Source organism: Streptomyces sp. NPDC057682, assembly GCF_042799575.1.
GTDB lineage: Bacteria > Actinomycetota > Actinomycetes > Streptomycetales > Streptomycetaceae > Streptomyces.
Map to the genome: position 1 here is coordinate 57,672 of NZ_JBHVIN010000014.1, position 55,654 is coordinate 113,325.

General features: G+C 71.7%; 54 protein-coding genes, 1 pseudogene and 1 riboswitch (2 of these 56 only partly in view). Of the genes and pseudogenes, 14 read left to right on the top strand and 41 right to left on the bottom strand.

The window, feature by feature from the left end; translation table 11 throughout:
* The 3 genes from ACFVDM_RS24835 to ACFVDM_RS24845 form a co-directional block, all read right to left on the bottom strand.
* A protein-coding gene (locus ACFVDM_RS24835) for an aldehyde dehydrogenase family protein (protein WP_383644099.1) crosses the window boundary here: on the bottom strand, positions 1–180 show its 5' end (the start). It extends 1,266 nt beyond the left edge of the window; the window shows 180 of its 1,446 coding nt (coding positions 1–180); its start codon is at positions 178–180; the stop codon falls past the left edge of the window.
* A gap of 142 nt (positions 181–322) precedes the next feature.
* On the bottom strand, positions 323–1,891 hold the full coding sequence (locus ACFVDM_RS24840; RefSeq protein WP_383644102.1) for a PucR family transcriptional regulator: 1,569 nt from the start codon (positions 1,889–1,891) through the stop codon (positions 323–325).
* 109 nt (positions 1,892–2,000) lie between these two features.
* Entirely contained in the window at positions 2,001–4,436 is a 2,436-nt protein-coding gene (locus ACFVDM_RS24845) for an ATP/GTP-binding protein (protein ID WP_383644105.1), read from the bottom strand.
* Positions 4,437–4,681: 245 nt separating this feature from the next.
* Between ACFVDM_RS24845 and gabT the strand changes: the two genes are divergently transcribed.
* Both gabT and ACFVDM_RS24855 read left to right on the top strand, forming a co-directional pair.
* Positions 4,682–6,022 (top strand): 4-aminobutyrate--2-oxoglutarate transaminase, encoded by a 1,341-nt coding sequence (gene gabT, locus ACFVDM_RS24850; RefSeq protein WP_383644108.1) that lies wholly within the window; start codon positions 4,682–4,684, stop codon positions 6,020–6,022.
* Between the two features lie 378 nt (positions 6,023–6,400).
* Positions 6,401–6,952, top strand: coding sequence for a phosphatase PAP2 family protein (locus tag ACFVDM_RS24855; RefSeq protein ID WP_383644111.1), 552 nt, complete (start codon positions 6,401–6,403; stop codon positions 6,950–6,952).
* A gap of 27 nt (positions 6,953–6,979) precedes the next feature.
* Here ACFVDM_RS24855 and ACFVDM_RS24860 read toward each other — a convergent pair whose 3' ends face one another.
* The 8 genes from ACFVDM_RS24860 to ACFVDM_RS24895 form a co-directional block, all read right to left on the bottom strand.
* The gene (locus ACFVDM_RS24860; RefSeq protein WP_383644114.1) at positions 6,980–8,812 is read right to left on the bottom strand and encodes a chitinase; all 1,833 of its coding nucleotides are present in this window, start codon (positions 8,810–8,812) and stop codon (positions 6,980–6,982) included.
* A 78-nt stretch (positions 8,813–8,890) separates the two neighbouring features.
* Positions 8,891–9,346: a hypothetical protein gene (locus tag ACFVDM_RS24865; RefSeq protein ID WP_383644117.1), complete on the bottom strand. Its 456-nt coding sequence runs from the start codon at positions 9,344–9,346 to the stop codon at positions 8,891–8,893.
* A 137-nt stretch (positions 9,347–9,483) separates the two neighbouring features.
* Positions 9,484–10,899, bottom strand: a complete 1,416-nt coding sequence (locus ACFVDM_RS24870; protein ID WP_383644120.1) for an NAD(P)/FAD-dependent oxidoreductase — start codon at positions 10,897–10,899, stop codon at positions 9,484–9,486.
* A gap of 22 nt (positions 10,900–10,921) precedes the next feature.
* Positions 10,922–11,722: an ABC transporter permease gene (locus tag ACFVDM_RS24875; RefSeq protein WP_383644123.1), complete on the bottom strand. Its 801-nt coding sequence runs from the start codon at positions 11,720–11,722 to the stop codon at positions 10,922–10,924.
* Entirely contained in the window at positions 11,722–12,648 is a 927-nt protein-coding gene (locus ACFVDM_RS24880; RefSeq protein ID WP_383644126.1) for an ABC transporter permease, read from the bottom strand. Before ACFVDM_RS24880 ends, ACFVDM_RS24875 begins: the two co-directional genes overlap by 1 nt.
* A complete protein-coding gene (locus ACFVDM_RS24885; RefSeq protein WP_383644129.1) occupies positions 12,645–13,793 on the bottom strand; it encodes an ABC transporter ATP-binding protein in 1,149 nt (382 codons plus the stop codon). Before ACFVDM_RS24885 ends, ACFVDM_RS24880 begins: the two co-directional genes overlap by 4 nt.
* 49 nt (positions 13,794–13,842) lie before the next feature.
* Positions 13,843–15,090: a PotD/PotF family extracellular solute-binding protein gene (locus tag ACFVDM_RS24890; RefSeq protein WP_383644132.1), complete on the bottom strand. Its 1,248-nt coding sequence runs from the start codon at positions 15,088–15,090 to the stop codon at positions 13,843–13,845.
* 41 nt (positions 15,091–15,131) lie between these two features.
* The gene (locus ACFVDM_RS24895; RefSeq protein ID WP_383644135.1) at positions 15,132–16,646 is read right to left on the bottom strand and encodes a gamma-aminobutyraldehyde dehydrogenase; all 1,515 of its coding nucleotides are present in this window, start codon (positions 16,644–16,646) and stop codon (positions 15,132–15,134) included.
* 207 nt (positions 16,647–16,853) lie between these two features.
* Between ACFVDM_RS24895 and ACFVDM_RS24900 the strand changes: the two genes are divergently transcribed.
* Positions 16,854–17,438, top strand: a complete 585-nt coding sequence (locus tag ACFVDM_RS24900) for an NADAR family protein (RefSeq protein ID WP_383644580.1) — start codon at positions 16,854–16,856, stop codon at positions 17,436–17,438.
* A 56-nt stretch (positions 17,439–17,494) separates the two neighbouring features.
* On the opposite strand, the gene ACFVDM_RS24905 is transcribed toward ACFVDM_RS24900, so the two are convergent.
* Complete coding sequence (locus ACFVDM_RS24905) at positions 17,495–18,304, bottom strand: DUF4190 domain-containing protein (protein WP_383644137.1); 810 nt, start codon at positions 18,302–18,304, stop codon at positions 17,495–17,497.
* A 123-nt stretch (positions 18,305–18,427) separates the two neighbouring features.
* On the opposite strand from ACFVDM_RS24905, the gene ACFVDM_RS24910 reads away from it, so the two are divergent.
* The 6 genes from ACFVDM_RS24910 to ACFVDM_RS24935 all read left to right on the top strand — a co-directional run bounded on the left by ACFVDM_RS24910 (position 18,428) and on the right by ACFVDM_RS24935 (position 24,344).
* Entirely contained in the window at positions 18,428–19,462 is a 1,035-nt protein-coding gene (locus tag ACFVDM_RS24910) for an adenosine deaminase (RefSeq protein ID WP_383644140.1), read from the top strand.
* 26 nt (positions 19,463–19,488) lie between these two features.
* A complete protein-coding gene (locus tag ACFVDM_RS24915; RefSeq protein WP_383644143.1) occupies positions 19,489–20,193 on the top strand; it encodes a glycerophosphodiester phosphodiesterase in 705 nt (234 codons plus the stop codon).
* A 34-nt stretch (positions 20,194–20,227) separates the two neighbouring features.
* The gene (locus ACFVDM_RS24920; protein WP_383644583.1) at positions 20,228–21,121 is read left to right on the top strand and encodes an SAM-dependent methyltransferase; all 894 of its coding nucleotides are present in this window, start codon (positions 20,228–20,230) and stop codon (positions 21,119–21,121) included.
* Positions 21,121–22,323: a sensor histidine kinase gene (locus ACFVDM_RS24925; RefSeq protein WP_383644146.1), complete on the top strand. Its 1,203-nt coding sequence runs from the start codon at positions 21,121–21,123 to the stop codon at positions 22,321–22,323. Before ACFVDM_RS24920 ends, ACFVDM_RS24925 begins: the two co-directional genes overlap by 1 nt.
* The gene (locus tag ACFVDM_RS24930; protein ID WP_383644149.1) at positions 22,320–23,051 is read left to right on the top strand and encodes a response regulator; all 732 of its coding nucleotides are present in this window, start codon (positions 22,320–22,322) and stop codon (positions 23,049–23,051) included. The genes ACFVDM_RS24925 and ACFVDM_RS24930 overlap by 4 nt, the downstream gene beginning before the upstream one ends.
* A 90-nt stretch (positions 23,052–23,141) precedes the next feature.
* On the top strand, positions 23,142–24,344 hold the full coding sequence (locus ACFVDM_RS24935) for a serine hydrolase domain-containing protein (protein WP_383644152.1): 1,203 nt from the start codon (positions 23,142–23,144) through the stop codon (positions 24,342–24,344).
* 1 nt (position 24,345) lies between these two features.
* Here ACFVDM_RS24935 and ACFVDM_RS24940 read toward each other — a convergent pair whose 3' ends face one another.
* From ACFVDM_RS24940 to ACFVDM_RS24950, 3 genes are all read right to left on the bottom strand, one after another.
* Positions 24,346–24,891: a hypothetical protein gene (locus tag ACFVDM_RS24940; protein WP_383644155.1), complete on the bottom strand. Its 546-nt coding sequence runs from the start codon at positions 24,889–24,891 to the stop codon at positions 24,346–24,348.
* A gap of 53 nt (positions 24,892–24,944) precedes the next feature.
* Positions 24,945–26,108, bottom strand: a complete 1,164-nt coding sequence (locus ACFVDM_RS24945; RefSeq protein ID WP_383644585.1) for a PotD/PotF family extracellular solute-binding protein — start codon at positions 26,106–26,108, stop codon at positions 24,945–24,947.
* Between the two features lie 215 nt (positions 26,109–26,323).
* Positions 26,324–27,763: a gamma-aminobutyraldehyde dehydrogenase gene (locus tag ACFVDM_RS24950; RefSeq protein ID WP_383644158.1), complete on the bottom strand. Its 1,440-nt coding sequence runs from the start codon at positions 27,761–27,763 to the stop codon at positions 26,324–26,326.
* A gap of 178 nt (positions 27,764–27,941) precedes the next feature.
* Between ACFVDM_RS24950 and ACFVDM_RS24955 the strand changes: the two genes are divergently transcribed.
* The 4 genes from ACFVDM_RS24955 to ACFVDM_RS24970 all read left to right on the top strand — a co-directional run bounded on the left by ACFVDM_RS24955 (position 27,942) and on the right by ACFVDM_RS24970 (position 31,965).
* Entirely contained in the window at positions 27,942–28,433 is a 492-nt protein-coding gene (locus tag ACFVDM_RS24955; protein WP_383644161.1) for an Lrp/AsnC family transcriptional regulator, read from the top strand.
* The gene (locus tag ACFVDM_RS24960) at positions 28,418–29,797 is read left to right on the top strand and encodes an aspartate aminotransferase family protein (RefSeq protein ID WP_383644164.1); all 1,380 of its coding nucleotides are present in this window, start codon (positions 28,418–28,420) and stop codon (positions 29,795–29,797) included. Before ACFVDM_RS24955 ends, ACFVDM_RS24960 begins: the two co-directional genes overlap by 16 nt.
* Positions 29,798–30,064: 267 nt before the next feature.
* Positions 30,065–30,802, top strand: a complete 738-nt coding sequence (locus ACFVDM_RS24965; protein WP_383644167.1) for an ABC transporter ATP-binding protein — start codon at positions 30,065–30,067, stop codon at positions 30,800–30,802.
* Positions 30,784–31,965 carry a hypothetical protein gene (locus tag ACFVDM_RS24970; protein WP_383644170.1) on the top strand — a complete coding sequence of 394 codons (1,182 nt, stop codon included), beginning with the start codon at positions 30,784–30,786 and terminating at the stop codon, positions 31,963–31,965. Before ACFVDM_RS24965 ends, ACFVDM_RS24970 begins: the two co-directional genes overlap by 19 nt.
* Before the next feature lie 15 nt (positions 31,966–31,980).
* Here the strand turns inward: ACFVDM_RS24970 and ACFVDM_RS24975 are convergent, their stop codons facing one another.
* The 9 genes from ACFVDM_RS24975 to rpsB all read right to left on the bottom strand — a co-directional run bounded on the left by ACFVDM_RS24975 (position 31,981) and on the right by rpsB (position 41,921).
* On the bottom strand, positions 31,981–33,006 hold the full coding sequence (locus ACFVDM_RS24975; RefSeq protein WP_383644173.1) for an ABC transporter ATP-binding protein: 1,026 nt from the start codon (positions 33,004–33,006) through the stop codon (positions 31,981–31,983).
* A 2-nt stretch (positions 33,007–33,008) separates the two neighbouring features.
* Complete coding sequence (locus ACFVDM_RS24980) at positions 33,009–34,622, bottom strand: ABC transporter permease (RefSeq protein WP_383644176.1); 1,614 nt, start codon at positions 34,620–34,622, stop codon at positions 33,009–33,011.
* A gap of 86 nt (positions 34,623–34,708) precedes the next feature.
* Positions 34,709–35,809, bottom strand: coding sequence for a thiamine ABC transporter substrate binding subunit (locus ACFVDM_RS24985; protein WP_383644179.1), 1,101 nt, complete (start codon positions 35,807–35,809; stop codon positions 34,709–34,711).
* A gap of 81 nt (positions 35,810–35,890) precedes the next feature.
* A riboswitch (TPP riboswitch) is annotated at positions 35,891–36,007 on the bottom strand.
* 42 nt (positions 36,008–36,049) lie between these two features.
* Complete coding sequence (gene rlmN, locus ACFVDM_RS24990) at positions 36,050–37,156, bottom strand: 23S rRNA (adenine(2503)-C(2))-methyltransferase RlmN (RefSeq protein ID WP_383644182.1); 1,107 nt, start codon at positions 37,154–37,156, stop codon at positions 36,050–36,052.
* Positions 37,157–37,326: 170 nt separating this feature from the next.
* On the bottom strand, positions 37,327–38,412 hold the full coding sequence (locus ACFVDM_RS24995) for a phosphatidate cytidylyltransferase (RefSeq protein ID WP_383644185.1): 1,086 nt from the start codon (positions 38,410–38,412) through the stop codon (positions 37,327–37,329).
* Positions 38,412–38,969 (bottom strand): ribosome recycling factor, encoded by a 558-nt coding sequence (gene frr / locus ACFVDM_RS25000; RefSeq protein WP_383644188.1) that lies wholly within the window; start codon positions 38,967–38,969, stop codon positions 38,412–38,414. The genes ACFVDM_RS24995 and frr overlap by 1 nt, the downstream gene beginning before the upstream one ends.
* A 172-nt stretch (positions 38,970–39,141) precedes the next feature.
* The gene (gene pyrH / locus ACFVDM_RS25005) at positions 39,142–39,918 is read right to left on the bottom strand and encodes a UMP kinase (protein WP_383644192.1); all 777 of its coding nucleotides are present in this window, start codon (positions 39,916–39,918) and stop codon (positions 39,142–39,144) included.
* Between the two features lie 158 nt (positions 39,919–40,076).
* Positions 40,077–40,913: a translation elongation factor Ts gene (gene tsf, locus ACFVDM_RS25010; protein WP_383644195.1), complete on the bottom strand. Its 837-nt coding sequence runs from the start codon at positions 40,911–40,913 to the stop codon at positions 40,077–40,079.
* 99 nt (positions 40,914–41,012) lie between these two features.
* Positions 41,013–41,921, bottom strand: coding sequence for a 30S ribosomal protein S2 (rpsB, locus tag ACFVDM_RS25015; protein ID WP_383644198.1), 909 nt, complete (start codon positions 41,919–41,921; stop codon positions 41,013–41,015).
* 276 nt (positions 41,922–42,197) lie between these two features.
* Between rpsB and ACFVDM_RS25020 the strand changes: the two are divergent.
* Positions 42,198–42,794 (top strand): annotated as a pseudogene (locus tag ACFVDM_RS25020) (peptidoglycan DD-metalloendopeptidase family protein); the annotation flags it as partial.
* 158 nt (positions 42,795–42,952) lie between these two features.
* Here the strand turns inward: ACFVDM_RS25020 and ACFVDM_RS25025 are convergent.
* From ACFVDM_RS25025 to ACFVDM_RS25105, 17 genes are all read right to left on the bottom strand, one after another.
* Positions 42,953–43,528: a TetR/AcrR family transcriptional regulator gene (locus ACFVDM_RS25025; RefSeq protein ID WP_383644588.1), complete on the bottom strand. Its 576-nt coding sequence runs from the start codon at positions 43,526–43,528 to the stop codon at positions 42,953–42,955.
* 118 nt (positions 43,529–43,646) lie between these two features.
* Positions 43,647–44,483 (bottom strand): RNA polymerase sigma factor WhiG, encoded by an 837-nt coding sequence (whiG, locus tag ACFVDM_RS25030; protein ID WP_383644201.1) that lies wholly within the window; start codon positions 44,481–44,483, stop codon positions 43,647–43,649.
* Between the two features lie 290 nt (positions 44,484–44,773).
* Entirely contained in the window at positions 44,774–46,063 is a 1,290-nt protein-coding gene (gene dprA / locus ACFVDM_RS25035; protein WP_383644204.1) for a DNA-processing protein DprA, read from the bottom strand.
* Positions 46,060–47,682, bottom strand: a complete 1,623-nt coding sequence (locus ACFVDM_RS25040) for a YifB family Mg chelatase-like AAA ATPase (RefSeq protein ID WP_383644207.1) — start codon at positions 47,680–47,682, stop codon at positions 46,060–46,062. The genes dprA and ACFVDM_RS25040 overlap by 4 nt, the downstream gene beginning before the upstream one ends.
* Positions 47,682–48,041 carry a YraN family protein gene (locus ACFVDM_RS25045; RefSeq protein ID WP_383644209.1) on the bottom strand — a complete coding sequence of 120 codons (360 nt, stop codon included), beginning with the start codon at positions 48,039–48,041 and terminating at the stop codon, positions 47,682–47,684. The genes ACFVDM_RS25040 and ACFVDM_RS25045 overlap by 1 nt, the downstream gene beginning before the upstream one ends.
* 84 nt (positions 48,042–48,125) lie before the next feature.
* The gene (locus tag ACFVDM_RS25050; protein WP_003965949.1) at positions 48,126–48,434 is read right to left on the bottom strand and encodes a DUF2469 domain-containing protein; all 309 of its coding nucleotides are present in this window, start codon (positions 48,432–48,434) and stop codon (positions 48,126–48,128) included.
* 65 nt (positions 48,435–48,499) lie between these two features.
* Positions 48,500–48,988: an NUDIX hydrolase gene (locus tag ACFVDM_RS25055; RefSeq protein ID WP_383644212.1), complete on the bottom strand. Its 489-nt coding sequence runs from the start codon at positions 48,986–48,988 to the stop codon at positions 48,500–48,502.
* Complete coding sequence (lepB, locus tag ACFVDM_RS25060) at positions 48,978–49,742, bottom strand: signal peptidase I (RefSeq protein ID WP_383644215.1); 765 nt, start codon at positions 49,740–49,742, stop codon at positions 48,978–48,980. The genes ACFVDM_RS25055 and lepB (ACFVDM_RS25060) overlap by 11 nt, the downstream gene beginning before the upstream one ends.
* A gap of 49 nt (positions 49,743–49,791) precedes the next feature.
* On the bottom strand, positions 49,792–50,700 hold the full coding sequence (gene lepB / locus ACFVDM_RS25065; RefSeq protein WP_383644591.1) for a signal peptidase I: 909 nt from the start codon (positions 50,698–50,700) through the stop codon (positions 49,792–49,794).
* Entirely contained in the window at positions 50,588–51,679 is a 1,092-nt protein-coding gene (gene lepB, locus ACFVDM_RS25070; protein WP_383644218.1) for a signal peptidase I, read from the bottom strand. Before lepB (ACFVDM_RS25070) ends, lepB (ACFVDM_RS25065) begins: the two co-directional genes overlap by 113 nt.
* A complete protein-coding gene (gene lepB / locus ACFVDM_RS25075; protein ID WP_383644221.1) occupies positions 51,672–52,442 on the bottom strand; it encodes a signal peptidase I in 771 nt (256 codons plus the stop codon). The genes lepB (ACFVDM_RS25070) and lepB (ACFVDM_RS25075) overlap by 8 nt, the downstream gene beginning before the upstream one ends.
* 45 nt (positions 52,443–52,487) lie before the next feature.
* Positions 52,488–52,838, bottom strand: a complete 351-nt coding sequence (gene rplS, locus ACFVDM_RS25080) for a 50S ribosomal protein L19 (protein ID WP_383644224.1) — start codon at positions 52,836–52,838, stop codon at positions 52,488–52,490.
* 128 nt (positions 52,839–52,966) lie between these two features.
* The gene (trmD, locus tag ACFVDM_RS25085; RefSeq protein ID WP_383644227.1) at positions 52,967–53,788 is read right to left on the bottom strand and encodes a tRNA (guanosine(37)-N1)-methyltransferase TrmD; all 822 of its coding nucleotides are present in this window, start codon (positions 53,786–53,788) and stop codon (positions 52,967–52,969) included.
* A complete protein-coding gene (gene rimM / locus ACFVDM_RS25090; protein WP_383644230.1) occupies positions 53,788–54,372 on the bottom strand; it encodes a ribosome maturation factor RimM in 585 nt (194 codons plus the stop codon). The genes trmD and rimM overlap by 1 nt, the downstream gene beginning before the upstream one ends.
* Before the next feature lie 78 nt (positions 54,373–54,450).
* Positions 54,451–54,690: an RNA-binding protein gene (locus tag ACFVDM_RS25095; protein WP_005311361.1), complete on the bottom strand. Its 240-nt coding sequence runs from the start codon at positions 54,688–54,690 to the stop codon at positions 54,451–54,453.
* Positions 54,691–54,692: 2 nt separating this feature from the next.
* Positions 54,693–55,127, bottom strand: a complete 435-nt coding sequence (rpsP, locus tag ACFVDM_RS25100) for a 30S ribosomal protein S16 (RefSeq protein ID WP_383644233.1) — start codon at positions 55,125–55,127, stop codon at positions 54,693–54,695.
* Between the two features lie 157 nt (positions 55,128–55,284).
* Positions 55,285–55,654, bottom strand: partial view of a hypothetical protein gene (locus ACFVDM_RS25105; protein WP_097867061.1) — the 3' portion only. It continues 224 nt past the right edge of the window; only the last 370 of its 594 coding nucleotides appear in the window; its start codon lies off the right edge, out of view; the stop codon is at positions 55,285–55,287.

The following is a 55,654-nucleotide window of genomic DNA, read 5'->3' on the forward strand; positions in this document are numbered from 1 at the left end:
CGGGGTGGCCGCGAACTCCTCGCGCACCGCGTGCGCGGCGGCCACGGCCTCCTCCACCTGGGCCTCGGTGGGCACGCTGACCGTGCCGACCAGGCGTCCGTCCCAGGAGTTGGTGACGTCGAAGCTGTCCTCGCCGGTGGCCTCGCGGCCGGCCAGCCAGAAGGCGTGGGTGGAGGTCATGGAGGTGGTGGCCCTTCGGAGTCGTGGGGTGTGCCGTCCCCACCGTAGGGCCGTGACGGCCTCCCGGCGTTTGTCCGGCGTGGAGCAGAGGCGTCCACGGGTGCGCCGGATTGTCCGAGGCGGTGCGCCGGCCGCGGGCCGGTCAGGCGGTGGCCGGGGATCCGGTGACCTTGAGGGCCAGCCACAGCTCCATGCGGACGTCCGGGTCGTCGAGCGAGCGGCCGAGGATCTCCTCGACCCGGCGCATCCGGTAGCGCAGGGTGTGCCGGTGGACGCCCAGGTCCGCCGCGGCGGCGTCCCACTGGCCGTGGTGGGCGAGCCAGGCCCGCAGCGAGGCGACGAGGTCGCCGCGCCCCTTGGCGTCGTGCTCGTACAGCGCGCGGAGCATGCCGTCGGCGAAGGCCCTGACCGCGTCGTCGGCGAGCAGCGGCAGCACGGAGCCCGTGGCCAGTTCCTCGTGCTCGACCAGGGCCCTGCCGCGCCGACGGGCGACGGAGAGGGCCTGTTCGGCCTGTTTGTACGCGGCGGAGACAGCGATCGGGCCGGACGGTGCGGAGAGGCCGACGGTCACCGCGGGCTCCTCCGCCGCCGGTTCGCCCGGGGACGCGGCCTCCCGCGCCTCGGCGTAGCCGGTGCAGGCGGCGACCGCGGCGCCGCCGTCCGCGGCCAGCACGACCAGGCGCTCGCCCTCCGGCACCATCAGCAGGGTCTCCCCGCAGCGGGCGGCGACGGTCTCCATGACCTCGGCCAGCGGCGCGGTGTCCTGGGCGTCGGCGGCCTCGGCGATGACCAGCCGGAAGGGGGCGTCGAGCAGTCCCCCGTACAGGTCCCCGGCGACGGCGCGGGCGTGGTCGGACTGACCGGCCAGCAGCATCCGCAGCACGGCGGCGCCGAGCCGCTGTTCGGCGCCCTGGAGCGAGCGGTTGCGGGCGGTGGTGAGCGTGAGCAGGGCGACGGCGGAGTGGACCGCGTACCGTTCGGCGGTGCCGAGCGCCGCTCCGGTGCCGACGGCCAGGGCGCCGCGGACGTGCCGGCCGGTGCCCAGGGACTGCAGTTCGACGCGGTCCTCGGTGCCGCCGACGACGACGCTGGCCGGTGCCGGGCGCTCCCTCAGCCGCACCACGTCCGGGGTGAGCCGGGCGGCGCGGCGGGCCGCCCAGTCGGGCGCGGCGGCGACGACGGCGCCCGAGGCGTCGTAGAGCGCGGCCCAGCCGTCGATGTGGGCGGCGAGCCGGGTGAGGAGTTCGGCGGGTCCGTCGCCGGTGAGGGCCGCCCGGGTCAGCTCGCGCTGGGCCTCGAAGCCGGCCGTGACGGCCCGGTACTGGTCGGCGGCGATCTCCGAGGAGACGGCCTTGGCGATCGCGAGGAACGGCGTGCGGCGCGGTACCTCCAGCAGCGGCAGCCCGGCCTCCTCGGCGGCGTCGACCAGGGGCTGCGGCACCTCGTCGTAGGTGACGCCGACCGCGAAGCCCACCCCGACGACCCCGGCCCCGGCCAGCCGCCGCACATAGCGCCGCATGGACTCGGGGTCGTCGGCGGCGAGGTTGGTGGCGGTGACCAGCAGCAGTTCCCCGCCCTCCATGTAGGGGACGGGGTCGGCCAGCTCGCTGGCGTGCGCCCAGCGCACCGGAACACCCAGGCGGTCCGCCCCGGCCCGCACCGTGAGTTTGAGGGCCGAGTGCTGGACGAGCGAGGCGAGCGTGGGCGGCATGGGAATCGGGGGACCTTCGGACGGGGGCGACTTCGCCGTGGCGTATGAACGGCTCGGCTCGATTCTGCCAGGGTGGCGCAGTCCCCGTCACCGTCGCCGTACGGAGGAGTCAGTCGCCGAGCCGCACCAGGAGCGGCGGCGCGTGGTCGCCGCCGACCGTGGTGAGCGAGAGCACCGCGTGTCCCGGGGGCAGCTCGTAGGCGAGGGCGGAGGCGGACCACCGTTCGCGCTCGACCTGGCGGACGGTGACGGCGTCCGTGGTGACGGCCTTGCCGGTGGCCAGTTTCCGCAGGGAGTGCAGGGCGCGGGTGAGCGGCTGGTCGGCGAAGACGCCGTGCTGGGCGACCTCGCGGACCTCCACCCATTCCTTGCCCCAGGCCTCGGCGAAGCGTTTGCCGTCCCAGGTGGTGACGCCGGGGAAGGCCATGGCGCAGCCCACCGCGCCGAGCAGCGCGGTGTGCAGTTCCTCGGGCACGTCGTCCAGGGTGCGCAGGGCGAGGACCGCCCCGGCGTTGACCGAGCGCAGCCTGCGGATGCCCCGGACGGTGTCGGCGGTGACCGTGTGGGTCGCGTCGTCCAGGACCAGGCAGACGAAGAGCCCGCGGTCGGCGCGGGCCGCGGCGATGGCGTTGAACTGGGCCAGGATGAGCCGGGCCAGCACCCGGGAGGCCTCCGCGTGGGCGCGCTCCGGCAGGTCGACGCGGACCCGCAGCGGGTGCTGCTCCAGGGAGCGCAGCGAGAAGGGGCGGGCGTCGGGGCCGGTGGCGAAGAACCCGGCGAAGGCGGGCCGGTCAAGAACCGCGATCCGGTCGGCGAGGACCGCGCCGGGGTCCCCGGGGGCGCCGGCCTGGCGCCTGCGGGCGTCCAGCTCGCGGAGCATCGGGTGGTGGCCGGCCGCCTCCAGGGCCCGGCGCAGCCCGTCGAGGACGGGGCCGGGTCCTTCGAGGAGTTCGCGCAGTTCGGGGACGGAGGGGAAGGTGCCGTGGACCGCGCGGTAGGGGCCCAGGAGCTGGCCGAGTGCGGTGGCCGCGCGCCGGGTGTCCAGGGTGGGGAGGTCTCCGGCCAGTCCCTCGGCGAGGGCGGCGGCCGCCTCGTCGGGGTCGGTCGTGCCGCCGTAGAGGTCGAAGTCGTGCACGGACGCGGGGTCGCCGATGCGGACGACGACGTCGTAGGCGCCGTCCGGGCCGAGCCGGTCGCCCGCGCCGCCGACGGCGAGGACGGCCGCCTGGCCGGTGAGCGCCCGCAGGGCGAGGGATTCGACGACCGGCCGGACCACCCGCTCGGTCTTGCCGGATCCGGGCGGTCCGACGACCAGCAGCGAGGTGCCGAGCGAGGCGGGGTCCAGCGCCATGCCGACGCCCCGGCGCGCGTAGGGGTTGCGCGGGTCGTCGGCGCAGGAGCCGATGCGCACCTGTCCGGTGAGCGCGTCGTGGAGGGCGGTGCGCCGGGGCAGGTCACGCAGGCCGGAGGGGTGCAGGCAGGCGTCGGCGCCCTTGCGCAGGACGGCCGCGGTGAACGTCTCGCGCAGGTCGGGGCGGTTGCGGCTGGTGGTCCAGGCGTGGCGCAGCCGTACGCAGTCCACGTCGTTGAGCCGGTCGTTGCGCACGGCGGCGGTGAGCGCGTCGGCGGCGTCCGGGTGTCCCGCGGCCCGCAGTTCGGGCCAGTGGGAGCGGTCCTCGCCGGGCTGTGCGGGTGCGGCGGGGCGGTCCGGGGCGGGTGCGGGGCGTCCGGTGCGGCGGCGGAGCTCGGCGGCCCATTGGCCGGTGCGGGCGAAGGGCCAGACGATCGCGGTGCCGATGAGGGCGTAGAGCACGAGCGCGACGAGGAGCGCCGCGTACGGGTTGCCGCCGCCGCGCATCCAGCTGGTGGGGACGGCGGGCAGGACGATGTCGGCGAGCGGCACCCGCCGGGTCCAGACGAGCCAGACGGTCAGGGCCGCGCCGCCCGCGGTCAGCCACAGCCGGGCGCGGGTGACCCGGTCCCCCGCGAAGTAGCGGAAGACGTCGGCCCAGCCGCCGAGGCGGGCGGCCCAGAAGCCGAGGGCGAGCACCAGCACCTGGTAGTAGAGGGTGGTGGAGTTGACCACCAGGGCCGGGGCGTCCTCCCGGAGGCCGCCGAAGGACCACCACTCGGGTCCGGTGATGATCTCGATCGGCTTGTACACATAGGGGACGGCGCGCTCGGTGAGGAGCAGCCAGAGCAGGAGCCAGAGCACCAGCGTGGCCACCGGGCCGACCAGCGAGGGGCGCGGCGGCCGCTCGGCGGGCCGGGGCACATGGGCGAAGCGCCACACCCCCGGCGCGGTCGCGGGCCGGGGGGTGTCCAGCCAGGTGGCCGTGGCCGACGCGGGCCGGGCGGCCTGCGGCGCGGGCGCGGCCTGCGGCGGCGGGGCTGCGTGGGGGGCGGCGGGCGGCGGGACGGCGGGCGGGAACGAGGGCGGCGGTCCGGCCGGGCGCGGCACGGAGCCGCCCGGTCCTCCGGCCCGGCCGTCGGGTGGCTGCGCCCCCCGCGTGCCCCGGCCGCCGTACGTACCGTCGTTCTCCATGAACCGTTGCCCCCTGACCAGCCGGGTCCGACCGCTGCACCCGTCAATCTAGTGCGCTCTCACGGTGAGTTCAGCAACGCGCCCGGATGGTGACCGGCCGGGGCGGGGCGGTGCGCGCGGTGCGTTCTGTCCTTCGCGGACAAGGACACGCCCCGCACCACTCCCGTTCGGAGCATGCCCGCTCCCCCTCGCCGCGCCTAGCCTGCAGAAACAAGAGCGTCCGAGACACCCCCCAGGAGCCCCGCATGACCGCTATCCCGCAGGAGCGCCGCGTCGTCACCGCCATTCCCGGCCCGAAGTCCGCGGAGCTGCAGGCCCGCCGGCTGTCGGCGGTCGCCGCCGGGGTGGGGTCCACGCTGCCGGTGTTCACCGCCCGTGCCGGGGGCGGGATCATCGAGGACGTGGACGGGAACCGGCTGATCGACTTCGGTTCCGGGATCGCCGTGACCTCGGTCGGGGCGTCCGCCGAGGCCGTCGTGCGGCGGGCCTCCGCGCAGCTCGCGGACTTCACGCACACCTGTTTCATGGTCACGCCGTACGAGGGGTACGTCGAGGTGTGCGAGCAGCTCGCCGCGCTCACCCCGGGCGACCACGCCAAGAAGTCGGCGCTGTTCAACTCCGGCGCCGAGGCGGTGGAGAACGCGGTGAAGATCGCCCGCGCGTACACCAAGCGCACCGCTGTGGTGGTCTTCGACCACGGCTACCACGGCCGCACCAACCTGACGATGGCGCTGACCGCGAAGAACATGCCGTACAAGCAGGGCTTCGGCCCGTTCGCGCCCGAGGTGTACCGGGTGCCGGTGGCGTACGGCTACCGCTGGCCCACCGGGGCCGAGAACGCCGGCGCCGAGGCGTCCGCGCAGGCCATCGACCAGATCACCAAGCAGATCGGCGCGGAGAACGTCGCGGCGATCATCATCGAGCCGGTGCTCGGCGAGGGCGGCTTCATCGAGCCGGCCAAGGGCTTCCTGCCGGCGATCGCCGCGTTCGCCGCGGAGAACGGCATCGTCTTCGTCGCCGACGAGATCCAGTCGGGCTTCTGCCGGACCGGCCAGTGGTTCGCCTGCGAGGACGAGGGCATCGTCCCGGACCTGATCACCACGGCCAAGGGCATCGCCGGCGGTCTTCCGCTCTCCGCCGTGACCGGGCGCGCCGAGATCATGGACGCCGCGCACTCCGGCGGCCTCGGCGGCACGTACGGCGGCAACCCCGTGGCCTGCGCGGCGGCGCTCGGGGCCATCGAGACGATGCGCGAGCTGGACCTGAACGGGAAGGCGAAGCGCATCGAGGAGGTCATGAAGGGCCGCCTCTCCGAGATGCGGGACAAGCTCCCGAACGGGGAGATCATCGGCGACATCCGCGGCCGCGGCGCCATGATCGCGATCGAGCTGGTGAAGCCGGGCACGAAGGACCCGCACCCCGAGGCGGCCGGTGCGCTGGCGAAGGCCTGCCACGCCGAGGGCGTCCTCGTGCTGACCTGCGGCACCTACGGCAATGTGCTGCGGTTCCTGCCGCCGCTGGTGATCGGCGAGGACCTGCTGAACGAGGGCATGGACGTGATCGAGCAGGCGTTCGCCCGCATCTGATCCGGGGACCGGGGGCGGCGCGCGGCGTTTTCTCCGGGGATGCCCGGTGCCCGTGTGGGGGCCTGTGAAGAAGGTGTGCGGGGGCCATGGCGGGATACCGTTCCCGCTGTCCGTCCCCACCGCCTGACGCTACGGTTTCCGCAGATGAGAGAAACACCCGGCCCGCAGGAATCTGCGGGCGACACCGGGTCGGGGCTTCCCCGGCACCGTCCCGGTGGTGCCTTCGCGCACACCACTGGAGCCTCCGGCTCCGGAACTCCTCACCGATCGGACGGCCGCCCGCCCCACACCCCCCGGGGCGCGCGGCGCACCGGTCCGGCCGTCCGTCCCGGAACAACCCCCCCTGTTCCGGGACGGACGGCTCTTCTCGTTTCCCTGGTGTCGGTGGCGGTGGCCCTGTTCGCCCTGATCACCTGGCAGGTCGCCGCCGGCGGGCCGCTGCGCCGCCTCGACGAGCGCGTCGGGCGGGCCGTCGTCGGGCACGGTCCGCGGTGGCTGACCGAGTTCCTGGCCGATCTCGGCAATACGCAGGTCGCGCTGCCCGTGCTGGGCTGTGCGCTGCTGTGGTGCCTGTGGCGCGGGGAGCGCCGGGCGCCCCTCGCGGCGGCCGTGGCCATGGGGCTGGTGCCGCTGCTCGTCGTGCCGGTGAAGGAGTGGGTGGCCCGGCCGGGTCCGCTGACCCCGGACATCGGCTACTACCCGTCGGGCCACGCGGCGACCGCCGCCGTGGCGTACGGGGCGGCGGCGGTGCTGCTGTCCCGGTACACCGCGTGGCGATGGACGATGCCCGTCGCCTCCGTCCTGCTGACGGTGGCGACGGGCATCGGGCTGGTGCTGCGCGGCTACCACTGGCCCCTGGACGTGGCGGGCAGTTGGTGCCTGTGCGGGGTGGTGCTCGGGGTGGTCAGCCGCCGCGTCCGGCGTGCGTGACCGGCCGCCGCGCGCCGGTGTACGGGATCAGTTGCCGAAGTACGCGTCGAAGTTCTTCGAGAACTCCCCGTTGTTGAAGCGGTCCCAGTTGATGGACCAGGTCATCAGCCCGCGCAGGCCCGGCCAGGTTCCGTGGGTCTGGTAGGAGCCGCAGTCGGTCTTCTTGGTGAGGCAGTTGAGGGCCTTGGTGACCTCGGCGGGCGAGGTGTGCCCGTTGCCGGCCTGGGTGGAGGCCGGCAGGCCGATGGCGACCTGGTCGGGACGGAGTCCGGGGAAGACCTTGGTCGTGTCGCCGGCGACCGGGAAGCCGGTGAGCAGCATGTCGGTCATGGCGATGTGGAAGTCCGCGCCGCCCATCGAGTGGTACTGGTTGTCCAGGCCCATGATGGAGCCCGAGTTGTAGTCCTGGACGTGCAGCAGCGTGAGGTCGTCGCGGAGCGCGTGGATCACCGGCAGGTAGGCGCCGGCGCGCGGGTCCTGGCCGCCCCAGGGACCGGAGCCGTAGTACTGGTAGCCGAGCTGCACGAAGAAGGTCTCGGGCGCCATGGTGAGGACGAACTTCTCGCCGTACTTGGCCTTGAGGGACTTCACCGCGGAGATCAGGTTGACGACCACCGGCGTGGTCGGGTTCCGGAAGTCGGTGTCCCCGGTGTTCAGCGAGAGGGAGTGGCCCTCGAAGTCGATGTCCAGGCCGTCCAGCCCGTACTCGTCGATGATCTTGCTGACGGAGGAGACGAAGGTGTCGCGCGCCGCGGTGGTGGAGAGCTGCACCTGGCCGTTCTGGCCGCCGATGGAGATCAGGACCTTCTTGCCCGCGGCCTGCTTGGCCTTGATGGCGGCCTTGAACTCGGCCTCCGACTCGACGTTCGGGCACTCGGTGACCGGGCAGAGCTTGAAGCGGATGTCGCCGGAGGTGACGGAGGTCGGCTCGCCGAAGGCGAGGTCGATGACGTCCCAGGAGTCGGGCACGTCCGCCATCCGGGTGTAGCCGGAGCCGTTGGCGAAGCTGGCGTGGAGGTAGCCGACGAGGGCGTGGGCGGGCAGGCCGGAGTTGCCTCCGTCGCCCCCGCCGCCGCCCGCGGTGGTGGTCACCGAGACCGTGCCGGACTTCGCCGATTCGCCCGCCTCGTTGGTGGCGGAGACCTGGAAGCCGTACGCCGTCGACGCGCTCAGCCCGGACACGGTCGCCGAGGTGCCCGTGGTGGAGGCGACCTTGGTGCCGCCCTGGTAGACGTTGTAGCCGGTGGCCCCGGTGGAGCCGGTCCAGGACAGGCCGACCGAGGACGACGTCACGGACGAGGTCTTGAGGCCGGTGGGCGCGGCGGGGATCGCGACCGGGTCGCCGCCGGGGCCGACGAGGGTGAGGTCGTCGGCGTAGTAGGCAGGGGTGCCGTACCAGCCGTGGGTGTAGACGGTGACGGACTTGGTCGAGGCGCCCGTCTTGAACGTGGTGGTGAGCTGCTTCCAGGCACCGGCCGACTGGGTCCAGGTGTAGCCGTCGGTGGTGCCCGTGCCCTCGGCGCCCAGGTAGACGTAGCTGCCCTGCACCCAGGCGCTGAGCGTGTACGTGGAGTCCGGCTTGACCGCCACGGTCTGGGAGCACTTGGCGTTGTCGGCGCCGGCCGGGGTGGCCTTGAGCGCCGACGTGCCGCCGTGCACCGGGGTGCTGACGACGGCTCCGGTGCCGCCCGAACAGTTCCAGCCGGTCAGACCGGCCTCGAAGGTGCCGTTGCGCGCCAGGTCGCCGTCGGCCGCGGCGGCGGACGGCGCGGCTGCCGCCAGTCCGCCTGCGGCCAGCAGGGTGGCCGAGAAGGCGGCCAGAAGTCCGGTCATGCGGGCGGGGGGTCCCGTGCGTTCCACAACGGCCTCCGTGCAGGGGGGAATTGGTGGTGGCGCACAACATGGTCCAGACCAATCGGGTTGTCAAGACCTCTGGCATCAGCCACCCCACCCCCGGAGCACCGCCGCGGCCTCGTGCATCGCGGTTTCGAGGGTGGTGGGAGCGGTGAGCGTGCCCGAGCCGTCCGGCGGCACCAGCCAGCGCAGACCGCCCGCGGCCCGGCCCGGACGGGGCACCGCGATCCAGCTCCCCTCCCCCGCGCCGCGCACCCCCGTGCCCATCCAGTGGGAGACCGTGCCCGGCGGCACGAAGAAGCCGGTGCGGCCGCAGCCGGAGTCGGCGAGGACCGGCCCCGGACGGCCGGTGAGACGGGTGAGCACCTCCAGCGTGACGCGGCCCAGCTCCCCCGCGACCGTCAGCACGTCCCAGCGCCGGCCGGCCGGGAGCAGCGCCACCCGCAGCGGATCGCGCTCCCACGCCCACCGGCAGGCGCCGGGGTCCGGCGCCGCCGACGCCAGCCACTCCACCGCTGCCCTGACCCCCGTGCCCGCCATGACCGGTACTCCCTCCGTGCGGCTCCGGCGCCGATCGCCGGTGCGTCCACGGAGAAGAGAGCCGCCGGGCCGAACCCTTACGCGGGTTCGGCCCGGCGGCCGAAGTGAGCTGTGTCACGGCCCGGGGCCGTGCGGGTTCAGCTGTCGAAACCGAGGCCCAGGCGGTCCATCGTCCGCAGCCAGAGATTGCGGTGTCCGCCGTTGGCGTCCGCCCTGGCCAGGGACCGCTTGGTCAGCTCGATCCCGGCCCAGGCCAGCGGCTCGGGCGGGAACGGCATCGGCTTGCTGCGCACCATCTCCAGCGCGGTGCGCTCGGTCCGTTCGCCCGCGAGCAGGTCGAGCATCACATCGGCGCCGAACCGGGTGGCGCCGACGCCGAGCCCGGTGAATCCGGCGGCATAGGCGACCCGGCCCTGGTGCGCCGTACCGAAGAAGGCGGAGAAACGCGAACAGGTGTCGATCGCGCCGCCCCAGGCGTGGCTGAAGCGCACCCCCTCCAATTGCGGGAAGCAGGTGAAGAACTGCCCGGCGAGTTTCAGGAAGGTCTCCGGCCGCTGATCGAGATCGGCGCTGAGCCGGCCCCCGTACGGATAGATCGCGTCGTATCCGCCCCACAGGATCCGGTTGTCCGCGGAAAGGCGGAAGTAGTGGAACTGATTGGCGCTGTCACCCAGTCCCTGACGGTTCTTCCAGCCGATGGCGGCGAGCTGGTCCGCGGTCAGCGGCTCGGTCATCAGCGCGTAGTCGTAGACCGGGACGGTATAGGGGCGCACCCGCTTCACGAGCGAGGGGAAGATATTGGTGCCCAGCGCGACCCGGCGGGCGAACACCTTGCCGTACGGGGTCCGTACCGCCATTCCGCTTGTGGTCCTGGCGAGCTCCAGTCCGCGGGTGTGCTCATAGATCCGCACCCCCAGGTCGAGGCAGGCGCGCTTCAGCCCCCAGACCAGCTTGGCGGGGTGCAGCATCGCCACCCCGCGGCGGTCCCACAGACCGCCCAGGAAGGTCGGCGAATCGACCTCCTCGCGCAGGGCGTCGCGGTCCAGGAACTCGACCCCTCCGAAGCCCAGGCGTTCGGCGTCGCGCTGCCATTCCCGCAGCTCATCGAGTTGATGGGGCTCGGTGGCGATATCGATCTCACCGGTCCGCTCGAACTCGCAGTCGATGCCGTAGCGGGCCACCGCCTCCTCGATGGCGTCGAGGTTGCGGGCCCCCATCTCCTCCAGCCGGGCGATCTCGCCGGGCCAGCGCTCCAGCCCGTTGGGCAGTCCGTGGGTGAGGGAGGCGGCACAGAACCCTCCGTTGCGCCCCGAGGCGGCCCAGCCCGTCTCGTGGCCCTCGATCAGCACGACATCGCGTTCCGGTTCGCGTTCCTTGGCGAGCAGGGCGGTCCACAGACCGCTGTAGCCGCCGCCGATGACGAGCAGATCGCAGTGTTCGGCCCCGGTGAGTGCGGGAAGGGCCTCGGGCCGGCCGGGGTCGTCGAGCCAGAAGGACACCGGCTTCGCGTCGGAGAGTGAGTGTGCAGCAGTACGCATGGCGACGGGGGCCATGGTTTCCAACTCCTTCGGACTTTCAGGGTCGTGCGTTTTTCCGCCGGTTCGCGACGAGCTGGCCGACGAGAACCACCATGACGGCAATGATGAACATCGCCGTCCCGATGACGTTGATCTGGACGGGCGTGCCGCGCTGTGCCGAACCCCAGACGAACATGGGGAAGGTCACGGTGGAGCCCGCGTTGAAATTGGTGATGATGAAATCGTCGAAGGAGAGCGCGAACGCGAGCAGCGCTCCCGCGGCGATTCCGGGTGCGGCGATGGGCAGCGTCACGCGCAGGAACGTCTGCACCGGTCCCGCGTACAGATCGCGGGCCGCCTCCTCCAGCCTCGGATCCATCGACATGACGCGCGCCTTGACGGCCGTCACGACGAAGCTGAGGCAGAACATGATGTGCGCGATGAGGATCGTCCAGAAGCCCAGCTGCGCGCCCATGTTGAGGAACAGGGTGAGCAGCGAGGCCGCCATGACGACCTCGGGCATCGCCATCGGCAGGAAGATCAGCGAGTTGATCGCGCCGCGCGCCCGGAAGCGGTAGCGGACCAGGGCGAAGGCGATCATCGTGCCGAGCACGGTCGCGCCGACCGTGGCCCAGACCGCGATCTGGAGGGAGAGCGAGAGCGAGCCGCACATGTCGGCGACACCGCAGGGGTCCTTCCAGGCGTCCAGGGAGAAGTGCTGCCAGGCGTAGTTGAAGCGCCCCTTCGGCTTGTTGAAGGAGAACACCATCACCACGATGTTCGGCAGGATCATGTAGGCGAGGGTCAGCAGACCCGCGATGACGACCAGGTGGCGTCGGAGCCAGCGCAGTACGGGCATCAGACCAGGTCCTCCGTCCCGGAGCGGCGGATGTAGACGGTGACCACGATCAGGACGACCGCCATGAGGATGAAGGAGAGCGCGGCCGCCGTCGGGTAGTCGAGCACGCGCAGGAACTGGGTCTGGATCACGCTGCCGACCATCTTGGTGTCGGTGGAGCCCAGCAGTTCCGCGTTGACGTAGTCGCCGCTGGCCGGGATGAAGGTCAGCAGGGTCCCGGAGACGACACCCGGCATGGAGAGCGGGAACGTCACCTTGCGGAAGGTGGTGGCGGGGGTGGCGTACAGGTCCCCTGCGGCCTCGTGGAGCCGGCCGTCGATCCGTTCCAGCGAGGTGTAGAGCGGAAGGATCATGAACGGCAGGAAGTTGTACGTGAGACCGCAGACCACCGCCATCGGCGTGGCCAGCACCCGGTTGTTCTCGGTCCAGCCGAGCCAGCTGGTGACGTCCAGGACGTGCAGGGTGTTCAGTACGTCGACGACCGCGCCGCCGTCCGCGAGGATCGTCTTCCAGGCCAGCGTGCGGATCAGGAAGCTGGTGAAGAACGGGGCGATGACCAGCACCAGCACCACATTGCGCCAGCGCCCCGCCTTGAAGGCGATGAGGTAGGCGAGCGGATAGCCGAGCAGCAGGCACAGGAGCGTCGCGGTGCCGGCGTACAGCAGCGAGCGGATGAACTGCGGGTAGTAGTCGGCCAGCGCGTCCCAGTAGGTGCGGAAGTGCCAGGTGACCTCGAAGCCCTGCTCCAGGGAGCCGGTCTGTACGGAGGTGGAGGCCTGGTAGACCAGCGGCAGGGCGAAGAAGACGACGAGCCACAGGATGCCGGGGAGCAGCAGCCAGTAGGGGACGAGGCGCTTGCGCGTGGAGGGCTTGCGCAGGACCGGTTCGGCGGCGGGGACCGGCGGCGCCTCCTGGGTGGGGCTCACGCCGCGTCCTCCACCGTCTCGGTCCCCGCGTCGATGTCCTGGGCCGCGTCCAGACCGAACGTGTGGTCCGGGTTCCAGTGCAGCACGACCTCGGCCCCGGGGGTGAGGCCGGAGCGGGACTCGACGTTCTGCTCGTACACGTGCAGGGCCTTGCCCGCCGGGCTCTCCACAACGTACTGCGTGGAGACCCCGATGAAGCTGGAGTCGACGATCCGGCCGGTGACCCGGTTGCGGCCGTCGGCTATCGCGTCGGCCTCGTCGGCGCGGCTGAGCGAGATCTTCTCCGGGCGGATGCCGAGGAGCAGTTTGCCGCCGTTGTCGGTGGGGCCCGAACAGCGTCCGGCCGGGAGCCGGAGCTTTCCGCCGCCGGCCGAGACGGTGATCTCGTCCCCGGCGGAGACGACCTCGCCCTCGATGAGGTTGGAGGTGCCGAGGAAGTTGGCGACGAAGGTGGTCTGCGGGTTCTCGTACAGATCGGCGGGGGCACCGAGCTGTTCGACCCGTCCGGCGTTCATCACGGCGACGGTGTCGGCCATCGTCATGGCCTCCTCCTGGTCGTGGGTGACGTGGATGAACGTGATGCCGACCTCGGTCTGGATGCGCTTGAGTTCGAGCTGCATCTGCCGGCGGAGCTTGAGGTCGAGGGCGCCGAGCGGCTCGTCGAGGAGCAGCACCCGGGGGTGGTTGATCAGGGCGCGGGCGACGGCGACGCGCTGCTGCTGGCCGCCGGAGAGCTGGTGCGGCTTGCGCTTGGCGAAGTCCCCGAGCTGGACGAGCTCCAGCATCTCGTCGACCTGCTTCTTCACCGACTTGATGCCGCGCCTGCGCAGTCCGAAGGCGACGTTCTCGGCGATGTCCAGGTGCGGGAAGAGCGCGTAGCTCTGGAAGACGGTGTTGACCGGCCGCTTGTACGGGGGCAGGGCGGTGATGTCCGTGCCGCCGAGGGTGACGGTGCCGGTGGTGGCCTCCTCCAGCCCGGCGATCATCCGCAGGGTGGTGGTCTTGCCGCAGCCCGACGCGCCGAGCAGCGCGAAGAAGGAGCCCTGCGGGACGGTCAGATCGAGCGGGTGGACGGCGGCGAAGGAGCCGTACGTCTTGCTGATCCCGGTGAGGCGGACGTCGCCGCCTGTCTGCTGCTGTGTCATGGATCGCGGTCCCAGTGTGTCAGAGGGAGATCAGGGGGAGGGCCCGGCGTCAGGCGCCGATGAGCTTGGCGAACTTCTCCTCGTACGCCGTCTCCTCCTCGGAGGTGAGGGAACGGAAGGCGTGCGACTTGGCCGCCATCTCCTTGTCCGGGAGAATCAGGGGGTTGTCCGCCATGGACCGGTCGATCTTGGCCAGTTCCTCGCGGACCCCGTCGACCGGGCAGACGAAGTTGATGTACGCGGCGAGCTGGGCGGCGACCGGGGGCTCGTAGTAGTAGTCCATGAGCCGTTCGGCGTTGGTGCGGTGCCGGGCGCCCGCGGGGACGAGCATGTTGTCGCTGGAGATGACGTAGCCGGCGGCGGGGATCGCGTACTTGATGTCCGGGTTGCCGGCCTGGAGCTGGATGATGTCGCCGGCCCAGGCGACACAGGCGGCGATATCGCCCTTGTCCAGGTCGGCGGTGTAGTCGTTGCCGGTGAAGCGGCGGATCTGGTTGCGGTCGACGCCCTTCTGGAGCCGCCCGATGGCGGCGTCGTAGTCGGCGTCGGTGAAGTGGGCGGGGTCCTTGCCCATGTCGAGCAGGGTCATGCCGATGGAGTCGCGCATTTCCGACAGGAAGCTGACCCGGCCCTTGAGCTTCGGGTCGTCCAGCAACTGGCTGACCGAGTCGATCCGGCGCCCGCCGGTCGCCTTGGAGTTGTACGCGATGACGGCGGGGATCCCGGCCCAGGGGTAGGAGTGGGCGCGTCCGGGGTCCCAGTCTGGGGCGCGGAACTGGTCGGAGAGGTTCGCGAACGCGTGCGGCAGGTGCGAGGGGTCGAGCTTCTGCGCCCAGCCCAGGCGGACGATGCGGGCGGCCAGCCAGTCGGTGACGCAGATGATGTCGCGTCCGGTGTCCTGGCCCGCGGCGAGCTGCGGCTTGATCTTCCCGAAGAACTCGACGTTGTCGTTGATGTCCTCGGTGTACTTGACCTTGATCCCGGTGCGCTTGGTGAACGCCTCCAGGGTGGGCCGGTGCTTGCCGTCCTCGGTGACGTCCATGTACTCGGTCCAGTTGGAGAAGTTGACCTGTTTCTCCTTGGCCGAGTGGTCGTCCGAGGCCTCGGCGTCGCCCTGGCGCTGGGCGGCGGGGATGCCGCACGCGCTCAGGGTGCCCAGTCCGCCGATCGCCAGCGCGCCCATGCCTGAGGCGCGCAGCAGCGAGCGGCGGGTGAGGGCTCCCCTGCCGTTGGTCAGTGTGCGACGCATCGCGGCCAGCTGGGCCGCGGAGAGACGCTCGGGCTCGTACTGCTCCATGCGCGTTGCCCTTCCGGGTGGGTGTCGGCCCTCGGGCCGGTCTATCGGTCCCCGAAGATCGTGCGGTGCCAGTCCTTCCGGGCCACCGCGGTGTTGTCGTACATGACGTGCTTGACCTGCGTGTACTCCTCGAAGGAGTACGCCGACATGTCCTTGCCGAAGCCGCTGGCCTTGTATCCGCCGTGCGGCATCTCGCTGATGATCGGAATGTGGTCGTTGACCCAGACGCAGCCGGCCTTGATCTCGCGGGTGGCGCGGCCCGCCCGGTAGACGTCGCGGGTCCAGGCGGAGGCGGCGAGTCCGTAGGGGGTGTCGTTGGCCAGGGCGATGCCCTCGTCGTCGGTGTCGAAGGGCAGCACGACCAGGACCGGACCGAAGATCTCGGACTGGACGATCTCGCTGTCCTGCGCGGCCCCGGTGACCAGGGTCGGCCGGTAGTAGGCGCCGTCGGCCAGGGCGCCGCCGGGGGCCTCGCCGCCGGTGACGACGGTGGCGTAGCCGCGGGCGCGCTCGACGAAGCCGGCCACCCGGTCGCGCTGGGCGTGGCTGATCAGCGGGCCGAGGTCGGTGTCCGGGGCGAAGGGGTCACCGACCCGGACGGTCTCCATGAGGGCGGCGACCTCGCGGACGAAGGCGTCGTACAGGGGGCGCTGGACGTAGGCGCGGGTGGCCGCGGTGCAGTCCTGGCCGGTGTTGATGAGGGCGCCGGCGACCGCCCCGTTCGCGGCGGCCTCCAGGTCGGCGTCGTCGAAGACGACGAAGGGGGCCTTGCCGCCGAGTTCCAGGTGGAGCCGCTTGACGGTGGCGGTGGCGATCTCCGCGACGCGCTTGCCGACGGCGGTGGAGCCGGTGAAGGAGGTCATCACGACGTCGGGGTGGCCGACGAGGTGTTCCCCGGCCTCCTTGCCGGTGCCGGTGACGATGTTGACGACGCCGTCCGGGATCCCGGCCTCGGTGGCGGCCTGGGCGAACATCAGCGAGGTCAGGGGGGTGATCTCGGCGGGCTTCAGCACGATGGTGTTCCCGGCCGCGACGGCCGGCAGCACCTTCCAGGCGGCCATCTGGAGCGGGTAGTTCCAGGGCGCGACGGAGCCGATCACTCCGATCGCCTCGCGCCGTACGTACGAGGTGTGGTCGCCGTCGTACTCGGCGGCGGACTTCCCCTCCAGATGGCGGGCGGCCCCGGCGAAGAAGGCGGTGTTGTCGACCGTGCCGGGGACGTCGAACTCGGTGGAGAGCTTGACCGGCTTGCCGCACTGGAGGGATTCCGCGTACGCGAACTCCTCGGCGCGGGCGGCCAGGACCTCGGCGAAGCGGTGCATGGCCTCCGACCGCTCGGCGGGGGTGGCCGACGACCAGCCGGGGAAGGCCGCGCGGGCGGCGGCCACGGCCGCGTCCACGTCCGCGGCCGAGGCCAGTTCGTAGGTGTAGACGGTCTCGCCGTTCGCCGGGTTCACCACGGCGTGCGTCCGTCCTGACGTGCCGGACCGCAGCCTTCCCCCGATGTACTGCGCGCCGTCCGCGAAGCGGTCCTGCACCTGGAAGCCCTTGCCCATCACGCTCTCCTCCGCCGCTGTCCCCGCAGACCGGGGGCGGCGTAGCTTCTGCTCGATTTGAGTGCCGATCCTGACAGAGGGGGCCGCACCCAACAAGTGATTCCGTTGTTGCCTTTTGGTTACGCGACGGAATCTGTCGACCATGTGTCGCGTCGGCACGGAATTCACCGTACGGAGTGTCAGTGGCGGATGACAGACTCGCGTGTCATGGAGCACATCGGGGACGTCCGGGACGTCGAGGCGCTCGTGGCGCGGACCGCGCGCGGTGAGCGGGCGAAGTATCTGCTGTTCTGGGGGCACCGGCCGCGGCCGGACGGCCGGATCGGCGCGAGCTGCCTGAGCCAGTGGTGGCCCTCCCCGTTCACCGTCGGCGGTGTGGCGTACGCGTCGGCGGAGCACTGGATGATGGCCGGGAAGGCGCGGCTCTTCGGGGACGCGGAGGCGGCGGAGCGGGCGGTGGCGGCCAGGAGCCCGGCCGAGGCGAAGAAGGTGGGCCGACTGGTCCGCGGTTTCGACGAGACCGTCTGGGAGCGCGAGCGGTACCGGCTGGTGACCGAGGGCAGTGTCCACAAGTTCGGCGGCCACCCGGAGCTGGGCGCCTTCCTGCTCACCACCGGGGACCGGGTGCTGGTCGAGGCCAGCCCGATGGACCGGGTCTGGGGGATCGGGCTGGCGGCCGACGATCCCCGCGCGCAGGACCCGGCGCTCTGGCGCGGGCGGAATCTGCTGGGCTTCGCGCTGATGGAGGCCCGCGCGGTGCTGCGCGAGCGGGAGGACACCGGGGCGATATGAGACGGCCCGTGCGGGGCGGCGGGAAGACCCCGCCGCCCCGCACGGGCCGGGGTTCGCTAGTGGTTCACGTCGACGACCAGCGAGGTCGGCTCGTAGACCGTGTCGCTCTCCTCGGTGTCGAAGTTGCCCGAGGAGATGCCCCAGATCATCAGCCCCAGGAAGGCCGCGCTGACGACCATGCCGACCGAGCCGAGGATGATGCCCGCCAGTGCCACACCGGCGTTGTCGGCCTCTCCCCTCTTGGCCCGGCCGCGGCCTATGAGACCGAAGATCAGCGCGAGGACGCCCAGGACGATGCCGAGGCCCCACAGGCAGAACAGCACCACGGAGATGATGCCGAGCACCAGCGAGGCGATGCCCAGCCCGTTCGCGGGGGCGGGTCCCCAGCCGTTCGCGGGGTAGCCGGTGTATCCGGGGTAGCCCGCGTAGTCGCCGTACTGCGGCGCCCCCGCGGGGTAGCCGTACTGGCCCTGACCGGCCGGGGCCGGGTAGCCGTACGGTCCGGCGGCCGGCTGTCCCGGGCCGTTCGGGCCGACCGGCGGGGGCGGCACCGCGCCGGGTCCCTGCCAGGGGCCGGCGGCGGGGCCGGGCGCACCGGCGGGGCCCTGCGCGGGGTGAGCGGCGGGCGGTGCCTGGTCCGGGCCCCCCGGGCCGGACGGCGCTGCCGGGTCCTGGCCGGGCATCGCGGCGACGGTCTGCTGGTCGTGCACGGGCGACGGTGCGGGGGCGCTCGCGGCGTCCTCCGGCGTCGAGGGTGCGGCCGGGGTGTTCGCCGTGTTCTTCTCCAGCGGGACCCTGCTGTCCGGCGCAGCCCACGGATCGCGCGGCGCGGCCGCGTCCGCGGGCCGTTCTGTGTTGTCTGACATGGGCCTCCCCCATCGTGATGCCCGACATGCTACGGCCCGCCCCGGCCTACGATGACTCCCGTCCCCTGCCCGGTGCCACTGGCCCCCCGGGCCGCCTGTCAACTCCCGCACCCGGAGGATCCGATGACCGATCTGCACCCCTTCATCGCGGGGCTGCCCAAGGCCGAACTGCATGTGCACCACGTCGGCTCCGCCTCGCCCCGTATCGTCGCCGAGCTGGCCGCGCACCATCCGGACTCCAAGGTCCCGACCGCCCCCGAGGCCCTGGCCGACTACTTCACGTTCACCGACTTCCGCCACTTCATCGAGGTGTACCTCTCGGTCGTGGACCTGATCCGCACCCCCGAGGACGTCCGGCTGCTGACCTTCGAGGTCGCCCGCGACATGGCGCGGCAGAACATCCGTTACGCCGAGCTGACCGTGACGCCCTTCTCCTCGACCCGCCGGGGCATCCCCGAGCAGGCCTTCATGGAGGCCATCGAGGACGCCCGGAAGGCCGCCGAGTCCGAGCTGGGGGTCGTCCTGCGCTGGTGCTTCGACATTCCGGGCGAGGCCGGTCTGGAATCGGCCGAGGAGACCGCGCGGCTGGCCGTGGACCTGAGGCCGGAGGGGCTCGTCTCCTTCGGACTGGGCGGACCGGAGATCGGGGTGGACCGGCCGCAGTTCAAGCCGTACTTCGACCGGGCGATCGCCGCGGGCCTGCACTCCGTGCCGCACGCCGGGGAGACCACCGGGCCGCAGACGGTCTGGGACGCGCTGACGGAGCTGCGGGCCGAGCGCATCGGCCACGGCACCAGTTCGGTCCGCGATCCGCGGCTGCTGGAGCACCTGGCCGAGCACCGCATCGCCCTGGAGGTCTGCCCCACGTCGAACGTGGCGACGCGGGCGGTGCCCGTGATAGAGGAGCACCCGCTGAAGGAGATGGTGGACGCCGGGGTCCTCGTCACCATCAACAGCGACGACCCGCCGATGTTCGGCACCGACCTCAACAACGAGTACGCGGTGGCGGCCCGCCTGCTGGACCTGGACGAGCGGGGACTCGCCGCGCTCGCGAGGAACGCCGTGGAGGCCTCGTTCCTCGACCCGGCCGGGAAGCGCGCGCTCACCACCGAGATCGACACGTACACGACGCGGTGGCTGGAGAGCACCGGGCGGTGAGGGCCCCGGGCGGTGACAATGGCCCCATGGCCACTGCTGTCACCGCCGTCGCCCACCGCGGCGATCCGTACCGCGTCCGTGAGAACACCCTGCCCTCGATCCGGTCCGCGCTGGAACGGGGGGCGGACGTCGTCGAGATCGACGTCCGCGTCACCCGCGACGGCGTGCCGGTCCTGCTGCACGACGCCACGCTGGAGCGGCTGTGGGGTCATGACGTGCGGCTGGACCGGCTGACCCACGCGGAGCTGACCGGGCTGACCGGCGGCGGGGTGCCGACGCTGCGCGAGGCGCTGCTCGCGGCCGGCGCGCACCGCCTGATGATCGATCTGCCCGGTACCACGGACGCCTCGGTGCGCGGTGTCGTCGGGGTGGTCCGGGAGTGCGGGGCGGGCGAGCGCACGCTGTACTGCGCGGGGGCGGAGGCGATGCTCCGGGTGCGGGCCGCCGATCCCTCCGCCGAGATCGCGCTGACCTGGACGACGCTGGCGCCGCCCCGGCCCGCGCTGCTGGAGGCGGTCCGGCCGCGCTGGCTCAACTACCGCTTCGGGCTGGTGAGCAGGGAGCTGACGGAACGCGTCCACCGCGACGGACTGCTGGTCTCGGCGTGGACGGCGGACACCGGACGCACGATGCGCCGACTGGTCCGGGACGGAGTCGACTCCGTCACCACCAACCGGATCGACGTCCTGCGCAGGACGCTGGCGAACTCCGCCGCGGCGCAGGGGTCTTGATCGGTCCGGCATCATGGACGGCGCCTCACCGTCCATGATGCCGGGGCCTCCGTCCGGACCGGGCCCGCGGGCCCGGCGCGATCCGTCCGGCGGGTCCCGGGCCGGCGCCAAGGAGCCCGACGTGACCGTCCCCCACAGCAACCACCTTCCCGCCCGCGTCCGTTCGGATGTGGCGCACAACGCCCGGGTCTGGAACTACTGGCTCGGCGGCACGGACCATTTCCCCGTCGACCGCGCGGTCGGGGACTCGGTGACCGGCATGTATCCGGCCATCGGCGAAGTGGCGCGCGCCGACCGGCGGTTCCTGGGCCGGGTGGTGCGGTATCTCGCCGGGGACGCGGGCATCGGCCAGTTCCTGGACATCGGCACCGGGCTGCCGACCGCGGACAACACACATGAGGTCGCCCAGCACACCGCGCCGGACGCCCGCGTGGTCTACGTCGACCACGACCCGATCGTCCTGGCGCACGCCCGCGCCCTGCTGACCAGCACCCCCGAGGGCGCCACCGAGTACGTCGAGGCGGACGCCCGGGACCCCGAGCGGATCCTGCGGGCCGCCCGGCCGACCCTGGACCTGGACCGTCCGGTCGCGGTGATGATGCTGGGCATACTGAACTTCGTCCCCGACACCGACGAGGCGCTGTCCATCGTCCGGCGGCTGATGGACGCGGTGCCCTCCGGCAGCCACCTGGTCCTGACCCACCCCACCCTGGAACTGGGCGGCGAGGGCAACGAGGCGGCGATGAGGTTCTGGAACGAGCACGCCACTCCCCCGATCACCGCGCGCGACCGCTTCGCGTTCGCCTCCTTCTTCGACGGTCTCGACCTGCTGGACCCGGGGATCGTGTCGTGCTCCCGCTGGCGGTCCGCGCCCGGCACGGCCGACGCCGAGGTCGCGCAGTTCGGCGCGGTGGCGCGGAAGCCCTGATGCGCATTCGCACCCTGCGGGCACGGGCCCTCGCGGCCGGGCCGCGCACCGTCGACCTGCTCGTCGCGCTGCTGGTCCAGGCCGCCATGACGATGCCGTTCGTCGTGCCGCGCGCCCCGGAACTGCCGGAGGCCACCTGGCCGGCGTACGGGCTGACGACCCTGACGGTGGTGCCGCTGATCGCCCGGCGCAGGGCGCCGGTCACGGTCCTCGTGGCGGTGCTCGCCACCGGCGCGCTCTACCGGCTGGCCGTGGACGGGCCGGGCCAGCCGCTGCCGTACACCGGGCTGGTGGCGCTGTACACGGTGGCGGAACGGTCCTCCGCGCCGAAGCGCATCGCGATCGGCGTGCTCACGGCGGCCGGTGTGGTGGTCTCGGTCGGCGTGGGCGGCAACGAACTGCGCGAACTGCTCTTCTCGCTCTTCGTGTTCGCCGCGGCCTACGCCTTCGGGCGCTTCACGGTGACGCGGAAGGCGTACCTGTGGGCGGTGGAGGACCGGGCGCGGCAGCTGGAACTGACGCGGCGCATCGAGGCGGAGCGGGCGGCCGCGCGCGAACGGGCCCGTATCGCGCGGGAGATGCACGACATCCTCTCCCATGCGGTGAGCCTGATGATCGTGCAGGCGGAGGCGGGTCCGGTGGCGGTCCGTACGGCACCGGAGCGCGCGGAGGCGGCGTTCGACGCGATCTCGGAGACCGGCAGGGACGCGATGGTGCAGCTGCGGCGGATGCTCGGTGTGCTGCGCGACGACGCCTCCGCACCGGATTCCCCCCGCTCCCCGCAGCCCTCCCTGGACGGGATCGGGGCACTGGTGGAGCGGGTGGGCGCGGGCGGCGGCCCGGCCGTGGGCTACGAGGTGACGGGCGAGGCCCGGCCACCGGGCGACGCGGTCGGGACGACGGTCTACCGGATCGTGCAGGAGGCCCTGACCAATGTGGTGCGCCATGCCGGCGCGAGGACGGCCCGGGTGGTACTGGACCACGGGTCCGAGGCGCTGACCGTCACGGTCACGGACGACGGGCGCGGCCCCGGCGGCGGGGCGGGGCACGGTCTCACCGGCATCCGGGAGCGCGCGGCGGCACACGGCGGGACGGCCCGCACGGGTCCGGGTCCGGACGGCAGGGGATTCCGGGTCGAGGTGATCATCCCGCACGCCCGGCCCGGCCGGGCGCGGGACGAGGAGACGGGGGTGGTGCGGTGACGATCCGCGTGGTGGTGGCGGACGATCAGGAGCTGGTGCGCAGCGGCTTCGCGATGATCCTGGACGCGCAGCCGGACATCGAGGTGGTGGCCGAGGCCGGCGACGGGGCGGCGGCGGTGGACGCGGTGCGGCGGCTCGCGCCCGAGGTGGCGCTGCTGGACATCCGGATGCCCGGCACGGACGGCATCGAGGCCTGCCGTGCGATCACGGCGGCGGGCGGGTGCCGGACGGTCATGCTGACCACGTTCGACTCGGACGAGTACGTCTACGAGGCGCTGCACGCGGGGGCGAGCGGTTTCCTGCTCAAGGACGTGCGGCGGGACGATCTGGTGCACGCGGTCCGGGTGGTGGCGGCGGGCGACTCGCTGCTGGCGCCGTCGGTGGCCCGCCGGCTGATCGCCGCGTACACCGCGCGTCCGGCCGCCGCTCCGGCGGCGGAGCCCTCGGCACGGCTGGAGGTGCTGACAGGGCGGGAGCGCGAGACGCTGCTGCATCTGGCGCGGGGGCTGTCGAACGCGGAGATCGCGGCGGCCCTCGTGGTCAGCGAGCACACGGTGAAGACGCATGTCGGCCATGTGCTCTCCAAACTGGGGCTCCGGGACCGGATCCAGGCGGTCATCTGCGCGTACGAGTGCGGTCTGGTGTCTCCCTCGTCCGAGGGAGGGGCGGCCGCCGCCTCCCCCGCACAGGGGAGACCGTCTCCCCCGGTGAAACCCCCGGGCGGGTGATCCGCCGGGGGCGGGTGATCCAACAGGATGGATTCCGGGAGCAGTCGGGAACCCTTCCCGGCCGTCCGACCCGCCCAGGAGGCACCGGTCATGACCACTCGTACGTCCCGCACCGTCGTCGCGGCGGCCCTGGTGTTCGGCATCGCGGCGGGCTCCGCCTCGCCGGCCCTGGCCTCGGCCCCCTCCCCGGCGTCCGCCGCCGGTCATTCCGCCCCCTCGGTGCCCCCGGCCTACGGCGCGCCGGACGCGGAGGCGCTGCGCTCCGCGCTGCTGGGACTGCCGTCCGGGGACGCCACGGCGGCCCTGGTGCGGGTCGGCGGCACCTCGGGCGTCTGGCGGGGCAGCGCCGGGGTTCACGATCTGGTGTCGGGGCGGCCCGCCGACCCGGCCGGCCGCTTCCGGGCCGGATCGGTGACCAAGGTCTTCACGGCCGCGGTCGTGCTGCAACTGGCGTCGGAGGGCCGGCTGGGTCTGGACCGGCCCGTGCGCCGGTACCTGCCGGATCTGATCCCTGCCGCGTACGGCACGGTCACCGTGCGCCAGTTGCTGAACCACACGAGCGGCATCCCGAACATCGGCCCGGGATACACCACGCCGGAGGAGGTCTACGCGCACCGTTTCGACCGGTACGACCCGGCGGAGGTGGTCCGCGGCGCCACCGCGCGGGAGCGGACCTTCGCGCCGGGCACGCAGCAGGAGTACGGCAACATCGGCTACACCGTGGCGGGGCTGCTGATCGAGCGGGTCACCCACGACTCGTACGCCTCGCAGGTCACCCGCCGGATCCTGGAGCCGCTGGGCCTGAAGGACACCTATCTCCCGGGCGACGACCCCACGATCCGGGGTCCGCACAACCGCGGGTACCAGGTCTACGGGGACGGCGAGCTGCGCGATGTGACGGTGTGGGGCACCAGCGACACCTGGGCGGCGGGCGCCCTGATCTCCACCACGGCCGATCTGGAGCGCTTCACCCGGGCGCTGTTCGCGGGCCGGGTGGTGCGCGGCCCGCTGCTGGAGGCGATGTTCACGCTGCCGGGCGAGGAGGTGCGCGAGTACGGGACGGGCGCGCCGGCCGCCCACAGCGCGGGGCTCTCGATGATGAGGCTGGGCGGTCACGAGGTGTGGGGCAAGACGGGTGGCCGGTGGGGGTACAACACCGCGATAGCGGCCACCCGCGATCTCTCCCGGACCCTGGTCTACAGCGTCAACGCGACGGACGCGAAGGGCCAGGACATGAACACCACGGCGATGAACGTGGTGGTGGCCGCTCTCGGTGCCCCGTCGCGCGGGTGACTCAGGCGACGGACGCGGGCGTCCCGCCGGGCGCCGGTTCCGGGTCGGCGGGCAGGGCCTCCAGCTCCTTGATCCGCCGGCGCACGATCAGCAGGGGGACGACGCCGAAGACGCCGAACGACATGTCGATGACCGACCACCAGAAGGGGATGTCCCGGATCGGTCCGCAGATCAGGGCGAGCGGGACGATGCCGGCGCAGGCGATCATGCCGAACTCGACGACCCAGATGTTGCGGACCGGATCGCGGTAGGGGCCGTAGAAGGCGACGGCGATCACCAGATGGGCGAAGGCCAGCCAGTCGGTGCCGTAGAGGACGAAGGGGTGGTCGGTGTCGGCCCGGTCGAGCCCGGTGCGGACCCGGGTGATCCAGTCCATGAGCGCGGGAACGTGCTCGGGGACCGGGGAGGCCGGGGAAGTCAGCAGGTCCTCGGCCCAGCGCACTTCGTGGACGAGCGGGAAGGCGGTGAGCCCGCTCAGCACGAGACAGACGATGAAGACGACCAGCCACACGCGTATGCGCCTGAGAAGGGCGCGTCGCTCGCTCATGTCCGCAGCGTACGCCCGGGTTTACGGGCCCTTTACGTCGCCCGGTGGCGCCTTCACAACCCGACGATCGAGTTCCACTTCTTGGCGAACTCGGTGCGCTCCTCGGAGGTGATGTCCCGGGCGATCGCCAGCCGCTCGCGCATGGCGTCGTCCGGGAAGATCAGCGGGTCCTCGGCGAGGGCTGCGGTCTCCTCGTCCTTGGAGGAGGCCAGGACGTCGCGTGCGGCGGGTACCGGGCAGACGTAGTTGACCCAGGTGGCGAGTTCGGCGGCGACCTCGGGCTCGTAGTAGTAGTCGACCAGCTTCTCCGCGTTGCGCTTGTGGCGGGCGAGATTGGGGATCATGAGGGATTCGGCCCAGAGTTCGGCGCCCTCCTCGGGCACCACGAACTCGATCTCGGGGTTGTCCGCCTGGAGCTGGATGACGTCGCCGGAGTAGGCCTGGCAGGCGAGGACGTCGCCGGTGGAGAGGTCCTTGATGTAGTCGTTGCCGGTGAAGCGGCGGATGTGCTTGGTCTTCACCAGCTTCTCGACCTGGTCGCAGATCTCGTAGAAGTCGTCCCGCGTCCAGCGGGTGATGTCCACGCCGTTGCCCTGCATCAGCAGGGCGAAGGACTCGTCGAGCCCGGAGAGCAGGGTGACCTTGCCGCGCAGTTCGGGCGCCCAGAGATCGCTCAGGTGCTTGATCTCGCGGCCGAGCCGCTTGCGGTTGTAGGCGATGCCGGTGATTCCGGACTGCCAGGGCACGCTGTGCCGGCGGCCCTCGTCGAAGGCGGGCGAGCGCAGCTGCGGGTCGAGGTACTTGGCGACGTTCGGCTGCTTGGCCCGGTCCATCTCCTGGACCCAGCCGAGGCGGACGAAGCGCGCGGCCATCCAGTCGCTGATGACGACCAGGTCCCGGCCGGTCTGCTGGTGGTTCATCAGGGCGGGGCTGATCTTGCCGAAGAACTCGTCGTTGTCGTTGATCTCCTCGGTGTACGTGACGGAGATCCCGGTCCGTTCACTGAACGCGTCGAGGGTGGGCCGCTTCGACGCGTCGTCGTCGTCCGTGTCGATGTAGAGGGGCCAGTTGGCGAAGGTCAGGCTGTGATCGCCGGCGGAGTAGTCGCGGCCGGCGCGGTCGCCCGGCTTCACATAGGCGGCGGGGACTCCGCAGCCGGCCAGCGTGACACCGGCCGCTCCCGCCCCGAGGGCGGTGAGCAGGGACCGGCGGGACATGAGGTGGTTCGGGATCGCTCTCACCCGCGCAGGATGCCGTCCGGACGGTACGGCGGGCAATGGACCATCCGTCCAGCGGTGCCCGCCCGGTACGCACACCCTGTCGAGGGCGGGAGCGGAAGACGGCCCGGCCGGCGGGGGAGATCCGGGTACGGGAACGGCCCCGGGTGCGCACGGGGTGCGCCCGGGGCCGTGTCCGGGGGACGGAGCGGCGGTCAGCCGTCGAGGGAGGTCATCACGTGCTTGATGCGGGTGTAGTCGTCGAAGCCGTAGGCGGAGAGGTCCTTGCCGTAACCGGACTTCTTGAAGCCGCCGTGGGGCATCTCGGCGACGAGCGGGATGTGGGTGTTGATCCACACGCAGCCGAAGTCGAGGTTCTTGGACATGCGCATGGCGCGGGCGTGGTCCTTGGTCCAGACGGAGGAGGCCAGGGCGTACTCGACGCCGTTGGCCCATGCCACGGCCTGGGCCTCGTCGGTGAAGGACTGGACGGTGATGACGGGGCCGAAGACCTCGTTCTGGATGATCTCGTCGTCCTGCTTGAGGCCGGAGACGACGGTGGGGGCGTAGAAGTAGCCCTTGTCGCCGACGCGGTGGCCGCCTGCCTCGACCCGGGCGTGCGCGGGCAGCCGCTCGATGAAGCCGCTGACCTGCGCCAGCTGGTTGGCGTTGTTGAGCGGGCCGTAGAGCACGTCCTCGTCGTCCGGCAGGCCGGTCTTCGTGTCAGCGGCGGCCTTGGCCAGCGCCGTGACGAACTCGTCGTGGATCGACTCGTGGACGAGCACACGGGTGGCGGCCGTGCAGTCCTGGCCGGCGTTGAAGTATCCGGCGACGGAGATGTCCTCGACGGCCTTGGCGATGTCGGTGTCCTCGAAGACCACGACGGGGGCCTTGCCGCCGAGCTCCAGGTGGACCCGCTTGACGTCCTTGGCGGCGGACTCGGCGACCTGCATGCCGGCCCGGACCGAACCGGTGATGGAGGCCATGGCGGGGATCTTGTGCTCCACCATCGCGCGGCCGGTGTCGCGGTCGCCGCAGATGACGTTGAAGACGCCCTTGGGGAGGATCTGCCCGATGATCTCGGCGATCAGCACCGTGGACGCCGGGGTGGTGTCGGACGGCTTGATGACCACGGTGTTGCCCGCGGCGAGCGCCGGGGCGAACTTCCACACGGCCATCATCATCGGGTAGTTCCACGGCGCGACCTGCGCGCAGACGCCGACCGGTTCACGGCGGACGATGGAGGTCATCCCCTCCATGTACTCGCCGGCCGAGCGCCCTTCCAGCATCCGCGCCGCACCCGCGAAGAACCGGATCTGGTCCACCATGGGGGGGATCTCTTCGGTGCGGGTCAGACCGATCGGCTTCCCGGTGTTCTCGGACTCGGCCGCGATCAGGTCCTCGGCGCGCTCCTCGAAGGCGTCCGCGATCTTCAGCAGGGCGCGCTGGCGCTCGGCGGGCGTGGCGTCGCGCCAGGCGGGGAAGGCGGCCGCGGCGGCGTCCATGGCGGCATCGACGTCGGCCGCACCGGACAGCGGGGAGGTCGCGTAGACCTCCTCCGTCACCGGGTTGACCACATCGATGGTCCGCCCGTCGGCGGCATCGCGGAACTCTCCATTGATGTAGTTGCGCAGACGGCGCACCTCGGTGGTCACAACCACCCCTCCTGTCGACACGTCCAATGGGTGAGACGTCCAGCCTAGACGCATGGGTAACGGTTTCGACATAGCCAACCGCCGTCATCTTCGGATTCAGTGAGATCTGGGTGGCATGACAACGAATTTCATCGATCCAGGGTTGCGATACAGACGAGTCCCGGTGCAGAGTGACTCCGTGGCCAGTCGCAGCGCAGACTCCAGGAACGGGAACGGATCGTCCCCAGCGGTCGATGCCGTCTCCCTGGCGATCATCGAACAGCTCCAGGAGGACGGGCGTCGTCCGTACGCCGCGATCGGCAAGGCCGTCGGCCTCTCCGAGGCCGCCGTACGCCAGCGGGTCCAGAAACTGCTGGACCAGGGCGTGATGCAGATCGTCGCCGTCACCGACCCGCTCACCGTGGGGTTCCGGCGGCAGGCGATGGTCGGGATCAACGTCGAGGGCGACCTCGACCCGGTGGCGGAGGCCCTGGCGGCCATGGACGAATGCGAGTACGTGGTGATGACCGCGGGCTCCTTCGACCTGATGGTGGAGATCGTCTGCGAGGACGACGACCACCTGCTGGAGACGATCAACAAACGCATCCGGGCCATCCCCGGCGTGCGCTCCACCGAGAGCTTCGTCTACCTCAAGCTCAAGAAGCAGACCTATATGTGGGGAACCCGATAGCCGTGAGCAAGGACCTCAGCCGGACCGCGTACGACCACCTGTGGATGCACTTCACCCGCATGTCGGACTACGAGAACGCGCCCGTTCCCACCATCGTGCGTGGCGAGGGCACCTACATCTACGACGACCAGGGCAAGCGCTACCTCGACGGCCTGTCCGGCCTGTTCGTGGTCAACGCCGGCCACGGCCGCCACGAGCTCGCCGAGGCCGCCTACAAGCAGGCCCAGGAGCTGGCCTTCTTCCCGGTGTGGTCCTACGCCCACCCCAAGGCCGTCGAGCTGGCCGAGCGCCTCGCGGACTACGCCCCGGGCGACCTCAACAAGGTCTTCTTCACCACCGGCGGCGGCGAGGCGGTCGAGACCGCCTGGAAGCTGGCCAAGCAGTACTTCAAGCTCAAGGGCAAGCCGACCAAGTACAAGGTCATCTCCCGCGCGGTCGCCTACCACGGCACCCCGCAGGGCGCCCTGTCCATCACCGGTCTGCCGGCCCTCAAGGCCCCCTTCGAGCCGCTGGTCCCCGGCGCGCACAAGGTGCCGAACACCAACATCTACCGCGCCCCGATCCACGGCGACGACCCCGAGGCCTTCGGCCGCTGGGCCGCCGACCAGATCGAGCAGCAGATCCTCTTCGAGGGCCCCGACACCGTCGCCGCGGTCTTCCTGGAGCCGGTGCAGAACGCCGGCGGCTGCTTCCCGCCGCCGCCCGGCTACTTCCAGCGGGTCCGCGAGATCTGCGACCAGTACGACGTGCTGCTCGTCTCCGACGAGGTCATCTGCGCCTTCGGCCGCCTCGGCACGATGTTCGCCTGCGACAAGTTCGGCTACGTGCCGGACATGATCACCTGCGCCAAGGGCATGACCTCGGGCTACTCCCCGATCGGTGCCTGCATCGTCTCGGACCGGCTCGCCGCGCCGTTCTACGAGGCCGACAACACCTTCCTGCACGGCTACACCTTCGGCGGCCACCCGGTCTCCGCCGCGGTCGGCCTCGCCAACCTCGACATCTTCGAGCGCGAGGGCCTCAACCAGCACGTCCTCGACCACGAGAACGCCTTCTTCACCACCCTCCAGAAGCTGCTCGACCTGCCGATCGTCGGCGACGTCCGCGGCAACGGCTTCTTCTACGGCATCGAGCTGGTGAAGGACAAGGCCACCAAGGAGACCTTCACCGACGAGGAGACCGAGCGCGTCCTGTACGGCTTCCTCTCCAAGGCGCTCTACGACAACGGCCTGTACTGCCGGGCCGACGACCGCGGCGACCCGGTCGTCCAGCTCGCCCCGCCGCTGGTCTCCGACCAGTCCACGTTCGACGAGATCGAGGGCATCCTCCGGTCCGTCCTGACCGAGGCCTGGACGAAGCTCTGACGGCCCGGCCGGACCTTGGGCCGGACGGCCCAGGGCCCGGCCCCGGCTTGACCACCGCTTGACCCATCCCTCGGGGGGCTCCGGCGGTCATTTCATACGGTCCGCACGGCCCGGGTGCGCCCATTCGAGTGGGAAGGGGCGCACCCGGGCCGCGTGCTGTGCGCACACCGCGATCCGAATCCCTACGGTGCCGAGTGACCGATCGGCCCCTCCTTCGTTCCCCCGTACGGGGGAACGGGATTTCTGATCTGAACCGAGGTGTACGCCATGGTGGCCCCGCCGGACAACGACGTGATCTGGGCACGTTCCCTGCAGCACTCCCACAACGGCTCGCCGGCGCTCGGCGGGGTCTCCCTGGGCGTCCGCGACGGCGAGATCCTCGCCGTGACCGGCCCGCGCGGCAGCGGCAAGACGACTCTGCTGCACTGTCTGTCGGGCCAGCTCGTGCCCCAGCAGGGCGAGGTGTGGTTCAACAGCGTCCCGGTCCACACCATGGGCCCGCGGCTGCGCGAGCGGCTGCGCCGCGACAGATTCGGCTGGATCTCCCCCGAGCCGCAGCTCGTCCCGGAACTGAGCACCTGGGAGAACACCGCGCTGCCGCTCCTGCTCCGCGGCGTCCCGCACCGCGAGGCCAAGAAGGCCGCCATGGAGTGGCTGGAGCGCCTGGACATCGGCCCCTGCGCGCGGAAGCGGCCGCACACCCTCCAGCAGAGCCAGCGCCAGCGGATCTCGGTGGCCCGTGCCCTGGCCGGAGCCCCCTCGGTGATCTTCGCCGACGAGCCCACGGCATCGCTCCACCGCACCGACCGCTCCCATGTGCTGCGCACCCTGACGAGCGCGGCCCGTTCGCACGGCATCACCGTCGTGGTCGCCACGCACGACGCGGAGATCGCCGCGCTGGCCGACCGCGAGGTACCGCTGCTGGACGGCCGGCGCGTCGCCTCGGCCGGCCGGACCGCCGAGCCCGATGCGGAGGGTCGCGCGGCGTGCTCGCTCTCCGTCTAGCCCGCGGTTCCCATCCCCTGGTGCTGGCCGGACGGCTGCTGGTGGCCGCCGCGTCCGCCGGGGTCGGCTTCCTTCTGCTCTGCACCCTCGGCTACGCCTCGGGGCACCCCGCGCACTCGACGGGTTCCGTGCTCCGGCTGCTGTGGTGCCTGGTCCCGCTGGCCGCCACCGTGCAGTTCGCGGTCGCGGTGGCCCGGACGGACCCCAGCACCCGGCCGCGCCCCGGCCTCTCCGCCGTGGGCCTGGGCCCGGTGCGCCTGAGCGTGATCGCGGCGGTCTCCACGGCCGTCTCCTGCACGCTGGGATCGATGGTCGCGCTGCTGTTCTTCCTGCATCTGCGCGGCGATCTGTCGGGGCTCCCGTTCGACGGTGCGGCCGCCGGGCTGCTGGCCGCCGACACGCCCCTGCCCCTCGCGGCCGTCCTCCTGCTGCTGGCCGTGGTGCCCGTGGCCGCCGCCTCGGCGAGCGCGCTGGCCCTGCGGACCCGGCCGGTGGGGCCGGGCACCCAGGACGACACCGAGGACCTGGTGCCCGGGGAGCAGATCCCGGTCCCGGCCGCCGCGCCGGCCGGACTGCCCTGGGGAGTGGCCCTGACGGCCGCCGGACTGGCCGTGGAGGCGTACGCGAACCGCACCACGTCCGGCAGCCCGTTCCCGATGCCCGGCCGGCTCGACTCCACCCCCGTCTGGGTGCTGGTGGGCTGGACCCTGACGGCGATCGGTCTGGCCATGGCCGGCCCGGGGCTGACCCATCTGTGCGGGCGGCTGCTCCAGGCGGCGCGCCCCGGCGCCGTACGCCTGCTGGCGGGCCGGGTCCTGATGGACGAGGCGCAGCGGATCGGCCGTCCCCTGGGCGTGGTCTGCGCGGTCGTCTCCGCCGTCGTCGCCGCCTTCGCGCTGTACGGGACGGGGCCGAGGCCGTTCGGGCCGCTCACGGCCCTGGGCGCCGTGCTCGTCATCGGCTGCACCACGGCGACGCTGCTGACCACGGCCTTGGAGGCGCGGCAGGCCCGTGCCCGGACCGCGCGGGCGCTGCTGCGGCTCGGCGCGCCGGCCTCGGCGCTGCGCGCGGCGACGGCGCTGCGCGCGGGTGTGCTGCTCCTGGTGTTCGCCCCGCTGACCTGGGCGATCGCCGAGCTGGCCGCGCTGCCGCTGACCCCGTGAGGGGCCGGCGGCCGGTCAGCCCTCGGAGGGCAGGACGACGCTCTCCGCCGGGTCGAAGGTGACGCCGACGCCGGCGCCCTCGTCCGGGGTGGCGTCCAGCGGGCACTCGGCCTCCAGCGCCGGGCCGCGCTCGGGGCGCAGGGTCACGGCGACGTGGTGGCCCCGGAAGGTGCGGGCCTCCACGGTGCACCGCAGCCCGTCGGTGGGCGCCCCGAGACGCACCCCGGCCGGCCGGACCAGCAGGTCGCAGGCGCCCTGCGGGGAACCGGCCGGCACCGGCACCCTGCCCCACGCCGTCTCCGCCGCCTCGCCGGTGACGGTCGCCTCCACCACGTTGTCGAAGCCCAGGAAGCGGGCGACGAAGGCGGACGCGGGACGCTGCCACACCTCCAGCGGAGTGCCCGCCTGGGCGATGCGTCCGTCCCGCATCACGACGACCCGGTCGGCGAGCGCGAAGGCCTCGCCCTGGTCGTGGGTGACGGCGAGGACCGTTGTCCCCAGCCGCGCGAAGAGCGTGCGCAGTTCGACGACGAGCCGTTCGCGCAGGCCCCGGTCCAGTTGGCCCAGCGGTTCGTCGAGCATCAGCAGTTTGGGGCGGGGGGCCAGCGCGCGGGCCAGCGCGACCCGCTGCTGCTCGCCGCCGGACAACTCCGCGACGGCACGGCGCTCGGCGCCGGGCAGGCCCACCAGATCGAGGAGTTCGGCGACCCTGCGGGTCCGCTCGTCCCGGGGCACGCCGTGCATCCGCAGCCCGAAGGCGACGTTGGCTCCGGCGGAGCGGTGCGGGAAGAGCTGGTGGTCCTGGAACATCAGGCCGAGCCCGCGCCGGTGCACCGGCACCCCGTCCTGGTCCGCACCGTCCAGCAGGACCCGCCCGCCGTCGGCCGGCTGGAGTCCCGCGACGACCCTGAGCAGGGTCGACTTGCCGCTGCCGCTCGGCCCGAGCACACAGACGATCTCGTGCTCGGCGACCTCCAGGTCGACGGCGTCCAGCGCCGCCCGGCCGCCGAAGCGGACGGTGGCCGATTCGAGTGTCAGCATTCCTAGAACTCCCCGGAACGGTCGACGCGGATACGTTCGAGCAGCAGCAGCGAGACCGCGCACACGAGCATGAGAAGGGTGCTGAGGGCCATCGCCTGGCCGTAGTTCAGCTCCCCGGACCGGCCCAGCAGCCGGGCCACCGCCACCGGCAGCGTCGGGGTGTCGGGCCGCGCGATGAAGACGGTGGCCCCGAACTCTCCGAGCGACACGGCGAACGCGAACCCGGCCGCCACCAGCAGCGCCCGGCGCACCAGCGGCAGATCCACCTCCCGCCAGGCCCGCCACGGCGAGGCGCCGAGCACCGCGGCGGCCTCGCGCAGCCGCCCGTCCACCGCGCGGAGCACCGGCAGCATGGTGCGTACGACGAAGGGCACCCCGACCAGTGCCTGGGCGAGCGGCACCAGGATCCACGAGGTCCGCAGGTCCAGGGGCGGCTCGTCGAGGGTGATCAGGAAGCCGAAGCCTACGGTGACGGCGGAGACGCCGAGCGGCAGCATCAGCAGCGCGTCGAAGCCGCGGACGAGGCGTCCGGCCCTCCGGGTCAGGGCGGCAGCGGCCAGTCCGCCGACGACCACCGCGATGAGGGTGGCGACCACCGCGTAGCGCAGGGAGTTCCCGATCGCCTCCAGCGGCGCGACGAGGAACGTACCGCTGTTGGCCTCGGCCGATCCGAGGGCCCGGTAGTAGGCGAGACCGTGGCCGCCCGAGACGTCGAACGAGCGCTCCACGAGCACCCCGAGCGGCAGCAGGATCAGCACCAGAACCGTCGCCAGGACCCCGCCGAGCAGCGCCCACTGCCCCGCCCCGCGAGGCCGGTGCGCCGTGCGCGCCGGGTCGACGAGCTTCAGCGCGGTCTCCCGGCGCCGCACGGTCCGGGCGTGGACGGCGAGGATGGCGCCGACCGCGGCGAACTGCACCAGCGTCAGCACGGCCGCCGTGGGCAGGTCGAGCAGTTGCGCGGTCTGCCGGTAGATCTCCACCTCCAGGGTGGAGAAGCCGGGGCCGCCGAGGATCTGGACGACACCGAAGGAGGTGAAGGTGAAGAGGAAGACCATCAGCGCGGCGGCCGCCACGGCGGGGGCGAGCGCGGGCAGGGTGATCCGGCGCCAGGCGGCGAACCGTCCGGCACCGAGGACCCGCGCGGCCTCCTCCTGCCGGGGGTCGAGCTGCGCCCAGAGCCCTCCGACGGTGCGCACGACGACCGCGTAGTTGAAGAAGACGTGCGCCGGCAGGATCGCCCACACGGTGGTGTCGAGCCGGACGCCCCAGAGTTCGTCCAGGAAGCCGCCTCGCCCGAGCAGGGCCAGGAAGGCGGTCCCGACGACCACGGTGGGCAGGACGAACGGCACGGTGACGACGGCCCTCAGGACCTGCTTGCCGGGGAAGTCGAACCGGGCGAAGACATACGCGCCGGGCAGGGCGATCAGCAGCGTCAGCGCGGTCGAGGCGAGCGCCTGCCACAGCGTGAACCAGAGGACGTCCACGATGTCGGGCCGGCTCAGCACCTCGCCGAACCGCCCGAACTGCCAGACGCCGTCCGTCCTGAGCCCGCGTCCCACGATCGCGACGACGGGGTAGGCGAAGAACAGCGCGAAGAACGCGACGGGCACGGCCATCAGACCGAGCCGGACCGCACCGGCGCGCAGGGACCGGGCGCGCGCGGACCTCCCGCGCGCGCCCGGTCCGCGTACGGGAGTCTTCGCTACTTCACTACGAGCGAGGACCACGACTGGACCCACTGCTCACGGTTCTTGGCGATCGCGTCCGGCGCCACGGTCGTCGGCTTGTCGACGACGGCGCCGAAGTCGGTGAAGAGCGCGGGCACCTTCGCGTCCTCGTTCACCGGGCTGACGAACATGTTGAGCGGCATGTCCTCCTGGAACGGCTTGCTGATCAGGAAGTCCAGCAGGGCCTTGCCGCCCTCCTCGTTCTTCGCCCCGTCGAGCAGTCCGGCGAACTCGATCTGGCGGAAGCAGGTGCCGGTGGCGACACCGGTCGGGGCGGTCTTGGGCTGCGGGTCGGCGTACAGCACCTCGACCGGCGGGCTGGAGGCGTAGCTGACGACCAGCGGGCGGTCGGCCTTGGCCTTCTTGCCGCCGGCGGAGCCGGAGAACTCCTCGTTGTACGCCTGCTCCCAGCCGTCGACGACCTTGACGCCGTTGGCCTTCAGCTTCTTCCAGTAGTCCTGGTAGCCGTCCTCGCCGTAGGCGGCGACGGTGCCGAGGAGGAAGCCGAGGCCGGGCGAGGAGGTCGCGGCGTTCTCGGTGACGAGGAGGTTCTTGTACGCGGGCTTCGCCAGGTCCTCGAAGGTCTGCGGCGGCGCGAGCTTCTTGTCGGCGAAGTACTTCTTGTCGTAGTTGACGCAGATGTCGCCGGTGTCGACGGGCGTGACGCGGTGCTTGTCGGCGTCGAGCTGCGCGGCGGCGGTGACCCTGTCGAGCCCCTTGGCCTCGTACGGCGTGAACAGGCCGTTGTCGAGGGCCCGGGAGAGCAGGGTGTTGTCGACGCCGAAGAAGACGTCGCCCCGGGGCGAGCCCTTGGTCAGGATCTCCTGGTTGAGGGCGGCGCCCGCGTCACCGCTCTTGAGGACCTTGACGGTGTAGCCGGTCTGCCGGGTGAACTCCTTCAGCACCTCCTTGGAGGCGTTGAAGGAGTCGTGGCTGACGAGGGTGACGGTCTTGGAACCGCTGCCCTGGGTCCCCTTCGTGCCGGACACCTCGTCGTCGGAACCGCAGCCGGCGAGCACGGTCGCGCCGAGCGCGGCGGCGACGGCCGTCACCGCGAACTTCTTGGTGGTGCTCATGTGATTCCTCCTGGGGGTGACCAGGAAGAGACGCGGCCCTGCCCGCACCGGTGGAAACCGGAAGTGGGCAGGGCGCAACAGCTTGAGTATGGTCCGAACTTCCTACCCGGAATGACCCGGGCGAGGTTCAGAGGGTCTGCGGCCGACCTGTCCTCGGTGCCGCACTCTCAGCGCTGTGGCGCTCCCCTGTCGGAAATATGAAATTGGCTTCGAGCCCAGGCTACACGGCGGTTTCCGGCCTCAGCGCTCGGCCGCCGCCAGCTGACCGCAGGCCCCGTCGATCTCCTGGCCGCGGGTGTCCCGGACGGTGACCGGCACTCCGTGGGCGGCGATCGCCTCGACGAACGCCTTCTCGTCCTCGGGCCGCGAGGCGGTCCACTTGGAGCCCGGCGTCGGGTTCAGCGGGATCAGGTTGACGTGGACGCGCTTGCCCTTGAGGAGCCGGCCGAGCCGGTCTCCGCGCCACGCCTGGTCGTTGATGTCGCGGATCAGCGCGTACTCGATGGAGATCCGGCGGCCGGACTTCTCCGCGTACTCCCACGCGGCGTCGAGCACCTCGCGCACCTTCCAGCGCGTGTTCACCGGGACGAGCGTGTCGCGCAGCTCGTCGTCCGGGGCGTGCAGCGACACGGCCAGCCGGCACTTGAAGCCCTCGTCGGCGAAGCGCAGCATCGCGGGCACCAGCCCGACTGTCGACACGGTGATCCCCCGCTGCGACAGCCCGAGACCGTCCGGCTCGGGATCGGTCAGCCGGCGGATGGCCCCCACGACCCGGTTGTAGTTGGCGAGCGGCTCGCCCATCCCCATGAACACGATGTTGGACAGCCGGGCCGGCCCGCCCGGGACCTCCCCGTCCCGCAGCGCGCGCATCCCGTCCACGATCTGGTGCACGATCTCCGCCGTCGACAGATTCCGGTCGAGACCGGCCTGCCCCGTGGCACAGAACGGGCAGTTCATCCCGCACCCCGCCTGCGACGAGATGCACATCGTCACCCGCTCCGGATACCGCATCAGCACCGACTCGACCAGCGTCCCGTCGTGCAGCTTCCACAGCGTCTTGCGCGTCGTGTCGTCGTCGCAGCTGATGTGCCGCACCACCGACATCAGGTCCGGGAACATCGCCTCCCGCAGCTTGTCCCGCGACCCCGCCGGAATGTTCGTCCACTCCGCCGGGTCGTGCGCGTACCGCGCGAAGTAGTGCTGCGACAGCTGCTTCGCGCGGAACGGCTTCTCGCCGATCGCGGCGACGGCCTCCTTGCGCTCGGCGGGCGTGAGGTCGGCGAGGTGCCGCGGCGGCTTCTTGGCTCCGCGGGGCGCGACGAAAGTGAGTTCTCCGGGCTTAGGCATGGTTCTTCCAGTGTCGCAGACGGAACGGTGAACGCCCGCCGTCCTGTGGACAACGGGCTCTCACCCATGACATCGCAGGTCGGACGGGGTGTACCGGGTACCGCACATGCCACGAGGGCCCGCGCCCTCAGGCGTGGGCCCTCGTGTGCGGGCGCGGGGGCGGGCCCCGGTCAGCCGGAACCGACGAAGACCGCCAGGAGCAGCCAGACGACCGGGGCGGTCGGGAGCAGGGAGTCCAGACGGTCCATGATCCCGCCGTGGCCGGGCAACAGGGTGCCCATGTCCTTGATCCCGAGGTCGCGCTTGATCATGGACTCGCCCAGGTCGCCGAGGGTGGCGCTGGCGGCGACGGCGAGGCCGAGGAGCAGGCCCTGCCACCAGGTGCCGTCGTCGACCAGGAACTGCATGCAGAGCGCACCGGCGACCATCGCGAAGGCGACCGCTCCGAAAAGGCCCTCGCGGGTCTTCCCGGGGCTGATGCGCGGGGCGAGCTTGTGCTTGCCGAAGCGCCAGCCGACGGCGTACGCACCCGTGTCGCTGACCACGGTCAGCAGCAGGAAGGTGAGGACCCGCTGTGGTCCGTCGTCGGCCTTCAGCAGCATGGCGACGAAGGTGGCCAGGAAAGGCACGTAGAACGCGGCGAAGACACCCGCCGTGACGTCCTTGAGGTAGCCCTCCGGCGGCTCGGCCATCCGCCAGACCAGTACTGCCAGGGTGGTGAGGGCCATGGCGACCCAGGCGCCCTCGGCACCGCGCGCGTAACCGGCCACGACCATGGCCGCGCCGCCGATCGCGAGCGGGACGAGGGGCGCCTTGATGTCCTTGCGCTCCTCCAGCCGGGAGGTCAGCTCCCAGAGGCCGACGACGACGGCGACGGCGATCACACCGACGAAGACGGCCTTGACGATGAACAGCGAGGCGACGACGACGGCCCCGAGGCCCACGCCGACTCCTATGGCGGATCCCAGATCACGGCCCGCACGCTTCTTCTGCGGGGGTGGCGGCGCGGTGGACATGGGCTCCTGCGGCATCTCGTCACGGAACAGGGGGCCGCCGCTCAGGCGTCCGGCCCCCCGGTCCCGGTCATCACGGTCATCAGCGTCTCTACCTGCGTCGGGACTGTCCGGCACGATGGGCATGGGCCGAGTCTGCTGGCCGTCGTGCACATCGTGGGCAGGACCCGCCGGAGCGGCCCGCATCTCGGGGGCGGCCCCGTGGCCGGCGCCCGGCGGGGCGCCCCAGGAGGAGTCGTTCATCAAACTTCGAGCAGCTCGGCTTCCTTGTGCTTCAGCAGCTCGTCCACCTGCGCCACGTACTTCGCGGTGGTGTCGTCGAGCTCCTTCTCGGCGCGGCGCACCTCGTCCTCGCCCGACTCCTTGTCCTTCACCAGCTTGTCGAGCGACTCCTTGGCCTTGCGGCGCACGGCCCGGATCGAGATCTTGGAGTCCTCGGCCTTGGTCTTCGCGACCTTGATGTAGTCGCGACGACGCTCCTCGGTGAGGTCCGGGAAGGTCACCCGGATGATATTGCCGTCGTTGCTCGGGTTGACGCCGAGGTCCGAGTCGCGGATCGCCTGCTCGATGTTGCGCAGCGCGCTCTTGTCGAACGGCGTCACGACGGCCATCCGGGGCTCCGGCACCGAGAACGACGCCAGCTGGTTGATCGGGGTCAGCGCGCCGTAGTAGTCGGCGACGATCTTGTTGAACATCGCCGGGTGCGCGCGGCCGGTGCGGATGGCGGCGAAGTCCTCTTTCGCGACCACGACGGCCTTCTCCATCTTCTCCTCGGCCTCGAGGAGGATTTCTTCGATCACCACGTGCTCCTGCGTGTCTTGAGCGGGCCCGGCATGCTCGGGCCCTGCGGGTCCTGCGTCGCGTCCTCACCTGCACGGTGTCCGACCGGCAGGCCGTTGTCCATCTTTCGGGGCCGTCCCGTGCGCCCCCGGGGCGGCGGTGGGTTCCCCCACCGGCCGTCCCGCCGGCGGGTCAGGCCCGGGTGCCCCGGTCGCTCACGAGCGTGCCGATCTTCTCACCCTTGACCGCGCGGGCGATATTGCCCTCGGTGGTCAGCTCGAAGACGAGGATCGGCAGCTCGTTGTCACGGCAGAGCGTGATGGCGGTGGCGTCGGCGACCTTGAGATCGCGGGCGAGCACCTCGCTGTACTCCAGCGCGTCGAACTTCACGGCCCCGGGGTTGGTCTTCGGGTCGGAGTCGTAGACCCCGTCCACGCCGTTCTTCCCCATCAGCAGCGCCTCGGCGTCGATCTCCAGGGCGCGCTGTGCCGCGGTGGTGTCGGTGGAGAAGTACGGCATGCCCATGCCCGCGCCGAAGATCACGACGCGCCCCTTCTCCAGGTGCCGCACGGCACGCAGCGGGATGTACGGCTCCGCGACCTGGCCCATGGTGATGGCCGTCTGGACACGGGAGTCGATGCCTTCCTTCTCCAGGAAGTCCTGGAGCGCCAGACAGTTCATGACGGTGCCGAGCATGCCCATGTAGTCGGACCGGGCCCGGTCCATGCCGCGCTGCTGGAGCTCGGCACCGCGGAAGAAGTTGCCGCCGCCGATGACGACCGCGATTTCCGCGCCGTCACGGACGACCGCCGCGATCTCGCGGGCGATGGCGTGCACGACGTCGGGGTCGACACCGAGGCCGCCGCCCCCGGCGAACGCCTCTCCGGACAGCTTCAGCATGAAGCGTCCGGCCACCTTGCCGTCGTCGCGCTTGTGGTCACCCTGTACGGCGTCCGCGCCCTTGTTCATGGAGATTCTCCTCGTGCACATACGAAGAAGGCCATTGCCGGTGGGTCTGGTGTCCCTCAGCGGCAATGGCCTCCTCGTCAGATCTGCGGTCGTACGGCGGTGTGCGGCCGTCGACTGCACCAGACCCTATCGGGGTCCACCGTTTTTCGCGGACGGACTCAGATGCCGACCTTGATGCGCGTGAAGCGCTTCAGGCTGACACCGGCCTCGGCCAGGACCTTCTCGACGGACTTCTTGTTGTCCAGCGCGTACGGCTGTCCGAGGAGGGTCGCCTCCTTGAAGAAGCCGTTGACGCGACCCTCGACGATCTTCGGGAGCGCGGCCTCCGGCTTGCCCTCGGCGCGGGTGGTCTCCTCGGCGACGCGGCGCTCGGCCTCGACGACCTCGGCCGGGACGTCCTCGCGGGACAGGTACTTCGGCGCGAAGGCGGCGATGTGCTGGGCGATGCCCTTGGCCAGCTCGGCGTCGGCCTTGTCCAGCTCGACCATCACACCGATCTGCGGCGGCAGGTCGGGCATGGTGCGGTGCATGTACACGGAGACGAAGGCACCCTGGAACTGCGCGAAGCGGTCCAGGACGATCTTCTCGCCGAGGTTGGCGTTGGCCTCGTCCACGTACGCCTGGACGGTCTTGCCGGGCTCGATCTCGGACGCGAGCAGCGCGTCGAGGTCGGCCGGGGAGGTCGCGGCGACGTGGGCGGCGAGCGCGTTGGCGACGGCCTGGAACTTGTCACCCTTGGCGACGAAGTCCGTCTCGCACTTCAGCTCGACGAGCACGCCGGAGGTCGCGTCCTCGGAGACGAGGGAGACGACGGCACCGTTCTCGGCGGAACGGCCCTCGCGCTTGGCGACGCCCTTCTGGCCCTTGATACGCAGCGCCTCGACGGCACCTTCGACGTTGCCGTCGGCCTCGTCGAGCGCCTTCTTGCAGTCCATCATGCCGGCGCCGGTGAGCTCACGGAGCTTCTTGACGTCAGCGGCGGTGTAGTTCGCCATGAGTCTGTGTTTCTCTCTCGGAGTCTGAAAGATCTACGGGTGGACGGCGGGGGCGGTGCCTGTGGCACCGGCCCCCGCCGTCTTCAGCCGTGACGGGTGTCAGGCCTGCTCGGCGTCCGCGGCCGGGGCCTCGGCGGCGGGGGCCTCGGTGGCGGCCTCGGCGGCGGGGGCCTCGGCGTCGGCGACCTTCTCGGTCTCGGCGGAGGACTGGACCTCGGCGTCGGCCTTCTTGTCGCCCTCGAGCAGGTCACGCTCCCACTCGGCGAGGGGCTCGCCGGCGGCCTTCTCGCCCGGCTTCGAGTCGCCGGTCGCGGCGCCGGAGCGGGCGATGAGGCCCTCGGCGACGGCGTCGGCGATCACGCGGGTGAGCAGGGTGACGGAGCGGATCGCGTCGTCGTTGCCCGGAATCTTGTAGTCGACCTCGTCGGGGTCGCAGTTGGTGTCCAGGATCGCGACGACCGGGATGTGGAGCTTGCGCGCCTCGCCGACGGCGATGTGCTCCTTCTTGGTGTCGACGATCCAGACGGCGCTCGGCACCTTCTGCATCTCGCGGATACCACCGAGGGTCTTCTCCAGCTTGGCCTTCTCGCGGGAGAGAACCAGGAGCTCCTTCTTGGTGAGGCCGGAGGCGGCCACGTCCTCGAAGTCGATGAGCTCAAGCTCCTTCAGACGCTGAAGGCGCTTGTAGACGGTGGAGAAGTTGGTGAGCATGCCACCGAGCCAACGCTGGTTGACGTACGGCATGCCGACGCGCGTCGCCTGCTCGGCGATGGCCTCCTGGGCCTGCTTCTTCGTACCCACGAACATGATGGAGCCGCCGTGCGCGACGGTCTCCTTGACGAACTCGTAGGCGCGGTCGATGTACGACAGCGACTGGAGCAGGTCGATGATGTAGATGCCGTTGCGCTCGGTGAAGATGAAGCGCTTCATCTTCGGGTTCCAGCGACGGGTCTGGTGACCGAAGTGGACGCCGCTCTCCAGCAGCTCCCGCATCGTGACGACGGCCATGGCCGTTCTCCTTGAGGTGCTCGGTTGTCGCGACCGCGGGTTTGCAGTCGCGCCTGACGCCCCGACGCGCCGTGCCACGAGGGACCGAGGAGCGCGGCCACCTCCGCGAAGAGGGAGGTGGCGGGGCGTGCGAAGTCGACCCGGTGACCCGGATCGCCAGAAGAAGTGTACGGGACCCGTCGGGTGCCGGGTGACGGCGCTGTCCACAACCGGCCGGTAGTCCACAGATTTCGTCCATGATCCCCATGAATCGGACCGGCCGTGGACCGTGGGGGTATGCGATCCACCACCGACCGTGACCAGTCCCGCCGCCGGCGCCCGACGCGTCTCCTGCTCGTCGGCCTGCTCCTGGCCCCTCTCGCCTGCCTGCCGGCGTCGGCGTACGGCGGCTCCCCCGCCGCGCCGGTCCCCCGGGCCGCCCCCATCGGCCCCGGGGCTGTTCCCGTACGGGCCGAGACCCCCTCGGCCCCGGCTCCCCCTCCCGGCTCCCCCGCCCCCTCCGACTCCACCGGCCCACCCGGTCCGGCGAGTCCCGAACCCTCCGGTCCCGCCCGCCCCACGAGCGGGACCGGCTGGCCGCTGGCCGGGCGGCCTGTCGTCCTGCGCGGCTGGGAGCCGCCCGCCACCCCGTACGCGCGCGGCCACCGAGGGGTCGATCTCGGTGCGGTTCCGGGCGCCGACGTGCTCGCGGCCGCTTCGGGCCGGGTGTCCTTCGCGGGGAGCGTGGCGGGGCGCGGGGTGATGGTGATCGAGCTGGCCGGAACGGGCGATCCGCCGCTGCGGACCACTTACGAGCCGGTGCGCCCGCTGGTGGCGAAGGGCGACGAGGTCACGACGGGCCAGGTCGTGGGAGCCCTGGCGGCCGGGCCGTTCCACTGCGCGGGCGGCTGTCTGCACTGGGGGCTGCGCCGCGCCGACGCCTACCTGGACCCGCTGTCGCTGCTGCCGCCGGAGCTGCTGCGGCGGGGGCCGTCCCGGCTGCTTCCGGTCTTCGGGGTGCCGCTGCCCGAACCCTCGGCGGAGCCGGGGTCTCAGCCCTCGATGGCGCGGGCGCCCCGGACGCCGTCGAGGATCATCGCGACGGCGGTGTCCGCGATCACGGCGGGCTCCTCCGCCACGGTCAGTTCGATACGGCGGACGGCCGCGTCGACGGAGCCCTGGAGCAGCATGGCGGCCAGTCGGGGCTCGTCGTGTCCGAGATCGGCCAGGGCCTCCACGATCATGGCGATCAGACCGCCGTGCGCGGCCCGGATCTTCTCGCGCGCGCCCGCGTCCAGCTCACTGGCGGAGATGGCGACGACGGCCCGGTGACGCCGGTCCCCGACGAGGTCCAGTTGGCGCCGGACATACGCCTCGATCTTGGCCTCGGGCGTCGCAGCCCGGTCCATCGCGCTCTCGACCTCGGCCGCCCAGACGGGGAAGTCGACGGCGCAGAGTTCCTCGACGACGGCGGCGCGTGACCGGAAGTACTCGTACACGGACGAGCGGGCCAGGCCCGTACGTTCGGCGAGGGCGGGGAAGGTCAGTGCTTCCGTGCCCCCTTCGGACAGCAGGGAGCGCGCTGCGTCCAGGAGGGCGCCGCGCTGCATGGTCCGGTGCTCGGCCACGGAGGCCGCTCGAATCCTGGGCACCCGTCCACTCTACGGCGAGCGGTACCGGTGAGGGGGCGGGCGGTACCGGCCATTGGCCGAAGCGTCCGCGGACCCGGCGGCGGGCCGGGCGGTCTCAGCGCCCGGCGTCGGCCAGCTTGGCGCGCAGTTGCAGCACCGACTTGGTGTGGATCTGGCTGACCCGGCTCTCGGTGACCCCGAGGACGTTGCCGATCTCGGCGAGGGTGAGGCCCTCGTAGTAGTAGAGCGTGACGACCGTCTTCTCGCGGTCGGGCAGGGTGTTGATCGCGCGGGCCAGGAGCCTTCTCAGCTCGCGGTCCTCGGCCACCTCCACCGGGTTGTCGGCGGCGGTGTCCTCCAGCGTGTCCATGAGGCTGAGCCGGTCGCCGCCCTCACCGCCGACATGGAGGAGTTCCTCCAGCGCCACGACATTGGCCAGGGACAACTGGCTGAAAACAGCGTGCAGTTCCTCCAGGGCGATGTCCATCTCGGCGGCGACCTCGGACTCCGAGGGGGTACGCCGCAGCTTGGCCTCCAGCGTGGCGTAGGCGCGCTCCACGGCACGGGCCTTCTGGCGCACCGAGCGCGGAATCCAGTCCAGTGCCCGGAGTTCGTCGATCATCGCGCCGCGGATGCGGGTGATCGCGTACGTCTCGAACTTGATCGCGCGCTCGATGTCGAACTTCTCGATCGCGTCGATCAGTCCGAAGACCCCGGAGGAGACGAAGTCGGCCTGCTCCACGTTGGACGGCAGTCCCACGCTCACCCGGCCGGCGACGTACTTCACCAGGGGTGAGTAGTGCAGGATCAGCTGCTCCCGCAGCCGCTCGTCGCCCGTGGTCTTGTACGAGCGCCACAGTTCGTCGAGGGAGGACGGGGCAGGAGGGCGCACAGTGCCACGCGCAGCCGGTGGTACTGCCGCGCGGTCAGACCCGGAGGTGTGCTGGGGCATGTGGTGCCTTGAGCCGTTCTGCCGTGACGTGCTGGGGGACTTGTGCCTGTGCCGGAATCCTCGTGAGCGTAGCGTGACTGGATTGTCGCGGTGCGCGCAGGATAAGGGATCGGGTCCGTGCGCCTCCCGGTGAACGGACGTGGACCGGCGTACGCCGCCGGGCGCGGCGGCGCACCCGGGCGGCGACATGACGGGTGGCCGGGGCGGCCGACCGGTGCGCCGGCCCCGGGGGCGTCGCCGAAGGATCCACCGAGGTCATCGGCATCACCTTTTCACCCGAATGCTCCAGGTCAAGTACCGCCTCGCCGCGCGTCGCCATTGCGCGTCGACGGTCGCGTCAACCGCCATCCCTCGCCTTCGCGTTCGACGAACCCCAGTGAGTGCAGTTCGTACAGCTTGCCGAGCGCCTCGTCCGCGCTCGTTCCCGCGCCGCGCGCCACCTCGCGCGCGTCGGCGCGGCCGCGCCCCGGCAGTGCGTCAAGTACCCGCCTGCCGACGGGATCCAGCTGGTCGCGGGGGAGCAGGGGGCCCCGCCGCGCGGGCGCCAGTTCACCGATGTCCCCGACCAGTTCGACGACTTCGTCGGCATCGGTCACCAGCACGCCCTCGCCCCTCAGGAGTTCGTGGACCCCGGCCGAGAGTCCGCTCGTGGCGGGGCCGGGCACGCCCATGGTGAAGCGGCCGAGCTGCCGTGCGCGACGCGCGGTGACCAGGGAGCCGCTGCGGTGCTCGGCCTCGACGACGACGGTTCCCCGGGTCAGCGCGGCGATGACCCGGTTGCGGAGGACGAATCTGCCGCGCGTCGGGTGGTCGCCCGGCGGCAGTTCGCTGACGACGAGGCCCTGGTCGGCGACGCGTCCGATCAGTTCGGCGTGGCCGCGCGGGTAGGGGACGTCCACACCGCAGGCCAGCACCGCCATGGTCGCTCCCCCGGCGGCCAGGGCTCCCCGGTGCGCGGCCCCGTCGACGCCGAAAGCCGCGCCGGAGACCACCACCCACCCGCGCTCGGCGAGCCCCGCGCCGAGCGTGGTCGCCATGTGCGCCCCGTACGGGGTGCAGGCGCGGGCGCCGACGACGGCGACCGAGCGCAGCGCCCACAGCCGCAGATCGGGCGTGCCGCGCACCCACAGCCCGATGGGCGCGGCGTCACCGAGGTCGTCGAGCTGAGTCGGCCACTCCCGGTCCCCCGGGCAGACGAAGCGCCCGCCGGCCGAGGCCAGTGCGGCGAGGTCCCCGCCCGGCCGGGCGGTCTCGGCGCGCAGCCGGTATCCGGCGAGCCGCCGCGCGCTCATCCCGGCCAGCCGCTCGGCCGATCCGTCCCGGTCCGCGATCCGCCGTATCAGCTCCACCGGGCCGTGCTCCCGCAGCCACCCTCCGGCCCGTACGTCCCCGGGCTCCACGATCCGGCTCAACGCCGCCCGTGCCCAGCGGTCCCGGCCGGGGCAGCGGTCACCGGCCTCACCGGACGGCCCGTGTCCCGCCGTACCGGCGGTCCCGGCGCCCTCGCCCCACGCGCCCGGAGCGCCGAAGAGCCCTCCCCCGCCGTCGCTCGCGCATCCCTCCGCGCGACGCTCCGTCATGACGCCCTCTCCATCGGGACTCCGCGCGAGATCCCGGTGCGCAGTTCCAGGGCCACGGCGACGTCCGAGGCGTCCGGCCGGTCCGCCTCGCGCAGGTCGGCGACCGTCCAGGCCACCCTGAGGACGCGGTCCAGTCCGCGTGCCGTGAGGATGCCGCGCTCCATGTCGCGTTCGGCGGCCAGCATCGCGCCCGGCGCCGCCGTCAGCCGGGTCCGCAGCTCGTGCCCCGGCACCTCGCTGTTGGTGGTCCACGGGGTGCCCGCCAGCCGTTGTGCCGCCCGCTCCCGGGCCCGCCGCACCCGGGCGGCGACCGTCTCCGACGACTCGCCCCGGCCGCCCCGGCCCATCAGGTCCTCGCGTCGGACCGGATCGACGACGACCCGCAGGTCCACCCGGTCCAGGAGCGGCCCCGAGAGCCGGGCCCGGTAGCGGCGGATCGCCGAGGGCGGGCATTCGCACCCGGCGCCGTTGACGGTGTGGCGCCCGCAGGGGCACGGGTTGGCGGCGAGCACCATGAGGAACCGGGCGGGCAGCCGGACCACCCCGGCGCTGCGGGCCACCACCACGTGCCCCGACTCCAGCGGCTGGCGCAGCGCGTCCAGGGCCCGTACCGAGAACTCGGGTGCCTCGTCGAGGAAGAGGATGCCGCGATGGGCCAGGGAGACCGCGCCGGGGCGCGGCAGCCCGTTGCCTCCGCCGACCAGGGACTGCATGGTCGCCGAGTGGTGCGGGGCGCAGTAGGGCGCGCGGGAGATCAGGGGTTCGTCCGGTGGGAGGATGCCCGCCACGGAGTGGACCGCGGTGACCTCCAGGGATTCCTGTCGGCTCAGGGGCGGCAGAATGCCGGGCAGCCGCTCGGCCAGCATCGTCTTGCCGGCGCCGGGCGGCCCCGACAGCAGCAGATGGTGGCCGCCCGCCGCCGCGACCTCCAGGGCCGTGCGCGGGCACTCCTGTCCCGCGACGTCCGCCAGATCGGGACGGCCTCCCTCCCCGGGCTCCGGACCCCGCTGGAGTCCGGTCCCCGTGCCGGCGCCCGGGATCATCAGTCCGGCGAGCATGGGGTCGGGGCGCCCCTGCTCGTGGGGGCGCGCTTCGTCGGGCACCGGTTCGTCGCACAGGATCGCGACCAGCTGGCGCAGGCTGCGGACGCCGAGGACGGAGACCCCGGGCACCAGCGTCGCCTCGCCCGCCGTCTGCTCGGGGACGACCACCTGCCGGTATCCGGCCTCGGCGGCGGCGAGCACCGCGGGCAGGACGCCCCGCACCGGCCGCACCCGGCCGTCCAGTCCCAGTTCCCCGATCATCACCACATCGGCGATCGACGCGGGCGGGATGCGTTCGGCGGCACCGAGCACGGCGCAGGCGACGGCGAGATCGAAGCCCGAACCACTTTTGGGCACCGAGGCCGGTGACAGACCGACCGTGAGTTTCTTCTGCGGCCACTGGGCGCCGGAGTTGACCACGGCCGCCCTGACCCGGTCCCGGCTCTCCACCAGGCTCTTGTCCGGCAGTCCCACCAGGGTGAACGTCGCCACCCCGGCCTCCAGGTCCGCCTGGACCTCCACCACCACGCCCTCGACGCCGACGAGCGCCACCGAGCAGGCACGGGCGAACGCCATCAGGCCACCCCCCGCACGTGCTCGGCCCGCGGCGCGCCGCGCCGGGGCAGCACCACGCCGACCAGGTCGATCCGCACCCCGCCCGGCGGCGGTCCGCCGCAGCGGGCCAGCCAGAGTCCGGCCAGCCTCCGCAGGCGGTCCGCCTTGACCGGGGTGACCGCGGCCATCGGATGCTCGAACGCGCCCGTCCTGCGGGTCTTCACCTCACAGATGACGAGCGCGTCACCGTCCTTCGCGACGATGTCGATCTCGCCGGCGCGACAGCGCCAGTTCCGTTCCAGTACGGACATGCCCGACTCGGTCAGCAGCCGCGCCGCCAGATCCTCGCCGTACCGCCCGAGTGCGCTCCGTGCGTTCATACCGGCACCACCTCCGGCACCGACTGTGACGCCTCGGACCGCCCTCAGTGGATCTTGGTGGACAACCCGGCCGTTGTGGACAACTCAGCCACCCGGAAGTTCGAGATCGCTCTTGTTCAGCTCCTCGATGTTGACGTCCTTGAACGTCAGGACGCGTACCTGCTTGACGAAACGTGCGGGCCTGTACATGTCCCAGACCCAGGCGTCCGCCATGGACACCTCGAAGAACACCTCGCCCTGGACCGAGTGCACCTGCATCTCGTAGTCATTGGTGAGGTAGAAGCGCCGTTCGGTCTCGATCACGTATTTGAACAGACCGACGACATCGCGGTACTCCCGGTAGAGCTTCAGCTCCATCTCGGTCTCGTACTTTTCGAGGTCCTCGGCGCTCATTGGCATGTTCCCCTTCAGCCGTGCGTTCCCCCATTGTGCGCCGACCGCCGGGCTTCCCGGGTCGCTCAGGCGATTTCGGGGGCCAGGACCAACGGCGTACGCGGAGGACCCTCGTCGAGCAGCGTGCGCAGCAGCTCGGCGAGTCTGGTCGGGTACACCGTCTCACGCGCCGCCGACAGTTCGGCGGAAGTCCACCACCTCAGACCCGTGACAGTGCGGCGTTCCAGTCCGGTCTGCCCACTGGTGTCCGTCGTGGTCTGTTCCGTGCGCGCCAGGAAGTACCACTCGTCCTGCTCCCAGCGCCGCCCGTCGAACGGGAAGGAGCACATCCGCCGCCAGAGCACCGGGCCGAGTTCGACGTCCGTGATCCCGGTCTCCTCGGCCAGTTCGCGCAGGGCGGCCTGCTCGTGGGTCTCGTCGCCCTCCAGGCCGCCTCCCGGGGTGAACCACCAGGTGCTGGCCGGGTCCTCCGGTTCGAAGCCGTGCATCAGCAGGATGCGGTCGTCCGGGTCGAGGAGCACCAGACGGGCGACCTTGCGGATCTCAGCGGGCATCGGTGGCCGCCGTCCGCCGCTGGTTCCGCTTCGGGCCGCTGCCACGGGAGCGGGCGGAGCGCGCCGCGAGCGGCCCGTACACCGCGCCGCCGAGAATGAGCACCACCCCGGCCACCATCGCGCCGAGCTGGAGCTTGATCGGGCCCTCGGTGGAGATCCCACCGGGGAGCGCCGCGAAGGAGGAGGGCCGCCCGATCATGCTGCCCAGCGGCCAGGCGACGGCGTCCACGCGGGCCGTCACGGCGCTGCGCGGCACCGAGCCGTGTGCGGCGTCCTCCAGGTGGACCCGGGAGTCCAGCGAGGACCTGCGGTCGTCGCCCAGGAGGAACAGGCTGCCCCGGGGCACCTCGGCCGTGAAGTCGTTGCCCGAGGCGGGGTCCCCGGAGCGAAGATACGGTTCTTCCACGGGTATCCCGTTCACCGTGAGCCGGCCGTCCTTGCCGCAGCAGGCGATCTTGTCGCCGCCGACCCCGACGACACGTTTCACCATCGGCGTGGCGCCCCAGGTGGGGTCGGTGAAGACCACCACGTCGCCGCGGCGGACGTCGTCGCCGTCCACCCGCTGCGCGAGCACCCGGTCGCCCGCCTCGACGGTGGGCGTCATGGACGCCGTCGGGACCGTGTACGGGCGGTACACCACGGCTCCCCAGGCGAAGCCGCCGAGGAAGAGCACACAGCCGACGGCCACGGCCAGTCCCGACAGTCTGCTGCCGAGACGGCCGCGGCCGTCACCCGTACGTCCTGTTCCACTCATCGCAGCGTCCCCCATCGGAGATCGACAATCGCTGATCCGAGTCGGCACCCTACCCGGCGGTACGCCCGCCGGTCAGCCTCCGCCGGCGCCACAACACGAGGGGCAGCGCACCGGCTACACCGAGTGCTCCCGGGGCCAGTCCCATCGCCGCGTTGATCCCCGGCTGGTCGAAGGTCTTCGGGATCGGCAGCGTCGCCCAGCGGTTGACCGGCCATGCGATCACGAACGCCCGGCCGACCACCTCGTCGTTGGAGACGGTGCCGCCGCCCGGGAGTTCCTGGTGGTAGCGCGAGTCCAGCGAGTTCTGGCGGTGGTCGCCCATCACCCAGATCCGGCCCTTGGGCACCTTGATCGGCCCGAACGGCTCGTCGTTGCAGGGAGTGTTGCCCTCGAAGATGTAGGACTTGTCGTCCAGCGCCTTGCCGTTGACCGTGACCGGACCGTTCTTCTTGCACTCCACCGTGTCACCGCCCACCGCGATGACGCGCTTGATCAGGTCCTTCTCCTCGGCCGACGGCATCAGACCGATGAAGCTGAGGAACTTCTGCACCACGTTCGGCTCGGGGGTCTGGCTGTCCTCCAGCCAGCCGCCCGGATCGTGGAAGACGACGACCTCGCCGCGCTCGGGCTCCGAGCCGAACCACGGCGTCAGCTTGTCCACGAGCACCCGGTCGCCCCGCTGGAGCGTGTTCTGCATCGAGTCCGAGGGAATCGAGAACGCCTGCACCAGGAAGGTCTTGATCAGCAGCGCGAGGATCAGCGCGATGCCGATGAGCAGGGGCAGCTCCTTCCAGAAGGAGCGGGGCTTCTTCTGCGCCGTGCTGCCGCTGCCCGGGGAGTCGCCGTCATGCTCCGCCGAGTCCGCCGCGTCCGCCGTCGTCCCGGCGGGCTCGACATTCCCCACGCCGTCCGGCCGGTCCTCGGGTTCGTCGTGTCCGGATCGTGCGCCGACCGCCAAATCCCCCACATCCACTCCTTATTCCGTGCCACCGCCTGCGCCCCAGCCGGTGCAGGCCCACCACTCCCATAACGAGCGGGAGTTCCGCAGGGGTCGGGAGCCGGATCATTCCGTTGGGATCCTCGGACACACTATTCGACTGCGCGGCGCCCGCCGCCGTCCCGGCGCGCGGGTCCGGCACCCCGGAGAACGCCGAGCGTTCCTCCAGGTGGCGCCAGTGCCCGAACGGCCAGGCGATCACCACGGCCCGTCCCACCACGGCATCCTCCGACACGGTGCCATCGGCCGTCTTGTCCAGGTGGAAACGTGAATCGGCCGAATTGGACCGATGATCCCCCATGACGAAGATTCGCCCGGCCGGAACCTTTACCTCGAATTTGATCGTGGACGGAGAATCGCCGGGAAATACGTAGGGTTCATCGATCGCCACTCCGTTGACGACGAGCCGGCCGTCCCGCTCGCAGCACCGCACGGTGTCTCCGCCGACGGCGACCACCCGTTTGATCAGGTCCTGTTCGTCGTCGGAGGGCAGCAGGCCGACGAAGGTCAGCGCCTGCTTGATCTGCTTGATCACGACGGGCGAGTCCGAACCGCCGCTCTCCACCGGATTCGGCGGCGGCCAGTCGGACGGGTTGTTGAACACGACGACGTCACCGCGCTGCGGCTTGGACCCGAACCAGGGCGTCAGCTTGTCCACGAGCACCCGGTCACCGATCCGGATGGTCTGCTCCATCGATCCCGAGGGGATCACGAAGGCCTGCACCAGGAACGTCTTCAGGACAAGGGCGATCAGCAGCGCCACGGTGATCAGGAGCGGAATCTCCCGCACCGCCGACCGGCGCCGCTTCCGCTTCACCTTGCGGGCCAGTCTGCGGCGCTCGGCCCGGGTGGGCAGTGAGCGCGACGCCGCCGGACCGGGGCCGGCGCCCGCCGGCGCCCCCGGTTCGACCGTGCCGGGCCGTCGTCCCCGGTTACCCACGGCTCGCCCCGGCCGCGGCCGTACCGTCGAAGGCCCGGGTTCCGGGCACCGAGCCCACGCGGCCCAGCGGCCAGCCCAGCCAGTCCGCCCGGCCGATCACCCGGTCCACCGGCACCATGCCGCCACCGGGCTCGCCCAGATGGTCGCGGGAGTCGCGGGACTTACCGCGGTGGTCGCCCATCATCCACAGCGTGCCGTCGGGCACGACGATGTCGAAGGGCGCCCGGGACGGTGCGTCGCCCGCGTACAGATAGTCCTCGTCCACCGGCCGGCCGTTCACCTCGACCCGTCCGCGCCTGTCGCAGCAGACCACCCGGTCACCCCCCACGCCCACCACCCGCTTCACGAAGTCGGTCTCGGCGGGCTCCGCGAGTCCCAGGGAGGCCGCCGCTCCGTGCAGCAGCCCGACGACGGGATTCTCCTCGGGCGGCTCCTGGACGAAGGAGCCGGTTCCGTCGAAGACCACCACGTCACCGCGCTGGGGTACGGAGCCGAAACGGTACGCCAGTTTGTTGACGAGCACCCGGTCCCCCACCTTCAGCGTAGGTTCCATCGAGTGGCTCGGGATCAGGAAGGGCTGCACCACGAAGGTGCTGATGAGCAGCACCGCCACCGCACAGAAGACACCGAGGGCGAGGGTGCGGCGCCATGACAGCGAGACGGGGATCCGGCTCCGGATACGCGAGGAGCGCGGCCCCTCCTCCGGTCCCGTCTCGGGTTCGGAGGAGCGGTCGCGCTCCTGGGGCTCAGCTTCCGTGTCCATCGGGGCCAGAGCTTAACCGGCCGTCCTGTGGACCAGGGAGTCAGCTCAGCGGTCGCGCTTCTCCTTGATCTTCGCGGCCTTGCCGCGCAGCTCACGGAGGAAGTACAGCTTGGCGCGGCGGACGTCACCGCGGGTGATCAGCTCGATCTTCTCGAAGATCGGGCTGTGCACCGGGAAGGTGCGCTCGACGCCGACGCTGAAGGAGACCTTGCGGACCGTGAAGGTCTCGCTGACGCCCGCGCCCTGGCGGCGGATGACGATGCCCTTGAACTGCTGGATACGGGAGCGGTTGCCCTCGATCACGCGCACGTGGACGTTGACGGTGTCGCCGGGGCGGAACGCCGGGACGTCGGTGCGCAGCGATGCGGCGTTGACGTCGTCGAGCAGGGAAGCCATGGTGTCTGCTTTCTTCGCCGATGCCACAGGTCATCGACGGGACGGGTGATGAGTTCGGGAATGCCGTTCACGTCGGACGGGCGTCGTTCCCCCTGTGGCAGGGGCGCACGCGGACGTACAGCAGCGGCCTATTCTTCCACGGCCTGCGGCCTGCGCCAAAATCGGCCACCGGGCTCCGGCGACCAGCCCAGGATCGAGAGCATCTCCCGGTCCTTCTTGTCGAAGGCCGAGGCCTCGCAGCGTTCGATCAGATCGGGCCGGTGCAGGGCCGTACGACGGAAGGCCTCGTCCCGGCGCCAGCGGGCGATCTTCCCGTGGTGGCCGCTGAGCAGCACGTCCGGGATCCCCCGGCCGCGCCACTCGGGCGGTTTGGTGTAGACGGGCCCCTCCAGCAGATGGGCCATCGCGCCCGGGGCGAAGGAGTCGTCCCGGTGCGATTCGGCGTTGCCGAGGACGCCCGGCAGCAGCCGCGCCACCGCCTCCGTGATCACCAGCACCGCGGCCTCGCCGCCGGCCAGCACATAGTCGCCGATGGACACCTCGACGACCGGCATACGGGTGGCGTACTCGTCCATGACCCGGCGGTCGATGCCCTCGTAGCGGGCCGGGGTGAAGATCAGCCAGGGCCGCTCGGAGAGCTCGACGGCCAGCTCCTGGGTGAAGGGCCGGCCGCTCGGCGTGGGTACCACGAGCACCGGGGAGTGCGCCCCGGACTCGTAGCCGTCCGCCAGGGCCTCGTCCAGGGCCTCGCCCCAGGGCTCGGTCTTCATGACCATGCCGGGGCCGCCGCCGTAGGGGGTGTCGTCGACCGTGTGGTGGCGGTCGTGCGTCCAGTCCCGCAGGTTGTGCACCCGCACGTCCAGGCGTCCGGCCGCGCGGGCCTTGCCGACCAGCGAGACGTTCAGCGGTTCCAGGTACTCCGGGAAGATCGTGACGACGTCGAGGCGCATCAGCGGCCGTCCCCGGTCTCCGGAGCGGCTCCGTCGGCCGGTTCCCCGTCGCGCGAGGAGGCGACCACGGCCTGGCTGTCGTCGATGAGGCCCGGCGGCGGGGTGATCACCGCGCGCTGTTCCTCCAGGTCGATGCCGGTGACGATCTCCTCGACGAAGGGGATCATCACCTCGCTGCCGTCCGGGCGCTCCACGATGAACAGGTCCTGCGAGGGCAGGTGGCTGATCTCACTGATCCGGCCGATCACGGTGCCGTCGTCGAGCACCACGTCGAGGTCGATGAGCTGATGGTCGTAGAACTCCTCGGGGTCCTCCGGGAGCTCGTCCGGGTCGACGTCGGCGATCAGCAGGGTGTTGCGCAGCGCCTCGGCGGCGGTGCGGTCCCGTACGCCCTCGAAGCGCAGCAGCAGCCGTCCGCTGTGCACCCGGCCGGTCTCGATCGTCAGCGGCCCGGCCGGGGCCGGGTCGGTGCGGAGGACGGCGCCGGGGCCGAGCCGCAGTTCGGGCTCGTCCGTGCGCACCTCGACGGTGACCTCGCCCTTGATGCCGTGGGCGCGGCCGATCCGCGCGACTACCAACTGCACCTTGTGTCTCTCCTGTCGTACGACAACGGGCCGGGGTGGGCACATGCCCTCCCCGGCCCGTCGCCGGTGTTCAACGTGTCAGCGGACCTGGTCCACATCGACGAGGTCGACGCGGATACCGCGGCCGCCGATGGCGCCCACGACGGTACGCAGCGCGCGTGCGGTGCGGCCGTTGCGGCCGATCACCTTGCCGAGGTCGTCGGGGTGGACCCGGACCTCCAGCACGCGTCCACGACGCAGGTTGCGCGAGGCGACCTGCACGTCATCGGGGTTGTCGACGATGCCTTTGACGAGGTGCTCGAGAGCCTCCTCGAGCATGCTCAGGCCTCGGTCGCCGCGGCCGCGTCAGCAGCCTCGTCGGCCTTCTTGTCGGACTTCTTGGCCTTCTGCGTGATGGCCTCGCCCTTGGACTCCTCGCCGCCGTCCTTGGTGAGGGCCTCGAAGAGGGCACGCTTGTCGGCCTTCGGCTCCGGCTGCAGCAGCGGCGCGGGGGCCGGGAGGCCCTTGTGCGCCTGCCAGTCACCGGTGAGCTTCAGGATCGCGAGGACCGGCTCGGTCGGCTGGGCGCCGACGGACAGCCAGTACTGCGCACGCTCCGAGTTGACCTCGATGCGCGAGGGGTTCTGCACCGGGTGGTACAGACCGATCTCCTCGATGGCCCGGCCGTCACGGCGGGTACGGGAGTCGGCGACGACGATGCGGTAGTGAGGCGAACGGATCTTGCCCAGACGCTTCAGCTTGATCTTGACTGCCACGGGAGTGGTGTCTCCTGGTCTATGACGTGGTTGGGCACAACGAAGATGCCACGTGGGGTTGCGGTACTCGGGTGCCCGATGGACGCGTCAGCCGGAGGAGAGAGGGGTCCTGTGCGACTGTCGAGTACAGCTAGCCATTGTGCCACACCCCATCGGCTCACCCCACCGCGACCGCCGCTTCCGGGATCCGGAACGGCTTTCCGCAACCTCCGCAGACGATCGGCGCCTGGGCGAGGACCGAGGGGACCACGCGCACATTGCGGCCGCAGTCGCAGACCGCCTTGACCCGCACGCCCCCTCCGGAGGAGCCGTGCCGGGCCGCGGGCCCGCGGAAGGAGCGCTTGGTGTCGGCGGCGGTGGCGACCGTGTGCGCCTTGAGGGCGCGCTGCAGCCGTTCCATCGTCGGCCGGTACCGGCGCTTGGCCTCCGGGTTCAGCGTGACCAGCGAGAAGCCGCTGCTGGGATGCGGCTCCTCGGCGTGGTCGAGGCCCAGCTCCTCGGCGATCGCGAGGAACCGGCGGTTGTGG

Excerpts from the sequence above, each read along its gene's own strand:
- ACFVDM_RS24840 (WP_383644102.1), bottom strand. The coding sequence starts at position 1,891 with ATGCCGCCCACGCTCGCCTCGCTCGTCCAGCACTCGGCCCTCAAACTC.
- ACFVDM_RS24845 (WP_383644105.1), bottom strand. The coding sequence starts at position 4,436 with ATGGAGAACGACGGTACGTACGGCGGCCGGGGCACGCGGGGGGCGCAG.
- gabT (WP_383644108.1), top strand. The coding sequence starts at position 4,682 with ATGACCGCTATCCCGCAGGAGCGCCGCGTCGTCACCGCCATTCCCGGC.
- ACFVDM_RS24865 (WP_383644117.1), bottom strand. The coding sequence starts at position 9,346 with ATGGCGGGCACGGGGGTCAGGGCAGCGGTGGAGTGGCTGGCGTCGGCG.
- ACFVDM_RS24870 (WP_383644120.1), bottom strand. The coding sequence starts at position 10,899 with ATGGCCCCCGTCGCCATGCGTACTGCTGCACACTCACTCTCCGACGCG.
- ACFVDM_RS24875 (WP_383644123.1), bottom strand. The coding sequence starts at position 11,722 with ATGCCCGTACTGCGCTGGCTCCGACGCCACCTGGTCGTCATCGCGGGT.
- ACFVDM_RS24885 (WP_383644129.1), bottom strand. The coding sequence starts at position 13,793 with ATGACACAGCAGCAGACAGGCGGCGACGTCCGCCTCACCGGGATCAGC.
- ACFVDM_RS24890 (WP_383644132.1), bottom strand. The coding sequence starts at position 15,090 with ATGGAGCAGTACGAGCCCGAGCGTCTCTCCGCGGCCCAGCTGGCCGCG.
- ACFVDM_RS24895 (WP_383644135.1), bottom strand. The coding sequence starts at position 16,646 with ATGGGCAAGGGCTTCCAGGTGCAGGACCGCTTCGCGGACGGCGCGCAG.
- ACFVDM_RS24900 (WP_383644580.1), top strand. The coding sequence starts at position 16,854 with ATGGAGCACATCGGGGACGTCCGGGACGTCGAGGCGCTCGTGGCGCGG.
- ACFVDM_RS24905 (WP_383644137.1), bottom strand. The coding sequence starts at position 18,304 with ATGTCAGACAACACAGAACGGCCCGCGGACGCGGCCGCGCCGCGCGAT.
- ACFVDM_RS24910 (WP_383644140.1), top strand. The coding sequence starts at position 18,428 with ATGACCGATCTGCACCCCTTCATCGCGGGGCTGCCCAAGGCCGAACTG.
- ACFVDM_RS24915 (WP_383644143.1), top strand. The coding sequence starts at position 19,489 with ATGGCCACTGCTGTCACCGCCGTCGCCCACCGCGGCGATCCGTACCGC.
- ACFVDM_RS24920 (WP_383644583.1), top strand. The coding sequence starts at position 20,228 with ATGATGCCGGGGCCTCCGTCCGGACCGGGCCCGCGGGCCCGGCGCGAT.
- ACFVDM_RS24925 (WP_383644146.1), top strand. The coding sequence starts at position 21,121 with ATGCGCATTCGCACCCTGCGGGCACGGGCCCTCGCGGCCGGGCCGCGC.
- ACFVDM_RS24935 (WP_383644152.1), top strand. The coding sequence starts at position 23,142 with ATGACCACTCGTACGTCCCGCACCGTCGTCGCGGCGGCCCTGGTGTTC.
- ACFVDM_RS24940 (WP_383644155.1), bottom strand. The coding sequence starts at position 24,891 with ATGAGCGAGCGACGCGCCCTTCTCAGGCGCATACGCGTGTGGCTGGTC.
- ACFVDM_RS24945 (WP_383644585.1), bottom strand. The coding sequence starts at position 26,108 with ATGTCCCGCCGGTCCCTGCTCACCGCCCTCGGGGCGGGAGCGGCCGGT.
- ACFVDM_RS24965 (WP_383644167.1), top strand. The coding sequence starts at position 30,065 with ATGGTGGCCCCGCCGGACAACGACGTGATCTGGGCACGTTCCCTGCAG.
- ACFVDM_RS24975 (WP_383644173.1), bottom strand. The coding sequence starts at position 33,006 with ATGCTGACACTCGAATCGGCCACCGTCCGCTTCGGCGGCCGGGCGGCG.
- ACFVDM_RS24980 (WP_383644176.1), bottom strand. The coding sequence starts at position 34,622 with ATGGCCGTGCCCGTCGCGTTCTTCGCGCTGTTCTTCGCCTACCCCGTC.
- ACFVDM_RS24985 (WP_383644179.1), bottom strand. The coding sequence starts at position 35,809 with ATGAGCACCACCAAGAAGTTCGCGGTGACGGCCGTCGCCGCCGCGCTC.
- rlmN (WP_383644182.1), bottom strand. The coding sequence starts at position 37,156 with ATGCCTAAGCCCGGAGAACTCACTTTCGTCGCGCCCCGCGGAGCCAAG.
- ACFVDM_RS24995 (WP_383644185.1), bottom strand. The coding sequence starts at position 38,412 with ATGAACGACTCCTCCTGGGGCGCCCCGCCGGGCGCCGGCCACGGGGCC.
- pyrH (WP_383644192.1), bottom strand. The coding sequence starts at position 39,918 with ATGAACAAGGGCGCGGACGCCGTACAGGGTGACCACAAGCGCGACGAC.
- tsf (WP_383644195.1), bottom strand. The coding sequence starts at position 40,913 with ATGGCGAACTACACCGCCGCTGACGTCAAGAAGCTCCGTGAGCTCACC.
- rpsB (WP_383644198.1), bottom strand. The coding sequence starts at position 41,921 with ATGGCCGTCGTCACGATGCGGGAGCTGCTGGAGAGCGGCGTCCACTTC.
- whiG (WP_383644201.1), bottom strand. The coding sequence starts at position 44,483 with ATGCCCCAGCACACCTCCGGGTCTGACCGCGCGGCAGTACCACCGGCT.
- dprA (WP_383644204.1), bottom strand. The coding sequence starts at position 46,063 with ATGACGGAGCGTCGCGCGGAGGGATGCGCGAGCGACGGCGGGGGAGGG.
- ACFVDM_RS25040 (WP_383644207.1), bottom strand. The coding sequence starts at position 47,682 with ATGGCGTTCGCCCGTGCCTGCTCGGTGGCGCTCGTCGGCGTCGAGGGC.
- ACFVDM_RS25045 (WP_383644209.1), bottom strand. The coding sequence starts at position 48,041 with ATGAACGCACGGAGCGCACTCGGGCGGTACGGCGAGGATCTGGCGGCG.
- ACFVDM_RS25050 (WP_003965949.1), bottom strand. The coding sequence starts at position 48,434 with ATGAGCGCCGAGGACCTCGAAAAGTACGAGACCGAGATGGAGCTGAAG.
- ACFVDM_RS25055 (WP_383644212.1), bottom strand. The coding sequence starts at position 48,988 with ATGCCCGCTGAGATCCGCAAGGTCGCCCGTCTGGTGCTCCTCGACCCG.
- lepB (WP_383644215.1), bottom strand. The coding sequence starts at position 49,742 with ATGAGTGGAACAGGACGTACGGGTGACGGCCGCGGCCGTCTCGGCAGC.
- lepB (WP_383644221.1), bottom strand. The coding sequence starts at position 52,442 with ATGGACACGGAAGCTGAGCCCCAGGAGCGCGACCGCTCCTCCGAACCC.
- rplS (WP_383644224.1), bottom strand. The coding sequence starts at position 52,838 with ATGGCTTCCCTGCTCGACGACGTCAACGCCGCATCGCTGCGCACCGAC.
- trmD (WP_383644227.1), bottom strand. The coding sequence starts at position 53,788 with ATGCGCCTCGACGTCGTCACGATCTTCCCGGAGTACCTGGAACCGCTG.
- ACFVDM_RS25095 (WP_005311361.1), bottom strand. The coding sequence starts at position 54,690 with ATGCTCGAGGAGGCTCTCGAGCACCTCGTCAAAGGCATCGTCGACAAC.